Source organism: Burkholderia sp. MSMB0856 (assembly GCF_001524645.2).
Classification (GTDB): Bacteria; Pseudomonadota; Gammaproteobacteria; order Burkholderiales; family Burkholderiaceae; genus Burkholderia; species Burkholderia diffusa.
Window position 1 is genome coordinate 57672 of the sequence record NZ_CP013427.1, and the last position, 56562, is coordinate 114233.

At 66.3% G+C, this 56562-nt stretch carries 53 protein-coding genes (1 of these 53 cut by a window edge); 35 read left to right on the top strand and 18 right to left on the bottom strand.

All coding sequences use genetic code 11. The features are described 5' to 3' along the window. Positions 1–172 precede the first annotated feature (172 nt). Entirely contained in the window at positions 173–457 is a 285-nt protein-coding gene (locus WS87_RS01260) for a multidrug ABC transporter ATPase (RefSeq protein ID WP_082750522.1), read from the top strand. Positions 458–732: 275 nt separating this feature from the next. Continuing rightward, positions 733–2271, top strand: a complete 1539-nt coding sequence (locus WS87_RS01265) for an efflux transporter outer membrane subunit (RefSeq protein WP_059814589.1) — start codon at positions 733–735, stop codon at positions 2269–2271. Positions 2272–2300: 29 nt separating this feature from the next. On the opposite strand, the gene WS87_RS01270 is transcribed toward WS87_RS01265, so the two are convergent. From WS87_RS01270 to gspG, 8 genes are read right to left on the bottom strand one after another with little or no spacing between them, the layout of a single operon-like run. Then, positions 2301–3089, bottom strand: coding sequence for a type II secretion system protein N (locus WS87_RS01270; RefSeq protein WP_059814582.1), 789 nt, complete (start codon positions 3087–3089; stop codon positions 2301–2303). Between the two features lie 31 nt (positions 3090–3120). After that, positions 3121–3627, bottom strand: a complete 507-nt coding sequence (gspM, locus tag WS87_RS01275) for a type II secretion system protein GspM (RefSeq protein WP_059531425.1) — start codon at positions 3625–3627, stop codon at positions 3121–3123. Continuing rightward, complete coding sequence (gspL, locus tag WS87_RS01280; RefSeq protein WP_059814577.1) at positions 3624–4997, bottom strand: type II secretion system protein GspL; 1374 nt, start codon at positions 4995–4997, stop codon at positions 3624–3626. The genes gspM and gspL overlap by 4 nt, the downstream gene beginning before the upstream one ends. A 24-nt stretch (positions 4998–5021) precedes the next feature. Beyond that, positions 5022–6149: a type II secretion system minor pseudopilin GspK gene (gene gspK / locus WS87_RS01285; RefSeq protein ID WP_059814679.1), complete on the bottom strand. Its 1128-nt coding sequence runs from the start codon at positions 6147–6149 to the stop codon at positions 5022–5024. Positions 6150–6151: 2 nt separating this feature from the next. After that, positions 6152–6856, bottom strand: a complete 705-nt coding sequence (locus WS87_RS01290; RefSeq protein ID WP_059602162.1) for a PulJ/GspJ family protein — start codon at positions 6854–6856, stop codon at positions 6152–6154. Then, entirely contained in the window at positions 6834–7238 is a 405-nt protein-coding gene (gene gspI / locus WS87_RS01295) for a type II secretion system minor pseudopilin GspI (RefSeq protein WP_059531297.1), read from the bottom strand. The genes WS87_RS01290 and gspI overlap by 23 nt, the downstream gene beginning before the upstream one ends. Beyond that, positions 7235–7777, bottom strand: coding sequence for a GspH/FimT family pseudopilin (locus WS87_RS01300; RefSeq protein ID WP_059814572.1), 543 nt, complete (start codon positions 7775–7777; stop codon positions 7235–7237). Before WS87_RS01300 ends, gspI begins: the two co-directional genes overlap by 4 nt. A gap of 43 nt (positions 7778–7820) precedes the next feature. Next, positions 7821–8273, bottom strand: a complete 453-nt coding sequence (gene gspG, locus WS87_RS01305) for a type II secretion system major pseudopilin GspG (protein WP_059814567.1) — start codon at positions 8271–8273, stop codon at positions 7821–7823. A gap of 177 nt (positions 8274–8450) precedes the next feature. Here gspG and WS87_RS01310 point away from each other — a divergent pair, with 177 nt between their 5' ends. After that, entirely contained in the window at positions 8451–8861 is a 411-nt protein-coding gene (locus WS87_RS01310; RefSeq protein WP_059448336.1) for a type II secretion system protein N, read from the top strand. A gap of 30 nt (positions 8862–8891) precedes the next feature. On the opposite strand, the gene gspF is transcribed toward WS87_RS01310, so the two are convergent. From gspF to gspD, 3 genes are read right to left on the bottom strand one after another with little or no spacing between them, the layout of a single operon-like run. Continuing rightward, a complete protein-coding gene (gspF, locus tag WS87_RS01315) occupies positions 8892–10109 on the bottom strand; it encodes a type II secretion system inner membrane protein GspF (protein WP_059531287.1) in 1218 nt (405 codons plus the stop codon). A 4-nt stretch (positions 10110–10113) separates the two neighbouring features. Continuing rightward, on the bottom strand, positions 10114–11613 hold the full coding sequence (gene gspE / locus WS87_RS01320; protein WP_059531283.1) for a type II secretion system ATPase GspE: 1500 nt from the start codon (positions 11611–11613) through the stop codon (positions 10114–10116). Beyond that, positions 11610–13919 (bottom strand): type II secretion system secretin GspD, encoded by a 2310-nt coding sequence (gspD, locus tag WS87_RS01325; RefSeq protein ID WP_059814564.1) that lies wholly within the window; start codon positions 13917–13919, stop codon positions 11610–11612. Before gspD ends, gspE begins: the two co-directional genes overlap by 4 nt. Positions 13920–14286: 367 nt before the next feature. Between gspD and WS87_RS01330 the strand changes: the two genes are divergently transcribed. Continuing rightward, positions 14287–14736 carry a lytic transglycosylase domain-containing protein gene (locus WS87_RS01330; protein WP_059691488.1) on the top strand — a complete coding sequence of 150 codons (450 nt, stop codon included), beginning with the start codon at positions 14287–14289 and terminating at the stop codon, positions 14734–14736. Between the two features lie 158 nt (positions 14737–14894). Further along, entirely contained in the window at positions 14895–16208 is a 1314-nt protein-coding gene (locus tag WS87_RS01335; protein ID WP_059814561.1) for a GTP-binding protein, read from the top strand. Positions 16209–16351: 143 nt separating this feature from the next. Here WS87_RS01335 and WS87_RS01340 read toward each other — a convergent pair whose 3' ends face one another. After that, the gene (locus tag WS87_RS01340) at positions 16352–16630 is read right to left on the bottom strand and encodes an HU family DNA-binding protein (RefSeq protein WP_006401505.1); all 279 of its coding nucleotides are present in this window, start codon (positions 16628–16630) and stop codon (positions 16352–16354) included. Positions 16631–17019: 389 nt separating this feature from the next. On the opposite strand from WS87_RS01340, the gene mnmC reads away from it, so the two are divergent. From mnmC to WS87_RS01385, 7 genes are all read left to right on the top strand, one after another. After that, complete coding sequence (gene mnmC / locus WS87_RS01345; RefSeq protein ID WP_059814559.1) at positions 17020–18981, top strand: bifunctional tRNA (5-methylaminomethyl-2-thiouridine)(34)-methyltransferase MnmD/FAD-dependent 5-carboxymethylaminomethyl-2-thiouridine(34) oxidoreductase MnmC; 1962 nt, start codon at positions 17020–17022, stop codon at positions 18979–18981. 675 nt (positions 18982–19656) lie between these two features. Further along, the gene (locus tag WS87_RS01360) at positions 19657–20871 is read left to right on the top strand and encodes a cation:proton antiporter (RefSeq protein ID WP_059531269.1); all 1215 of its coding nucleotides are present in this window, start codon (positions 19657–19659) and stop codon (positions 20869–20871) included. Positions 20872–20886: 15 nt separating this feature from the next. Then, entirely contained in the window at positions 20887–22002 is a 1116-nt protein-coding gene (locus WS87_RS01365) for a YbdK family carboxylate-amine ligase (protein WP_059814558.1), read from the top strand. A 504-nt stretch (positions 22003–22506) separates the two neighbouring features. Beyond that, the gene (locus tag WS87_RS01370) at positions 22507–23145 is read left to right on the top strand and encodes a MarR family winged helix-turn-helix transcriptional regulator (protein WP_059531266.1); all 639 of its coding nucleotides are present in this window, start codon (positions 22507–22509) and stop codon (positions 23143–23145) included. A 28-nt stretch (positions 23146–23173) separates the two neighbouring features. Beyond that, on the top strand, positions 23174–23884 hold the full coding sequence (locus tag WS87_RS01375; protein ID WP_059814675.1) for a glutamine amidotransferase: 711 nt from the start codon (positions 23174–23176) through the stop codon (positions 23882–23884). Between the two features lie 207 nt (positions 23885–24091). Beyond that, positions 24092–25204, top strand: a complete 1113-nt coding sequence (locus WS87_RS01380; RefSeq protein WP_059814556.1) for an NADH:flavin oxidoreductase/NADH oxidase — start codon at positions 24092–24094, stop codon at positions 25202–25204. A 188-nt stretch (positions 25205–25392) separates the two neighbouring features. Then, positions 25393–25914 carry an SET domain-containing protein gene (locus WS87_RS01385; RefSeq protein WP_059531261.1) on the top strand — a complete coding sequence of 174 codons (522 nt, stop codon included), beginning with the start codon at positions 25393–25395 and terminating at the stop codon, positions 25912–25914. A 96-nt stretch (positions 25915–26010) separates the two neighbouring features. On the opposite strand, the gene WS87_RS01390 is transcribed toward WS87_RS01385, so the two are convergent. Next, a complete protein-coding gene (locus WS87_RS01390) occupies positions 26011–27495 on the bottom strand; it encodes a sensor histidine kinase (protein ID WP_059531258.1) in 1485 nt (494 codons plus the stop codon). A 116-nt stretch (positions 27496–27611) separates the two neighbouring features. After that, complete coding sequence (locus tag WS87_RS01395; RefSeq protein WP_006401494.1) at positions 27612–28304, bottom strand: response regulator; 693 nt, start codon at positions 28302–28304, stop codon at positions 27612–27614. Between the two features lie 123 nt (positions 28305–28427). On the opposite strand from WS87_RS01395, the gene WS87_RS01400 reads away from it, so the two are divergent. Continuing rightward, positions 28428–28658 carry a DUF3717 domain-containing protein gene (locus WS87_RS01400; protein WP_006756491.1) on the top strand — a complete coding sequence of 77 codons (231 nt, stop codon included), beginning with the start codon at positions 28428–28430 and terminating at the stop codon, positions 28656–28658. A gap of 92 nt (positions 28659–28750) precedes the next feature. Here the strand turns inward: WS87_RS01400 and WS87_RS01405 are convergent, their stop codons facing one another. Together WS87_RS01405 and phhA are read right to left on the bottom strand one after the other, a co-directional pair. Beyond that, the gene (locus WS87_RS01405; protein ID WP_059531247.1) at positions 28751–29059 is read right to left on the bottom strand and encodes a 4a-hydroxytetrahydrobiopterin dehydratase; all 309 of its coding nucleotides are present in this window, start codon (positions 29057–29059) and stop codon (positions 28751–28753) included. 159 nt (positions 29060–29218) lie between these two features. After that, the gene (gene phhA / locus WS87_RS01410) at positions 29219–30145 is read right to left on the bottom strand and encodes a phenylalanine 4-monooxygenase (RefSeq protein WP_082750521.1); all 927 of its coding nucleotides are present in this window, start codon (positions 30143–30145) and stop codon (positions 29219–29221) included. A gap of 106 nt (positions 30146–30251) precedes the next feature. On the opposite strand from phhA, the gene WS87_RS01415 reads away from it, so the two are divergent. After that, the gene (locus tag WS87_RS01415) at positions 30252–30737 is read left to right on the top strand and encodes an Lrp/AsnC family transcriptional regulator (RefSeq protein WP_006408082.1); all 486 of its coding nucleotides are present in this window, start codon (positions 30252–30254) and stop codon (positions 30735–30737) included. 54 nt (positions 30738–30791) lie between these two features. Here the strand turns inward: WS87_RS01415 and WS87_RS01420 are convergent, their stop codons facing one another. Together WS87_RS01420 and WS87_RS01425 are read right to left on the bottom strand one after the other, a co-directional pair. Then, positions 30792–31325 carry a class IV adenylate cyclase gene (locus WS87_RS01420; RefSeq protein WP_059531241.1) on the bottom strand — a complete coding sequence of 178 codons (534 nt, stop codon included), beginning with the start codon at positions 31323–31325 and terminating at the stop codon, positions 30792–30794. Positions 31326–31558: 233 nt separating this feature from the next. Then, the gene (locus WS87_RS01425; RefSeq protein WP_059814553.1) at positions 31559–32458 is read right to left on the bottom strand and encodes a LysR family transcriptional regulator; all 900 of its coding nucleotides are present in this window, start codon (positions 32456–32458) and stop codon (positions 31559–31561) included. Between the two features lie 163 nt (positions 32459–32621). Here WS87_RS01425 and WS87_RS01430 point away from each other — a divergent pair, with 163 nt between their 5' ends. The 21 genes from WS87_RS01430 to atpA all read left to right on the top strand — a co-directional run. Then, positions 32622–34307 carry a GMC family oxidoreductase gene (locus tag WS87_RS01430; RefSeq protein WP_059814669.1) on the top strand — a complete coding sequence of 562 codons (1686 nt, stop codon included), beginning with the start codon at positions 32622–32624 and terminating at the stop codon, positions 34305–34307. A 471-nt stretch (positions 34308–34778) separates the two neighbouring features. Further along, positions 34779–35558, top strand: coding sequence for an ABC transporter ATP-binding protein (locus WS87_RS01435; RefSeq protein ID WP_040142748.1), 780 nt, complete (start codon positions 34779–34781; stop codon positions 35556–35558). Further along, a complete protein-coding gene (locus WS87_RS01440) occupies positions 35555–36310 on the top strand; it encodes an ABC transporter ATP-binding protein (protein ID WP_059465973.1) in 756 nt (251 codons plus the stop codon). The genes WS87_RS01435 and WS87_RS01440 overlap by 4 nt, the downstream gene beginning before the upstream one ends. A 77-nt stretch (positions 36311–36387) precedes the next feature. After that, a complete protein-coding gene (locus WS87_RS01445) occupies positions 36388–37587 on the top strand; it encodes an ABC transporter substrate-binding protein (RefSeq protein ID WP_059814550.1) in 1200 nt (399 codons plus the stop codon). A 114-nt stretch (positions 37588–37701) separates the two neighbouring features. Further along, complete coding sequence (locus WS87_RS01450) at positions 37702–38586, top strand: branched-chain amino acid ABC transporter permease (protein WP_059814543.1); 885 nt, start codon at positions 37702–37704, stop codon at positions 38584–38586. Then, positions 38586–39560 carry a branched-chain amino acid ABC transporter permease gene (locus WS87_RS01455; RefSeq protein WP_059699721.1) on the top strand — a complete coding sequence of 325 codons (975 nt, stop codon included), beginning with the start codon at positions 38586–38588 and terminating at the stop codon, positions 39558–39560. The genes WS87_RS01450 and WS87_RS01455 overlap by 1 nt, the downstream gene beginning before the upstream one ends. A 1115-nt stretch (positions 39561–40675) precedes the next feature. Next, positions 40676–41833 (top strand): ABC transporter substrate-binding protein, encoded by a 1158-nt coding sequence (locus WS87_RS01460; RefSeq protein WP_059531229.1) that lies wholly within the window; start codon positions 40676–40678, stop codon positions 41831–41833. A gap of 201 nt (positions 41834–42034) precedes the next feature. After that, positions 42035–43090, top strand: a complete 1056-nt coding sequence (locus tag WS87_RS01465; RefSeq protein WP_059699580.1) for a branched-chain amino acid ABC transporter permease — start codon at positions 42035–42037, stop codon at positions 43088–43090. 4 nt (positions 43091–43094) lie between these two features. Beyond that, positions 43095–44879: a branched-chain amino acid ABC transporter ATP-binding protein/permease gene (locus tag WS87_RS01470; protein WP_059814541.1), complete on the top strand. Its 1785-nt coding sequence runs from the start codon at positions 43095–43097 to the stop codon at positions 44877–44879. Next, entirely contained in the window at positions 44879–45634 is a 756-nt protein-coding gene (locus WS87_RS01475) for an ABC transporter ATP-binding protein (RefSeq protein ID WP_059531413.1), read from the top strand. The genes WS87_RS01470 and WS87_RS01475 overlap by 1 nt, the downstream gene beginning before the upstream one ends. A 512-nt stretch (positions 45635–46146) precedes the next feature. Next, the gene (gene mnmG, locus WS87_RS01480; protein ID WP_059814538.1) at positions 46147–48117 is read left to right on the top strand and encodes a tRNA uridine-5-carboxymethylaminomethyl(34) synthesis enzyme MnmG; all 1971 of its coding nucleotides are present in this window, start codon (positions 46147–46149) and stop codon (positions 48115–48117) included. Beyond that, the gene (gene rsmG, locus WS87_RS01485) at positions 48114–48800 is read left to right on the top strand and encodes a 16S rRNA (guanine(527)-N(7))-methyltransferase RsmG (protein ID WP_059814535.1); all 687 of its coding nucleotides are present in this window, start codon (positions 48114–48116) and stop codon (positions 48798–48800) included. Before mnmG ends, rsmG begins: the two co-directional genes overlap by 4 nt. Positions 48801–48851: 51 nt before the next feature. Continuing rightward, on the top strand, positions 48852–49631 hold the full coding sequence (locus tag WS87_RS01490) for a ParA family protein (RefSeq protein WP_044845234.1): 780 nt from the start codon (positions 48852–48854) through the stop codon (positions 49629–49631). Positions 49632–49662: 31 nt separating this feature from the next. After that, complete coding sequence (locus tag WS87_RS01495) at positions 49663–50556, top strand: ParB/RepB/Spo0J family partition protein (protein ID WP_059531410.1); 894 nt, start codon at positions 49663–49665, stop codon at positions 50554–50556. Between the two features lie 13 nt (positions 50557–50569). Further along, on the top strand, positions 50570–51700 hold the full coding sequence (locus WS87_RS01500; RefSeq protein WP_059814532.1) for an SLC13 family permease: 1131 nt from the start codon (positions 50570–50572) through the stop codon (positions 51698–51700). A gap of 573 nt (positions 51701–52273) precedes the next feature. Then, entirely contained in the window at positions 52274–52801 is a 528-nt protein-coding gene (locus tag WS87_RS01505) for an ATP synthase subunit I (protein ID WP_059814529.1), read from the top strand. Between the two features lie 110 nt (positions 52802–52911). Next, positions 52912–53763: a F0F1 ATP synthase subunit A gene (gene atpB / locus WS87_RS01510; protein ID WP_059814523.1), complete on the top strand. Its 852-nt coding sequence runs from the start codon at positions 52912–52914 to the stop codon at positions 53761–53763. 75 nt (positions 53764–53838) lie between these two features. Continuing rightward, positions 53839–54108 (top strand): F0F1 ATP synthase subunit C, encoded by a 270-nt coding sequence (atpE, locus tag WS87_RS01515; RefSeq protein WP_006482730.1) that lies wholly within the window; start codon positions 53839–53841, stop codon positions 54106–54108. A gap of 129 nt (positions 54109–54237) precedes the next feature. Then, positions 54238–54708 (top strand): F0F1 ATP synthase subunit B, encoded by a 471-nt coding sequence (locus WS87_RS01520; protein WP_006477283.1) that lies wholly within the window; start codon positions 54238–54240, stop codon positions 54706–54708. Between the two features lie 2 nt (positions 54709–54710). Then, positions 54711–55250, top strand: coding sequence for a F0F1 ATP synthase subunit delta (locus WS87_RS01525; protein ID WP_014895498.1), 540 nt, complete (start codon positions 54711–54713; stop codon positions 55248–55250). A 44-nt stretch (positions 55251–55294) separates the two neighbouring features. Further along, positions 55295–56562, top strand: partial view of a F0F1 ATP synthase subunit alpha gene (gene atpA, locus WS87_RS01530; protein WP_014895499.1) — the 5' portion only. The gene runs 274 nt beyond the window's last position; only the first 1268 of its 1542 coding nucleotides appear in the window; the start codon lies at positions 55295–55297; its stop codon lies beyond the right edge, outside the window.

Below are 56562 nucleotides of genomic sequence, written 5' to 3' on the forward strand. Positions count from 1 at the left end.
ATTGCGCGCGCAGCAATAGTGCGTTTCAGGTCAAAACGCGCCCAGTATCTTGAAAATTAATTGCTTAGTCAATATTATTTCAGGCAACCAGTTACGACGTGCATGTTGCACTGCCGGAGACGATGTTCTGACCGCTTCGCCCGCGCTGCCGGGCACCCCGAGGATGTTCGCGATGCTGTTCCTGAAAAATGCCGCCGGCGCGCTGCGCCGCAACCTGACCGATACCGCTCATCATGTGTTCTCCGGGCCGCACCGCGGCTGGAAGATCGCGCTGTACGTGACGATGCTGGTGGTACCGGGCGGATCGCTCGCGGCGCTCGGGTTCACATGGTTCGATCACCGCCGGCAGCGCAACGCGAAGCACACCGCCCGCCGCACGAGCCAGCCGGCGGCAACGGAGCCGTCGACATGGCGGTCCGCCGCCGATCCCGTCCCGGCGCCCGTGCACTGCCACTGACCCCGCGCCACCCTCGCCATCCGGACTGAACGCCGGCCGCATCCCCGCGGCCCGGCGCCGTCCGCGCCGCATTCGTTGCCCGCTCCGTGCGCAAGCGATCCGTAATGACCGGTAAACCGGCCGGCCGCACCGGTAACACATTCGTGCCGCCGCGCACCGTACCCTTAGGGCTGCGCAGCTTTCCCGCCGTCAGTTACCATTTGTCCGCCAGCGGCACAACGACCGCATCGCGCGACGCCGCTCGCCGGCCATCGCGCCCAGACAGGAATACCACGATGCCGTACGCCCCCCTCCCGCGCGCCCTTCGCCCGCTGAGCGCCGCCGTCGCCGTTGCGACGGCCGTGCTGCTCGCCGGCTGCGCCGTCGGGCCCGACTATCACCGGCCCGACACGTCGATCCCCGCCGCCTTCAAGGAAGCGCCGGCCGGCTGGAAGGTCGCGCAGCCCGCCGACCGGGCCGACCGCGGCCCGTGGTGGACCGTCTACAACGATCCGCAGCTCGACGCGCTGATCGGCAAGCTCAACGCATCGAACCAGACCATCGCGCAATCGGCCGCCGCGTACCGGCAAGCCCGCGCGCTCGTCGCCGAAGCGCGTGCCGCGTACTTCCCGACCGTCGGGCTGACCGCGTCGGGCTCGCGCTCCCGCACGGGGCGCGCGTCGACGTCGAGCACGTCGGGCTTCGGCAGCAGTTCGTCGATCGGCAACAGCTACAGCGTCGGTCTCGATGCAAGCTGGGAGCCCGACCTGTGGGGCAAGGTGAGCCGCAGCGTCAGCGCGCAGCGCGCCGGCGAGGCGGCCGCCGCGGCCGATCTCGCGAACGCGCGGCTGTCGCAGCAGGCGCTGCTCGCGCAGACCTACTTCCAGCTGCGCACGTCCGATGCGCTGCAGAAGCTGCTCGACGACACCGTGAAGTCGTACGGCGAATCGCTGAAGCTCACGCAGAACCAGTACGCGCAGGGCGTCGCCGCGCGCGCGGACGTGATCCAGGCGCAGACGCAGCTGCAGAGCGCGCAGGCCGCGGCGATCGAAAACGGCGTCGCGCGCGCGCAGTACGAGCACGCGATCGCGACGCTGATCGGCGAACCGGCCTCGACGTTCTCGCTGCCGCCGAATCCGCTCGCGGCGGAACCGCCGATCACGCCGGTCGACGTGCCGTCCGCGCTGCTCGAGCGCCGGCCCGACATTGCGGCGGCCGAGCGCCGCGCGGCGGCCGCGAACGAGCAGATCGGCGTCGCGATTGCCGCGTTCTTCCCGACGCTCACGCTGTCGGCCACCGGCGGTTTCCAGAGCTCGGTGTGGTCGCAGCTGTTCACGCTGCCCGCGCGGTTCTGGACGGTCGGCCCGCAGCTCGCGGCGACGTTGTTCGACGCCGGCCTGCGCGCCGCGCAGACCGATGCCGCGCGCGCGACCTACGACCAGGACGTCGCCGCGTACCGCCTCGCGGTGCTCACCGCATTCCAGGACGTCGAGGACAACCTCGCGTCGCAGCGCATCCTCGCGCAGGAAGTCGACGTGCAGCGGCAGGCCGTCGACAGCGCCGAGCACGCGCTCGCGATCGTCACGAACCAGTACAAGGCCGGCACGGTCGCCTACCTGAACGTGCTGACCGCGCAGACCACCGCGTTCACCGCGCAGCAAAAGCTCGCGACGATCGGCGGGCAGCGGATGGTGTCGTCGGTCGGGCTCGTGAAGGCGCTCGGCGGCGGCTGGGATGCATCGGACATGGCGCGCGAAACGGGCGATGTGGCGGCGCCAGTGCCGGCATCCGGTGCGGCGGCACCGTCGGCTGCCGCACCGCTCGCGCAGAAGTAAGACGGGAAAAGGCGAGCGCGCCGCGCGCGTCAGCGCGTCGCGTCGCCGAAGATCAGCGACACCTGGTTGTTGCCGATCGGATGGCCGAGCAGGTTCAGCAGCCCGGCGAGATTCGCCTGCTGCTCGGGCGCCGCGTGCGCGGTGCCGCGAAACGAACCCTGACCGGGGCCGAAGCTGCCGTGCCCGTCGAGGAACAGCGGGCCCTGCGTCGTCGACAGGTCGAGATCGGCGTCCGCCCCCTTCGCCTGCAGCACTGCCCGGTACGACCCGAGCGGCTTCACGCGCGACACGCGCGAACTCATCGAATCGATCGTCACCGTCAACTGGCCGAACGCGTTGTTGCCGATCATCCGCCAGTCGGTCCAGCCAAGCCGCACGTCACCCTGCAGGTCGAGCGTGTTGAACGGCGTGCCGAGCCCGGCGAGCAGCGACGCGGGCACGGCCATCGAGCCCGCCGACAGCACCGCGCCGCGCCACGTCGCGTCGAGCGTGACGGCGTCGGGCATCGCCTCGGTCTGCCGCATGCGCATCTGCACGCGCCCGGTCAGGAGCGGCCAGAAGCCCGTGGTCCATTCGACCCGGCCCGGCAGCAGCGTCGCCGCGCTCTGGTCGGCGCCCGGCGCGAGCATCAGCGTGCCCGAGCCGTGCCACAGCGATCCGTCCGGATCGACGAGGTTGACGTGCCCGCCAGTCGCGCGCGCGAACTGCGGGGCGATCCAGGCGGCCGGCGCGAGCGCGACGAGCGTCAGCGCCGTCGCGAGCCCGCCCGCCACCACCCACGGCAATGCGGCGACGAGCCGCCGGATCCCTGGCCTCATCGGCCGACCGTCGCTTGTTTCATCCACTGCGTCATTTCTGCGTCGAGGGTTGCATCACGGCCGTCAGGTCGACCTGGCCGTCTTCCTTCAGCGCGGTCACGTGTGCTTCGCCGACCTGCACCTTGAACTGCCGGCGCGCGTCGTCGAGCCACTGCGTCCACACCGGGAACGGCACGTTCTTCATCTGGACCTGCACGCCGTTACCGACGACCTGCACCTGCGCGCCCTGCAGCCCGTGATCGGACAGCGACGCGGTGAGCGCGTCCTTCAGCGCGAGGCCGGTCGGCGCGACGCCTTGCGCGGCGGCCGTCAGCGACTTCGCCTCGGTGGCCTGCGCGGTCATCTGCGCGAGCTCGCGGCGCATCGTCGGCAGTTCGTGGCGGATCCGCGCGCGGCCTTCCTGCGCGGGCGACCACAGCACCGAATACGCGATCGCGACCGCCAGCACGGCGCCGCCCCAGCCGAGCAGCGTCCGCTCGCGCGGCGTGCGTTCGCCCCAGAACTGGGCCAGCGTCTGGTTCAGTTGTTCGGTCTTCATGAGCGGCTCCGGATCGTCCATTTGCCGGTGCTGCTGTCGACTTCGCCGGACAGTCCGTTGCGCGCGAGACGCTGCGGGAAATCGGGGTCGACCTTGACCTCCGGCTTGAAGCCGACGTCGAGCCGCCGGTCGTGATAATCGAGCGACGCGATTCCGTTCAGCGGCAGCGCACCCATCGAACGCGACAACCCGCTCGACAGCGCGAGGAAATCGTTCGGCGACAGCTCGCCGGCCGCAAGGCGCAGCTGATCGAGCTGACGCTGCATCTGCGCGGGCGGATCGAGCACCGTCGTCGTCTTCGGGAAGGCCGACAGCAGCGTCTCGGTGATCTGCGCGGACAGCGCGTCGCGCTCGCGCGACAGCTTCCACCAGTGCAGGTTCATCCCGATCACCGCGACGCCGAGCGTGGCCGCGGCGAGTGCGATCGGCACGCGCAGGCGCTTCACCGTCGCGCGGTCGAAGCGCCACGGCTGGGATTCGAATTCGAACTGGCACAGATCGAAGCGTTCGGTCAGCGCACGCCGCGCGAATGCGTCGAACGACAGCGGTTGCGCGCCGGGCAGCAGCGGGCCGTCGGCACGACCGACCGACGCGAGGCGCGGCTCCGCGCCCGGTTCGCCGAGTTCGTACAGCTCGACGTCGCCGCCACCGGCGAGCGCGGCCAGCGTGCCGCCCGCGCGGGATGCCGGCGCCGCGAAACCTTCGCCGAGCGCGCCGCGCGCGATCGCAAGCTCGAGACGCGGCGCACCGGCCGCGGCCGGCTGCGCGCCGGCTTCCACGAGCACGGATTCGACCGTCGTCGCGAGGCCGAGCACCGCGGCCACCGCCGTCGGGCGAAGGGGCGGCTCGTCCGCCGCCGTGATTGCGGCGGCCGGCGTGGCCTCACCCTCGGCAGGCGCATCGGGCGCAGCGTCCGCCGCCGGCGCCCGCGGCGCGGGCAGGCAGCGCGTCGCGGGCACGGCGCTCAGGTGGCGATGGCCGGCCGCCGTGAACGCGTCGCAGATCGCGCGGAACCACGCGCGATCGACGACGGCCAGCACGCGGCGGCCGTCCGGCAGCGCGACCGGATCGAGCGCGATATGGCAGCCGAGCGGATCCTGGATCAGCTGGTCCTCGACGATGTTGGGCAGCGCCTGGCGCAGCTTCGGCCCCTTGAGCGGCGGCACGGTCGCGGCCAGCAGCAGCACGTCGCGCGCGGCGACGATCAGCACCGTCGCGTTCGCGCGCGGCAGCAGCGCGAGCGCGGCGCGGCCCGCGCGCTGCACCTGGCCGGCCTTGTCCACGAGCGTGAACGGCAGCTCGGGCCACTGCCACTCCTGCAGCGGCACGGCCGGCTCGCGCGGCGGCAAAGAAACAATCAGCGTGCTCAAGAGCTCCTCTCCCGAATGGCGTCGTTATAGCTGGTCGCGGATGCGCACGACCCGCGTCGAGTGCGTGGTCGAATCACGATACACGAGCGAGGTGCGATCGACCTCCGCGCGATCGTGCTGAATCCGGCCATGCACGATGAAATAGTTCGAATTGACGTCGACGAGGCTCGAGTCGATCGTCGCGTTCGGCGGCGCGCCGGCGCCGCGCAGCGCGAGCTGCACGTCGCCGACGTTGCGGAAAAACACGGTCTCGCGCCGCGCCACGAGCGCCTGCGCGGACGACACGCTCATCCCCGGCACCAGCGCCGCGATCACCTCGGCCGGCGCGGTATTCATGTTCACCGGCGTGGTGGTCGGCAGCACGGTGACGAACGGGCGCAGCCGCGCGACCATCTCGGGCGTCACGCCGTCGACGTCGAGCAGGCTGTCGACGCCGGTCATCTGGAGCGGCGCGGGCCCGCGATCGCCGTCGGACATCCCTGGTTCGTCGGTGATGTTGCCGGTCATGTCGCCGCCGGGCACCGGCGCGGTCGCGGCCGTACCGGCGCCGGGCAGCGTCGGCGTCTGGAAGCGCGTCGCCGAATGCATCAGGCCCGCGCGCATCTGCAGCGCGATCCGCTTCGCGAACGCGCCGTCGTAGCCGAGCGTCGTCAACAGCCGCTGGAATGCCTGGAGCTGCATCACGTTGAGCTGCAGCACGCCGGGCGCCGGCGACGACACGAGGTTGCGCAGGTTGTACTTCGCCTGCGCGTCCTCGATCGATCCGGAGATGTAGGTGTCTTCGCCGCCGTTGTCGTTCGGCGCGCCGATCCGGCCGAGGAAGTCGGACAGCTTGGTCTTCGCGATCGGCACGGCCCAGATTCCGCCGAGATAGGTGATGCCGGGCGCCGTGTCGCCTTCGGAGCGCAGGATCATGCGCGTCCAGTCGAGCGCGCCGCGCGCGACCCACTGCGCCTGCGCGATCACGCGCTGGTTCTCGATGCGGCGAATCTGCACCTGCTGACGCCACAGCATCCCCGACACGAGGATCGCCGACAGTGCGACGACGAGCAGCGCGGTGATGATCGCCGCACCGCGCTCGCGGCGGGTGCGTGCATGCGCGCGTGCGCCGCCGCGAGTGGCGAACCGGGAACGGTGAGGGCGCGCGCGCATCGTCATTCCCCGACGAGGAAAATGCGCGTGACGGGCACGCGCAGCGACGTCGCGCCGATGCTGACCTGCAGCCCCGTCACCGCGCGCGTCGGCGGCGCGTTGCCGATCTGCGGCACCTTCAGCGCATCGTTGTTCTGCGACAGCGCGTCGCTGGCCGCCTGCAGGTTGGTGGTCCAGCCGACGCGCGGCACGTACAGCTTCGCGTCGATCGCACCGACGCCGCCCATCAGCGCGACCCAGCTCCAGCCGTCGACGCTGCTGTCCTTCAGCACGTCGCGCAGGCGGTTCGCGTCGTCGAGCGGCGGCGACGCATAGCGCACGACGCGCCCGCCGGCGATCCGGTAGCGGACCACCTGCAACCGAGGCGCGGCGCCCGGCACGTCGAGTTCGCGGACGATCTGCAGCGTGTTGCCGGCGACGCCGATCGCCGGCTGGCCGGCTTCGTCGTCGGTGGCGGCGAGCCGCGCGTCGATGCGCATCTGGTCGAACATCTGCGCGAAGATGCGCTCGTCCTCCATCGCGGACGCGACCTTGTCGCGACCGCGCATGATCTGGTCGAGGCCGCGCCACGAGAGGATCGCGACCACCGCGAGGATCGCGATCGCGATCATCAGTTCGATCAGCGTGAAGCCGCGCACGCGGCGCGAGCCGACGGAACGCACGGGCCGGCGCCGCATCGGCGCGTCAGAGCGGACGGCTGGTTTCATTCGCGACCACCGTCACCATTTGCGCGAGCACGCCGGCGTGCCCCGGCATGCTCACCGACATCTGCACGCGCCGGAACACCGGGTTCGGCGTCGTGCTCACGCGCTGCGTGCAGACCAGCTGCACGTTGCCTTGCGAACAGTCGAAACTCTGCTCGCCGACCTCCGGCCACGCATGCGTGAGCCGCAGCTGCGCGAGTGCGTTGTCGGCGCTCCAGCCGGCGAGCAGCCGGCGATGGAGATCGGATGCATTGGTCGCCATCGTGCCGACCGCGCGGATCGACGCGGCGAGCGCGACCGCGATGATCGCGAGCGCGACCAGCACCTCGATCATCGTGAAACCGCGGGAAGGAGCCGGGAAGGGCAGGCGACGACGCATCGTCATTGCACCTCGTAGCGGCCGTTGCCGGTGCCGACGATCGTCGCGCTGCCGACTGCCGAATGGAGCGTCACGCGCACCGGCGTGTCGACGCTTTCGATGCCGAACACGACGCGGCTCGCACGCGTGTCGGATCCCGGATAGTCGATGTCGGCGCCGGTGACGCCGCCGTCCCAGTCGCGCGGGCGCAGCACGTCATCGCGCAGCGTGCGCCAGCCGTCGGGCGAGCTCACGTCGAAACGGAAGCCGTGCTCGGTCGGCTGCCACGCGATCGGACGTGCGCGCACCTGCGCTTCGTCGCCGGCCGTCTCGAACAGCAGCGCGATGCGCTGCGCTTCCTCGCGCAGGTCGGTGCGCGGATTGCGCGTGAGCGACAGCGACGCGAGCGACACCAGCAGGCCCGCGATCACGAGCACGACCAGCATCTCGAGCAGCGTGAAGCCGCGCGCTCGCGCCGCGGTCACGGCCGTGCCGCGACGCACGCGGCCGTCGCGGGCATCGCGGCAAGCGCGAGCGGAGCGCAAGGGCGTGCGAAAGGCGGGCATGAAGTGAAGAAGCGGGAAGAACGTCGGTCCGGTCAGCGCGCGCTTACTGCCACGAACCGATGTCGGAATCGTTGCTCTCGCCGCCTTCCTTGCCGTCGGCGCCGTAGCTGAACACGTCGATCTCCCCGTGCACGCCCGGGTTCAGGTACTTGTACCCATTGCCCCACGGATCGTTCGGCAGGCGCTCGAGATAGCCGCCGTCCTTCCAGTTGTTCGGGATCGGATCGGTGGTCGGCTTCTGGGTCAACGCGTTCAGGCCCTGTTCCTGGGTCGGATAGCGGCCGTTGTCGAGACGATACAGCTTGAGCGCCTGCATGATCGTGCCGATGTCCTGCTTCGCGGCGATACGGCGTGCCTCGTCGGGACGGTTCATGATCTTCGGCACGATCAGTGCCGCCAGGATCCCGAGGATCGCGACCACCACCATGATCTCGATCAGCGTGAAACCGCGCTGACGGCGCACGGCCGCATTACGGCGAGTGATCCACGTTTGCATGACTGACTACCTCTTTCCAAAAAATATCGTCGATTGAGTGACGCACCCGGCGTATTCCGGACGCTTGCCTGACGGCTGGCTTCCGTTTCCCCGGGCGCGGAGCACGCATTGTAAGGCGCGCATTGCCGAGGGCTTTCACCCAACGCAAATTTCATATACATCCGTACAATAGCGCGCATGAACGCGCTCTCGATCCGGATCCTCTCCCTAGCCCTCTTCGCGGGTTTGTGCGCGACGGCCACCTACTGGGTCGTCACGCTGTCGGCCCGCGAAGCGCCGCTGCCCGCCGCCGCTGCGCGGTTGCCGATCCGCACCGAGGACGCCGCCGCGCTCTTCGGCGGACAGCTCGACAAGAATCCCGTGCAGGACATCCACCTGTTCGGCATTCTCGCGCTCGATCATGGCGGCGCCGCGATCGTCGGCGTCGGCGGCGAACCGCCGCGTGCCGTGTCGCTCGGCGCGGAAGTCACGCCCGGCGCGAAGCTCGCGGAAGTCCGCAGCCGCTCGATCATCGTCGACCGCAACGGCGCCCGCGCCGAAATCCAGCTCCCCGCGAACACGCCGTCCCCCGCGATCTACATGCGTTGAACGGCGGCGGCCCGACCGGCGCCCGGGCCGTCACTGCACCATGTTGTTCAGCTCGATGATCGGCAGCATCACGGCCAGCACGATCACGAGCACGATGCCGCCCATCGCGAGGATCAAAAGCGGCTCGAGCAGGCTCGTCAGGAACATTGTGCGCCGCTCGAGTTCGCGCGCCTCGCCTTCCGCCGCGCGATCGAGCATCGTCGTCACGTCGCCCGTCGCCTCGCCGGAACGGATCAGGTGCACCAGCACCGGCGGAAACGTCTTCACGTTGTTCAGCGCGCGCGACAGCGCGGAGCCTTCGCGCACGCGCACGATCGCATCGTCGATGTTCGCGCGCATCGCGCGGTTCGACAGCGTCTCGCCGGCCGCCTGCAACGCGCGCAGGATCGGCACGCCGGCCGCGGTCAGGATCCCGAGCGTGCTCGCGAAGCGCACCGTGTTGTAGCCGCGCACGAGCTTGCCCGCGAGCGGCGCCGTCAGCACCCAGCGGTCGAACGCGAGCCTGGGCCCGTCGCGCGACAGCGTCGCCTTCACGAACCACACGACGAGCGCGACCGCGATCAGGATCGCCCACCACCAGTGCCGGACGAAATCCGACAGCGCCATCATCACGATCGTCAGCAGCGGCAGTTGCTGCTTCGTGCTCGCGAACACGTTGACGACCTGCGGCACGACATAGCTCAACAGGAACGTGACGATGCCGAATGCGATCAGCGTGACGATTCCCGGATACGTGAACGCCAACAGGATCTTCTGCTTCAGCGCGTTGCTCTGTTCGATGTAGTCGGCGAGGCGCGACAGCACGATGCCGAGCTTGCCGGTGTGCTCGCCCGCCGCGACGAGCGCGCGGTAGATTTCCGGGAAGTCGCGCGGATGCTGGCCCAGCGCGTTCGCGAGCGAATGGCCGCCGAGCACTTCCGCGCGGATCGCGGCCATCAGTTCGCGGATGTAGTCGCGCTCGGCCTGCTCGGTGAGCACGCCGAGCGCCTCGTCGAGCGGCAGCCCCGCGATCAGCAGGCTCGCGAGCTGGCGCGTGAGGATCGCCTGCTCGCGCTGCGACAGCTTGCGCCCGAACGCGAGGCGCTGCGAGCGCGCGCCGCGGGTCGCGCTGGCGGCCGGCTCGACGACGAGCGGCGTGAGCCCTTGCGTGCGCAGCTGGCCGCGCGCGGCGCGCGCGCTGTCGGCGTCGATCACGCCTTTCTGCGCGCGCCCCGCCGAATCGATTGCTTCGAAACGGAATGCCGGCATCGCGCTATGCGCCTCCCGTCACGCGCAGCACTTCCTCGAGCGACGTCGCGCCGGCCGCGAGCCAGCGCTCGGCGTCGTCGCGCAGCGTGCGCATCCCTTCCGCGCGGCCCGCGGCGAGAATCTCCGCATCGGCCGCGTTGCGGTGGATCAGCGTGCGGATCGAATCGTCGACGACCAGCAGTTCGTACACGCCGCGCCGGCCGGTGTAGCCCGAATGCCCGCACTTGTCGCAGCCGACCGGATGCCACACGGTGCGGCCTTCCTCGTGCCGCTCTTCCTTGCAGACCGGGCAGAGCTGGCGCACCAGGCGCTGCGCGAGCACGCCGAGCAGCGACGACGCGAGCAGGTACGGCTCGACGCCCATGTCGGTCAAGCGTGTGACGGCCGACGCCGCGTCGTTGGTGTGCAGCGTCGCGAGCACGAGGTGGCCCGTCAGCGATGCCTGCACCGCGATCTGCGCGGTTTCCAGATCGCGGATTTCGCCGATCATGATCACGTCCGGGTCCTGGCGCAGGATCGAACGCAGCGCGCGGGCAAAGGTCATCCCGATCCGCTCGTTCACCTGCGTCTGGCCGATGCCGGACAAGTCGTATTCGATCGGATCCTCGACGGTCATGATGTTGGTCGTCGCCGTTTCGAGCCGCGACATCGACGCATACAGCGTCGTCGTCTTGCCCGAACCGGTCGGGCCCGTCACCAGCACGATCCCGTGCGGGCGGCCGATCAGCTTGTCGAACTGGACGAGCGTGTCGCGGCCCATCCCGAGCGCCTCGAGGTTCAGGCGCTGCGCATCCTTTTCCAGCAGACGCAGCACCGCGCGCTCGCCGTGCCCGGTCGGCAGCGTCGACACGCGCACGTCGACCGGCCGGCCGCCGACGCGCAGCGTGATGCGGCCGTCCTGCGGCAGGCGTTTCTCGGCGATGTCGAGCTGCGCCATGATCTTGATCCGCGAGATCAGCGCGCCGTGCAGCGCCTTCTTCGGGCGCACGACGTCGCGCAGCGTGCCGTCGACGCGAAACCGCACGACCGATGCGTTCTCGAACGGCTCGATGTGAATGTCCGAGGCCTGTTCGCGCGCCGCTTGCGTGAGCAGCGCGTTGATCATCCGGATGATCGGCGCGTCGTCTTCCGATTCGAGCAGATCCTCGACTTCGGGAATGTCCTGCATCAGCCGCGACAGGTCGACTTCGCCTTCGACTTCGCCGACGATCTGCGCCGCGCTGCCGTCCTGGCGCGCATAGGCCTGGTTGATCGCCTGCGCGAGCTCGTCGGCCGGCACGCGATGCACGGAGATCGAGCCGAAGTTGCGCGCGATTTCGGCGAGCGCCGCGTCGTTCGTGCGTTCGCTGATCCACACCTCGAGCGTGTCGTCGAGCTGGTGCGCGATCAGCACCTGGCCGCTCTTCGCAAAGCCGTACGGCAACAGGCGCGCGGCGAGCGGCGACGGCGGCTGCCGTTCGCCCGGCGCGCCGTCGTGGGCGGAGGACGCGAGCACGTCGGTCACTGCGAGGCTCCCGGCGTGGCGGTCAGCGGCTGTTGCGGCACGCTCTGCGGCTGCGCGGGCGTTGCCTCCGGCAACGGCTGGGCCGGCACCGGCGCCACCTGGCGCTGCAGTTGCTGGCGACGCATCTTGTCGAGATCGAACAGGTTCCCGGCGGGCGTGCCGCCCTGGCTCGGGCCGAGCGGCATTGGCGGGACGACCGGATCGTCCTTGTCGCGCATCACGTTGTTGTCCGACTTGTACGCGCCCGTCACGCCCTGAATGTAGTCGTAGCGGTTAGCCGTGACTTGCTGCGCGACATTGCGATCGTTGATGATCACCGGGCGCAGGAACACCATCAGGTTGGTCTTCTGGCGGTTCTTGTTCTCCGAGCGGAACAGCTGGCCGATCCACGGGATGTCGCCCAGCAGCGGCACCTTGCTGTTCGACACCGCGTAGTTGTCCTGCATCAGGCCGCCGAGCACGATGATTTCGCCGTTGTCCGCGAGGATCGTCGACTGGATCGAGCGCTTGGTGAAGGTCGGACCGTTGACTGCGGTCGCAGTGGAGGTCACGACCGCCGAATCCTCCGTGTAGAGTTGCAGCTTCAGAATACCGCCATCGGTGATCTGCGGCTTCACGTGCAGCGTGAGACCGACGTCGCGGCGATCGTAGGTATTGAATGCGTTGTTCGTGTTGCCGCTCGTCAGGTTCGAATACGAACCCGTCGGAATCGGCACGTTCTGGCCGACGACGATCTTCGCCTCTTCGTTGTCGAGCGTGATGAGGTTCGGCGTCGACAGCACGTTCGCGTCGCTCACGCCCGCGAAGTAATTCAGCAGCGCGCCGAGGCCCTGCACGCCGAACATGTTGTGCAGCCAACCGACGTTGAGGCCCGGCAGGAGAGTCTGCCCCAAAGCGCCGAGACCCGTCGCACCGCCGGCTGCAACCGCGCCCGACACACCGAGGATGTTGCCGGTGGGTGTACCGGGAGCGCTGAAGTTCGTGCCACCGAGAAACTGGCCCTGAGCGATCTGCCACTGAATGCCGAGGTTGCCGGACGTGTTCGAGTTCAGCTCGACGATCAGCGCTTCGATATAGACCTGCGCGCGCCGTGCGTCGAGCTGGTCGATCACCGAGCGCAGGTTCCTGTAGACCGGATCGGACGCGGTGATGATCAGCGAGTTGGTCGCCGAGTCGGCCTGGATCATCCCGCCCGGCTGGTTGTCGTCGCCCTTGTCCTTGTCGCCGCCGAGCAGGCCGCCGGTACCGAGGCCGCCGCTACCCGTCGCGCCGCTGCCGTACGACGACGAAGACGAACCGCCCAGGCCGCCCGACGGCAGCGGCGGGGTGCCCGACGTGCCGGTCGAGAAGTTGCCGCTCGACGACGAGCCGCCGCCCTGGTTGAAGCTGTTCGCATCGTTGGACGACGCCGACGAGCCGCTGTCGCCGCTGCTCTTGCCGAGCATCCCGCGCAGCGTCTTCGCGAGCTTCACCGCGTCGGCGTTGCGCAGCGGCACGACGTGCATGTTGCCGGGCACCGCGCTCGGCGCGTCGAGCTGCTGCACGAGGCGCTTCGCGGCCGCGAGGCGCGACGCGCTGGACGCGCGCAGCATCAGCGAGTTGGTGCGCGGGTCGGCCGTGACCGACACCTTCAGCGTCGCGTCGCTGTTGCCGATCGCGCCGGGGTCGAGCATCTTCTGCAGTTGCGCGGCGAGGTCGATCGCGTTCGCGTTGCGCAGCGGCACGACCTGAACCTGCGCGCCCGCGGCGCTGTCGACACCCGAGATGATCTGCGCGATGCGGCGCACGTTGTCCGCGTAGTCGGTGACGACGATCGTGTTGTTCGCCGGGTAGGCGGTGACCGTGTTGTTCGGCGAGATCAACGGCCGCAGCACCGGCAGCAGGTTGTTCGCCGATTCGTTGCGCAGCTCGAACACCTGCGTGATGACCTGGTCGCCGCGCGCCTGCGGCGCATTGCCGACATAGGTCGGCACGCCCTGCAGCTTTGCGTCGGCCTCCGGCACGACCTTCAGCACGCCGTGATCCTGCACGAGCGCGAAGCCCTGCATGCGCAGCGCCGACTGCAGCGTCTTCAGCGCCTGGTCTTCCGGCACCGGCCGTTCGGCCACGAGGTTGAGCTGCCCCTTCACGCGGGGGTCGACGATGATGGTCTTGCCGGTTGCGGCGCCGATCGCCTTGGCGACCTGGTCGATATCCGCATTCACGAAATTGAGCGTGACCTGAGCGTAGGCGGCCTGCGAGACGATGATGCCGGCGACCATCAAGGTCGTGGCGATGCGCCGCATAACGAAGCGATTTCTTGTCATGGATGATTGGGTCGATGCCGGCTCAGGCCACTTCCGGCGGTAGTGCTGGGATCCAGGTCCTAAAGGCGCGACATTAGCAGTTTTTCATGTCCGAAATATCACATTGATCCGAAGACTGTCTCACATACGACATGTATCCGGCACGCCGTATGCAATATGTAAGATTTCGGCAATGCCCCGGCATTCAGGCCATCGCCGTCGTTTTGCGATGAATCGACACGAAAATGCGGTATAAACGGGCTGCCGCCTTTCGCTTGTCGTCACGCGACGGACTGTCTGTATGATACGGGCGGCGCGTTTCCAGTCGTACGAATAACAGACACGGGTTTTCCCGATCCTTGCGTCATTTCCTTTTCGTTTCCGCAACATGAACAGACGGTTCGCTTCGATCGCGTTGATCGCCGCCGGCGCGTGGTTCGCCTGCGGAAACGCTCGCGCGGATTGTTTCGACGAAGCCGCCCGCTACCAGAAGGTCAATCCGCTGATCCTGCGCGCGATCGCGTGGCAGGAGTCGCGCAACCGGCCCGACGCGCTGAACAAGAACACGAACGGCTCGGTCGACTACGGCCTGATGCAGATCAATTCGATCCACCTGCCGACGCTGTCGCGCTACGGCATCGGCCGCGACACGCTGATGCAGCCGTGCAAGAGCGTCTACATCGCCGCGTGGCACCTGCGCCAGAAGATGAATCGCTACGGCAACACATGGCAGGCCGTCGGCGCCTATCATTCCGAAACGCCGTCGCTGCGCGACAAGTACGCACGGCAGATCGCGGGAATCCTGGCGCAGTGGAAGCTGCTGCCGCCCGAGCAGTGACGCCGCGCCGCAGCGCCGGCTGACGCCGTGCCGCTCGGCCGGCGCGCGTTTGATGCACAATGCGCATCTCACGCCGCGATTTCGACCGGCCCGGGCCGATCGCGCCCCGCCAGGGCGCCGCGGCCGCTTTTCCCTCTTTTCCGTTGGTGCAAATCGTTATGAATCCGGCAATGAACCAGCCGTTGCCCGTCACCGTGCTGTCCGGTTTCCTCGGCGCCGGCAAGACCACGCTGCTCAATCACATCCTCGCGAACCGCGCGGGCCTGAAAGTCGCCGTGATCGTCAACGATCTCGCGGCGGTCAACATCGACGCGTCGCTCGTACGCGATGCGCAGGCGCTGTCGCACGTCGAGGAACGTCTCGTCGAGATGTCGAACGGCTGCATCTGCTGCACGCTGCGCGACGACCTGCTCGTCGAGATCCGCAATCTCGCGGCGGACGGCCGCTTCGATGCGATCGTGATCGAATCGACCGGCATCGCGGAGCCGATGCCGATCGCCGAAACCTTCACGTTCGTCGACGACGACGGCGCGTCGCTGTCGAGCGTCGCGCGTCTCGACACGCTCGTCACCGTGGTCGACGCCTACAATTTCCTGCGCGACTACGGTTCCGACGACGCGCTCGCGACGCGCGGGATCGCCGCATCGGACGAAGACGATCGCACGCTCGTCGAGCTGCTGATCGAGCAGATCGAATTCTGCGACGTGCTGGTGATCAACAAGGCCGACCTCGTCGGCGCGAACGAACTCGCGCGCCTGCAGCACATCCTTGCGCGGCTCAACCCGCGCGCGCACCAGGTCGTGTCGACGTTCGGCGACGTGGCGCTCGGCGAAGTGCTGAACACCGGCCGCTTCGATTTCGACGAAGCCGCGAACGCGCCGGGCTGGCTCGCGTCGCTCGATCACGATCACACGCATTGCGACGATCCGGAGTGCCACGATCCGCATCACGCGCACGTGCATGGCGAGGCCGACGAATTCGGCATCGGCAATTTTGTTTACCGCGCGCGCCGGCCGTTTCATCCGGCGCGACTCTGGGCGCTGCTGCATCAGGAATGGCCGGGCGTGCTGCGCAGCAAGGGCTTCTTCTGGCTCGCGACGCGCAACGACATCGCGGGTTCGCTGTCGCAGGCGGGCGGCGTGTGCCGGCATGGCCCGGCAGGTCTCTGGTGGGCCGCGCAGGATCGCGCGGAATGGCCGGACGACGACGAGTTGCTCGCCGAAATTCGCACGGAGTGGCAGGGCGACCTCGACGACCGCTCGGTTGGCGATCGCCGTCAGGAACTCGTGCTGATCGGCATCGGGCTCGATGCCGACGCATGGCGCGCGAAACTCGACACATGCCTGCTCACCGATGCGGAATTCGCGCTCGGCGCGCCGCAATGGGCCACGTTCGACGATCCGTTTCCGGTGTGGGATGTCGATTCGCATGACGACGAAGACCCGGGCGACACGCAGATCGTGCACGCGTAATACACGGTAAAACTCGGGAAAAACGGCTGCGAACAGTAACCGTTAAATCTTGCAAGAGTGACGCGAACTGTGGCGAAAATGCCGCGCGCGCCCAACAAAAAACCCGCCGGAAGGCGGGTTTTTTTCCTGGAACAGGCGCTGAATTAACGCTTGTTGACGGCGTCCTTGAACGCCTTGCCAGCCGTGAACTTGACCGTCTTGGCTGCCGGGATCTTGATGGTTTCGCCCGTCTTCGGGTTGCGGCCCGTACGTGCTGCGCGCTTGCCCGAACCGAAGCTGCCGAAGCCGATCAGCTGAACCGCATCACCCTTCGACACGGCCTTCTTGATGACTTCGAGCAGCGTGTCCAGCGTTTCGCCGGTTTGAGCCTTGCTGGCGCCCGTTTGGGCGGCGACGGCGTCGATCAGTTCCTGTTTGTTCATTAAGGTTCCTTTTTCAGGTTAGGTTTGACACGAACAGCGCGAACGCGCCGATTATACGTGCGCGAACCGTGCCGTCGAGAGTCAGACTCCGACGGCACAGCGCCGAATCCTGGCCCGCGCGACGTGCCGTCCGGCTTGCCGGCGGCCACCCCGCGGTACGGCGTTGCTATGATAGCGCAGCGCAAACCCAATAACGACAAGGGTTTCAAAGATTTTCATCGGTATTTCGCCGAATGAATCGTCGATTGCCCGTTTTTTGACCTGCGCCAACCGGACAGGATACGCAGCCGGGTCCGCCGTCGCGCAACGCCGTTGGTTTTTGCCAACGGCCCGCCGGACGCCTCCGCGCAATCCCTTGCCAGGCTTGGCTGCCACGTTTTTTGTTTCGCATGCCCGATCGACTCGTTCCCGCCACGCTCGCGTTTCGCGACGACGGCACCCTCGTCTCGCCCGCGTACGGCGACATCTATCACAACGTCGCGGGCGCGCTCGCGCAGGCGAGCCACGTGTTCATCGCGGGCAACGCGCTGCCCGCGCGCTGGCAAGGCCGCCGCACGTTCACCATCGTCGAGACGGGGTTCGGCGTGGGCGCCAACTTCCTCGCGACCTGGGCCGCCTGGCGCGACGATCCCGCACGCTGCGAGCGGCTGCATTTCGTGTCGTTCGAGAAGCATCCGTTTTCGCGCGATGATCTGCGCCACGCACTGTCAAAGATAGTTGCGAACACAACCATATCGACAGAAGCGGGGATGCTCGCCGATGCGTGGCCGATGCTCGTTCCAGGTTTTCATCGCCTCGAATTCGACGCCGGCCGCGTCGTGCTCACGCTCGCGCTGGGCGACGCGCGCGAGATGCTGCCGAAACTGGTCGCACGCGCCGATGCGTTCTATCTTGACGGCTTCGCGCCCGCGAAAAACCCGGAGCTCTGGTCGGCCGATGTGTTTCGCGCACTCGCACGCGTCGCCGCCGACAATGCGACCTTTGCGACGTATTCGAGCGCGGGCGTGGTGAAACAAGCGCTCTTCGACGCGGGTTTCACGTATCGCAAGATCGCCGGGTTGGCCGGCAAGTTCGCGATGCTCGCGGGCGAATATGCACCGCGCTGGCGGATGCGCCGGCACGAACCGCCGCGCGCATTGCCGGTTGCCGCGCGCGATGCGATCGTGATCGGCGCGGGCCTGGCCGGCTGCGCGGTCGTCGAACGGCTTGCGGCACGCGGCTGGAACGTCACGCTGATCGAGCGGCACGCGCGGATCGCGAGCGATGCATCGGGCAATCCGGCCGGTGTATTTCATCCACTGATGACGCGCGACGACAACGTCGCGAGCCGCCTCACGCGCAGCGGTTTCCTGCATGCGCTCGCACGCTGGCGCGCGCTCGAGCAGGCCGGCCATGCGTTCGCGCGCAGCACCCGCGGAATGATTCATCTCGCGGAATCGGCCGACGATTTCGTGCGGATGCGCGAGGCGTTCGACGCGCTCGGCGCACCGTCCGACTACGTGTCGCTGCTCGACACCAACGCCGCACGCGCGCATCTGAACCTGCCGGTCGCACATGGCGGCCTGCTGTTTCCGCACGGCGGTGCCGTATGGCCGGCAGCGCTCTGCGCCGCGCAAGTCGCGGCGGCCGGCGAGCGCGTGAAATTGCTGGCCGGCACCGAGGTTGCTCGACTCGAGCGCGATGGCGACACGTGGCGCGCCGTCGATGCGGCCGGTGCGACGCTCGCCGAAGCGCCGGTCGTCGTGCTCGCGAACGCGGGCGATGCCGTGCGTCTCGCCGGCCTGCGGCATGTCGCGCTGCAGCCGGTGCGCGGCCAGTTGACGCTGCTGCCGCCCGGCAGCACGGCGCCGCTGCCGTGCCCGGCGATCGGCGACGGCTATGCGGTACCGCTCGACGACGGCACGCTGCTGATCGGCGCAACGTTCGAACCCGATGACCTCGATCCTGCGATGCGCCCCGCCGGACATATCGAAAATATCGAGCGCGTGCGGCATCTGCTGCCCAGCCTGATCGGCGAGCTGCCGGACGTCGGGACGCTGCGCGGGCGCGTCGCGTTTCGCTGGGTCGTCGCCGACCGTGTGCCGGTGATCGGCCCGCTTGCCGACGAAGCGCAGACCGTCGCGAACGCACGCGCGCTGAGCGGTGCGAAGGCGCGCGACCTGCCGCGCACCGCTGGGCTCTACGGCGCATTCGGCTACGGCTCCCGCGGCCTGGTGTGGGCGGCGCTCGGCGCCGAACTGATCGCGTCGCAACTCGAAGGCGAGCCGCTGCCGCTCGAGCGCGAACTCGCCGATGCCGTCGACCCCGCCCGATTCCTGATCCGTGCGCTGCGCGGCCGCCAGATCGGCTGATCTCGTCAGCCGAAATCTCACAGTCCTTCGATTTTTTCGCGCAAGGTTATCCACTCGATGCTGTGGATAACCGCGCGGAATCCACGCGCGGTTCATGTGCAATCACAGTGGACGTAAACTGGGCAACTCGGCACAGTCGTCGAACGGCCCGAAAGTTGCTCAACTCAAACCGCTGTGAGCAAACAGCCTGTGCAACGGGTTATCGCTGCGCCAACACCTTGATCTTGTTGCGTAAACCGAAGTTATCCACAGAACTGTGCGCGTCTTGTTAACTTCTACTACGTATATATACAAGTAAACCATTGAAACCAAAGACCTGTGGCGCCTCACAGGGCCGCGAGTCGATTCGATCGGTTCCGGAGCGAAAAAGCTGTGGCACAATCGGTTTCCTTCGCGTTCGTTCGGCCAGGCGCCGGACATGCTTCAATGGAACGGTCGGCACGATTTCGAATCTGAATCTTCGAGACTGCGCAGTCCGTTCACACACCAGGCCGACAATCCAGATCGGCAGCCTGAACGACAGTTCCGCCGGACGGCGGAAAAAGGCGGATCCCATGTCCCGCCGTCGTCGACCACAACAATCACATTCGGGGCGATACCCAGCCGGCGCGCATCTCATTTCTGACGCTTGACCCCGCGCCGCTGGCGATTGCTTCCAAAGGAGAAGTCACCACGATGAAGTCGGCGTTCTCATTCCTGCCCAACTGGCCGCTCGCGCCGGATGCCGTGTTCTGGGCCGGGCTCGCGTTGTTCGCGGCCGGTCTGTGCGGCGAGCTGTGCTACCGCGCATGGCGGTTGCCGCGCATCACCGGCTATGCGGTGATCGGTCTCGTCGCCGGTTCGTTCGGATTCGGCGTGATCGACGCGAGCACCGACGAAACCTCGCGGCTGCTGATCGACGTCGCGCTCGGCCTGCTGCTGTTCGAGCTCGGCAGCCGTCTCGACCTGAAATGGATTCGCCGCAATCCGTGGCTCATTGCGTCGAGCCTTGCCGAGGCGACGCTGACGTTCGTGCTCGTGCTGTTCGTGATGCTCGCGCTCGGCGTGTCGGGCATGGTCGCGCTCGTGCTGTCGGCGATCGCGATCGCGACGTCGCCGTCGATGGTGATCCAGCTCAAGACCGAACTGCGCGCGGAAGGGCAGGTGTCGCAGCGCCTCATCACGCTGACCGCGCTGAACAGCGTGTACGCGATCGTGCTGACCAAGCTCGTCACGAGCTGGCTCCACCAGGAGGCGTACGGGAACGTTTTCGCGACGATCCTGCAGCCCGTCTACCTGATCGCCGGTTCGTTCATCGTCGCGTACCTGGTCGCGCGCGCGTGCAATTACCTGTTCCGCCACATGACCTCGACGATGCGCGACGAGCATTCGTTCGTCGCGCTGTTCGGCCTCGTGATGCTCGCGATCGCGGTGGCGCAGGCGTTGAAGCTGTCGACGCTGCTCACGCTGCTGCTCGCCGGCATCATCGTGAAGAACCTCGAAGCGCGGCCGCAGCTGTGGCCCGAGCATTTCGGCACGGCCGGCTGGCTGCTGACGGTGGTGCTGTTCGTGCTGACGCTCACGTCGTTCACGTGGGGCGACATTGCGCTCGGCGGGCTGCTCGCGATCGCGCTGATCGTCACGCGGCTCGTGGCGAAGCTGGCCGGCGTCGTCGCGTTCGCGAAGCCGAGCGGCATCGGGATGAAGCAGGGCATCGCGCTCGGTATCGCGCTCACGCCGATGTCCGCGCTGTCGTACCTGCTCGTCGACGACACCTACCAGCTCTATCCGAATTTCGACCCGCACCTGCGCGCGATCGTGATGTGCACGATCGTGATCCTGCAGCTCGTCAGCCCGTTCGTCGTCTACCGCTGCCTGTCGGCGGTCAGCGAACGCAGCGACGGCAACTGATTTCCGGAACCTGCCATGGCACTCGAAACTTTCGTCAATTCCGAACCGTTCACGTTCGGCGTCGAACTGGAGATCCAGGTCGTCAACACGCACAACTACGACCTGACCAAGGCGGCATCCGACCTGATGCGCCTCATCCAGGGCGAGACCTTCCCCGGCAACATCACGCCCGAAATCACCGAGAGCATGATCGAGCTGTCGACCGGCATCTGTCATTCGCACGAGCAGGCGGTCAGCGAGCTGCACGCGATCCGCGACGTGCTCGTGAAGGCGGCCGACCAGCTCAACGTCGGGCTCGCCGGCGGCGGCACGCACGCGTTCCAGCAGTGGAGCGACCGGCAGATCTACGACGCGCCGCGCTTCCAGTACATCTCCGAGCTGTACGGCTATCTCGCGAAGCAGTTCACCGTGTTCGGCCAGCACGTGCACATCGGCTGTCCCGATCCGGACAGCGCGCTGTTCCTGCTGCACTCGATGTCGCGCTTCATTCCGCACTTCATCGCGCTGTCCGCGTCGTCGCCGTTCGTGCAGAACGTCGACACCGGCTTCCATTCGGCACGCCTGAATTCGGTGTTCGCGTTCCCGCTGTCGGGCCGCGCGCCGTTCGTGCTGACCTGGGACAGCTTCGAGGAGTACTTCATGAAGATGGTCAACACGGGCGTCGTCAACTCGATGAAGGACTTTTACTGGGACATCCGGCCGAAGCCCGGTTACGGGACGATCGAAGTGCGCGTGATGGACACGCCGCTGTCGGTCGATCGCGCGGCCGCGATTGCTTGCTACATCCAGACGCTCGCGCGCTACCTGCTGACCGACCGGCCGCTGAAGCTGTCGGAGGACGACTATCTCGTCTACACATTCAACCGTTTCGAAGCGTGCCGCTTCGGGCTCGAGGGCACCTGCGTCAATCCTCAGACAGGTGAGCGCCGCACGATCGCGGAAGACATCCTCGACACGCTCGACCGGGTCGCGCCGCATGCGGCCGCGCTCGGCTCGCGCGCGGCGCTCGACGAGATCGGCGCGCTCGCGAAGGCGCGCGTGAATGACGCATCGTGGTTGAGAACCGTTTTCAAACAGGAAAAATCGCTGAACGAGACGGTCCGTCAGCAGTGCCTGCGCTGGCGTGAATGAAAAAATGTTTTGCAGATTACAGGCTCGACCGCGCGGCGATTCGCTGAACGCCGTTCGGCGCCGATTCGTGCACAGCGCGTCGCCAGTCGTCCTGAAAATCTGTGGATAACCCGATATTCCGCTTCAAAGTCAACGCTCTGCGGTATGGATAACCCGGTGGATCGATGCTGTCGGCACGATGGCCGATTCGAACAGGAAAATGTTTGCGCGTTCGGTTGTGGGGTCGGCAGAGATTGCCGGCACAACGAAAAAATCCGGTTATCCAGCGATTTTCCACAGAATGCAGGGGATAACTTAGCTGTGCGATTTTCCGCTCTCGCTTAGAATGTCGGCTTTGCGGACACCGGAACGACCCGTGTCTCACCGGTCGCCGCGAACGCGACCGCCGCGTGTGCCTCGCGACGGCCGTGTCGACGCTCTTCAACGAGCGTCTGTTTTGAGATGACATTCGATCTCCACACTACGGCTGCTCGGCGATCCGGGCGGCGGCAAAGCGAAAAGACTATGAGCGAAGGCGTTTACGGGAATCAGGCTTCGGGACGTGTGACCCACAGCTTGCTGCGGTTGAGTACGGCCATGCGAAGCCAGGCATGGGATTGGGCGGAAGGCGCAGGCCTCACGCCGACGCAGGGCGAGATCCTCGTGCTGCTGCTGCAACGCAAGGGCCCGATGCGGCTCGGCGAGATCGCACGCGAGACGCAGCTCACGGCTGCGACCACCAGCGATGCGGTCAGCACGCTCGAGACGAAGGGTCTCGTCGAGAAGCGTCGCGCACTGGACGACGGCCGTGCGCTCGCCGTGCGCCTGTCGGCCCGCGGCCGTACCGCGGCGAAGAAGGCGCTGCAATGGCCTGAATTCCTGACGAAAGCGGTCGGCAAGCTCGGCGCGGACGAGCAGGGCACGCTGTACCGTGCGCTGCTGAAGACGCTGCGCGAACTGCAGGTGGCCGGTGCGACGCCGCCGCAGCGCATGTGTCTGACGTGCGCGCATTTCCAGCCGGGCAAGCAGTCGAAGAAGACCGTGCATCACTGCGCGGCGCTCGATCTGTCGATGGCCGACAGCGATCTGCGTCTCGATTGTTCGGTGCACGAAGAAGCCGACGCGGCGACGCAAAAGAAGACCTGGAAGGTGTTCGCCGGCTGACGTCCGTCGATCGACCGGGAGGCCGATGATGAACGCAGAAGTGGTCGCGATCCGCCACGTGCATTTCGAGGACCTCGGCAGCTTCGAGCAGGTGCTCGGAGAGCGCGGGCGGCGGGTGCGCTACGTCGACGTCGGATCGTCGCGCGTCGAGGCGCTCGACGCGCTCAAGCCGGCGCTGCTCGTGATGCTCGGCGGGCCACTCAGCGTGTACGAGGACGCGCAGTATCCGTCGATCGCGCCGCTTGCGGCACTCGTGCGCCAGCGCATCGACGCCGGACTGCCGATCCTCGGCATCTGCCTCGGCGCGCAGTTCATCGCCCGCGCGCTCGGTGCGCGCGTCTATCCGGCTGCGCAGAAGGAACTCGGCTGGGCGCCGCTGACGCTCACCGACGCGGGCCGCGCGTCGCCGTTGCGCCACCTCGACGGCGCGGCGACCTCGATGCTGCACTGGCATGGCGATACGTTCGACCTGCCGGGCGGCGCGATCCATCTCGCCTCGACACCGGCGTGTCGCCACCAGGCGTTCGCGTGGGGGCAGCACGTGCTGGCGCTGCAATGTCATCCTGAAATCCGCACCGACCGTTTCGAACCCTGGCTGATCGGCAACGCCGGCGAAATCGCGTCGACGCCCGGCATCGACGCGCGCCAGTTGCGCGCCGACACCGTTCAGCACGGTCCTGTGCTGGAGACGGCCGCGCGACGCATGTTCGGCGAGTGGCTCGACAGCGTCGGGCTTTGATCCCGGGCGAGCGGCATCGCGCGTGACCGGCCCGCGGGCGGGCATTGCCGGCCGGTGCACCGCCGTACGCCGCGTGCACGCTGCCTCGTTGCCGGCTGCACGCCGGCCCTGCCTGACCATCCGCTTACTGCCGAACCGGCTGCCAGCAGGCTTAGATCCCGCATGCTACGCTGGTCCGCTCTTTCCCTTTCCTGGCGAGCGGCATCCATGACTGCGCTGTTTTCTCCGTTCACGCTGCGCGGCGTGACCCTTCCGAACCGGATCGTGATCTCCCCGATGTGCCAGTACTCGGCCGAGCGCGGCGAGGCGACCGACTGGCACATGATTCACCTCGGCCATCTCGCGCTGTCCGGCGCGGGCTTGCTCTGCATCGAAGCGACCGCCGTCGAACCCGACGGGCGCATCACGGCCGGCGACCTCGGCCTGTGGGACGACGTGACCGAAGCGGCGCTCGAGCCCGTGCTGGCGGCGATCCGCAAGCATTCGCCGGTCCGGGTCGCGATGCAGCTTTCGCATGCGGGGCGCAAGGCGTCGAGCGAGGTGCCGTGGAAGGGCGGCCAGCTCGTGTCCGTCGCCGATGGCGGCTGGCTGCCGCATGCGCCGTCGGCGTCACCGCACAAGGACGGCGAGACGCCGCCGCTCGCGCTCGACGCGGCCGGCCTGAACCGGATCCGCGATGCGTTCGCTGCGGCCGCGAAGCGTGCGGCGCGCCTCGGCATCGATGCGATCGAGGTGCACGCGGCGCACGGCTATCTGCTGCATCAGTTCCTGTCGCCGCTTTCGAACCAGCGCACCGACGAATACGGCGGCTCGCGAGAAAACCGGATGCGCTTTCCGCTCGAGATCTTCGAGATCGTGCGCGCGGCGTTCCCGGCGGACCGGCCGGTCGGCGTGCGCGTGTCGGCGACCGACTGGGTCGAGGGCGGCTGGGAGCTCGAGGATACGATCGCGTTCGCGCACGAACTGAAGCAACGCGGCTGCGACTGGATCGACGTGTCGTCCGGCGGCGTGTCGCCGCTGCAGAAGATTCCGCTGTCGCCCGGTTACCAGGTGCCGTTCGCGCAGGCGGTGAAGCGCGCGGTCGGGATGCCGACGATCGCCGTCGGCCTCATCAACGAGCCCGCGCATGCGAACCGGTTGATCGAGTCCGGCGACGCCGATTTCGTCGCGATGGCGCGCGCGATGCTGTACGACCCGCGCTGGCCGTGGCATGCGGCCGCCGAGCTCGGCGCGCAGGTTTCGGCGCCGCCGCAGTACTGGCGCTCGCAGCCGCGCGAGCACAAGACGTTGTTCGGCGACATCGCATTCGGCCAGCGCTGAGCGTCATGCGTGCGATATTGCGCGCGATGTTGAACGAAGCAATCGTGAACGTGTAGGATGCGGGTGATTCGCCGCATGCCCCGACGCGGCACCGACCGGTGCCGCGTTTTCGTTTCGCGCGACGCAGGGCCGCGCAGGACGCAAACGCGGCCGTCTTCCATTCAAGTCGTCTTCAAAGGATTCGTTCGATGAGTTCACGCAGGATCGCGGTGCGCCGCTCGGGAGTACACGGCAAGGGCGTGTTCGCGGTGGAGCCGATCAAGGCCGGCGAACGCGTAGTGGAATACAAGGGCGAGCGAATTTCGTGGAAGGAAGCGCTGCGCCGCCATCCGCACGACCCGAACGAGCCGAATCATACGTTCTACTTCGCACTGGAAGAGGGCGGCGTGATCGACGGCAAGATCGACGGCAACAGCGCGCGCTGGATCAACCATTCGTGCGCGCCGAACTGCGAGGCCGAGGAGATCAAGGGACGCGTGTTCATCCACGCGCTGCGCGATATCGGGCCGGAAGAAGAGCTGTTCTACGACTATGGCCTCGTGATCGACGAGAAGCTGACGAAGAAGCTCAAGCGCGAATACGCGTGCCATTGCGGCGCGGCCGCGTGTCGCGGCACGCTGCTCGCCACGCCCGACGACGACGGCAAGAAGAAAAAGAAGAAGGACCGGAAGTCGGAGTCCGGCGCGAAGGACAAGAAAAAGAAGAAATGACCGGCGCGGCCGCGCATCGTGCGCGGCTGCTTCACCTTCACCGGATGGCCGCCGCGCGGCCGTCCGTCCCGCCCGATACTGGCTGGCGCGCGCGCCTCAGTGCGTCGGCGCGGCGGCCGGCGTCTCGCTCGCCGGCTTCGCGGTGCGCTTGGCGAGCGGCACCCGCACCACGAAACGCGAACCGCCTTCCGCTGCATCCTCGTACGATACCGTGCCGCCGTGCATCGCGATGATGTCGTGCACGATCGCGAGCCCGAGCCCGGCGCCCGTCTCGACGCCGTTGCCGCTCTGCGCATCGCCGCGGAAGAAGCGCTTGAACAGGTCGGCCTGCTGGCCGGCCGGCACGCCCGGGCCGTTGTCCTCGACGACGATCTCGGCGGCCGGCTGGCCGTCCTCGAGCGCGCCGCGCGCGACGTTCACCGTGATCCGCGCGCCGGCCGGCCGTGCGAGCGGCACGTATTTCAGCGCATTGTCGAGCAGGTTCGCGATCACTTCGCGCAGCAGCACGGGGTTGCCGCGCACGTTCAGCGTCTCGTCTTCGCCGGGATCGTCGCTGCGCTGGAAGCCGAGGTCGACATGCGATGCGAGCGCACGCGGCACCCACTCGGCGCCCGTCTCGAACGCCATCGCGGCCAGGTCGACGTCGACGAAACGCGCGGCCTGTTCGCCCGGCTCCGCACGCGCGAGCGACAGCAGCTGATTCGACAGCCGCACCGCGCGGTCGGCGGCCGCGCGCAGTTCGCGCACCGCGGCGTAGGTCTGCTGCGGGTCGCGCGCGACGGCGGCCTGCTCGGCATGCAACTTCACGGCCGTGAGCGGCGTGCGCAACTGGTGCGCGGCGTCCGCGATGAACTTGCGCTGCGCGTCGAGCGCGGTCTTCAGGCGGCCGAGCAGCGCGTTCATTGCGCTCGTCAGCGGCCGGATCTCGAGCGGCACGTCGGTCTCGTCGACCGGCTCCAGCGACGTATGGGTCTGCCGGTTCAGCGAATCGGCGAGATGCGTGAGCGGGCCGAGCTGCTGGTTCACGACCCGCCACACGATGCCCCAGCCCGCGAGCAGCAACAGCAGCAGCGGCATCATGATCGCGACGAGGAATTCGGCCGCGATCCGGTAGCGGTGCCGCACCGGCTGCGCGACCTCGACCACCATCGGCTTGCCGCCTTCGACATCGTCGACGCGCACCTGCGCGACGCGCACCGCGCGATTGTCGTACTCGGCCTCGAACACGTACGCGTGATGCATGCGGCGCACGTTGATGCCGCGCAGCGGCAGCTTCGGGTCGCCGGCGAGTTCCTGTTCGCCGTCGCTGATCCGGTAGATCAGCGCCTCCGCCGGATCGGAGAACATCGCCTGCGCGAGCGGTGGCACCGTGAACGGCGCGTCCGGCCCGGCGATCTGGATCTGTTTGGAGATGGCGGTGGCGAGATCGGCGAGCGAGCGGTCGATCACGTGTTGCGTGTATTGCCACGCGAGCCAGTAGGCAATCAGGCCGCTCATCAGCGCGAGCATCGACAGCGGCGCGGCGAGGCGTCGAAGCAGCGAGCGGCGCAGGCTGGTGGTGACAGCCGGATCAGAAGACATTTCGACGGGCAAATGGATAAGCGCCGCTCACGGGGAGCGGCGCGGACGTGCGTCGGACGGCGACGCGGGCAGGGCGGCTTGCCGGCGGCACGCGGCCGGCCGGCGTGCGGCGCCGCTCAGACGCTCGCGGTCTGGCGGATTTCCTGCAGCAGGTAGCCGAAGCCGCGCACCGTGACGATTTCGACACGGCACTGCTCGAGTTTCTTGCGCACCCGGTGCACGTAGACTTCGATCGCGGTGTCGCCGAGATCGCCGCCGAAATGCGTGAGGTGATCCTGCAGCTGGGCCTTGCTGACCACGCGGCCGTGACGCAGCAGCAGCATTTCGAGCACCGCGAATTCGCGCGGCGACAGTTCCAGCGGCTTGTCGTCGTTGAAGATGCGACGATCGACGCCCGACAGGCGGACACCGCCGAGCGACACTTCCGGACGCGGCATGTCGCTGTGCGGGCCGCTGCGGCGCATCACCGCGCGGATGCGCGCTTCGAGCTCGGCCGGCTCGAACGGCTTGAGCATGTAATCGTCGGCGCCGGAGTTCAGGCCCTGAATCCGGTCGTTCAATTCGTCGCGCGCGGTCAGCACGATGACCGGCGTGTGGCGATTGGTCTGGCGAAAGCGTGTGAGCAGCGTCATTCCGTCGATGCCCGGCAGGCCGAGGTCGAGGATCACGAGTTCGTGGCGGTTTTGTGCCAGCGCCTGTTCGGCAAAGATGCCGTCATGCACCATGTCGACGGTGAAGCCAGCCTGCTCGAGGCTGCTCTGGATACCGCGTGCGATGGGGCGGTCGTCTTCGATCAGAAGGAGTCGCATGAAGTTCGCTCAAGTACAATGGGTTGGCGGTTCAGGCACGCGGACAGCACGACGCCGTTTCCACAGGGGCGCCGCATCGCCTGACAATCAAGCATGGCGGCCAGCGAACGATTAAATCCAATCATGTCCGATATTTCGATTCACGACCTCGAAGCCGCGATCAATTTCTGGCGCGCCCGCTCGCCGTCGAGCGGCGACGAACTCAAACTCTGCGAAGAGGCCAGCGCGCTCTCCAAGCCGTATGCGCTGCTGATTGTACAGCGCGAAGGCGCGCTGCAACTGGAAGGTTTAGACCCCAAGGCGCGGAAAGCGTACGAGACTTACGTGCGCCTTAAGGATGGCTTGGAAAGCTGAAGGCTTTCGCTGAGTACATCCTAGAAAACGTTCATCGAAATGAAAAGTTGACGCGCCGCGCGTCGAAAGACGCGCGGCGGTAGAGGAACGTCTCAGGCGGCCGGTTCCGTGTGGGCGCACACCTGGTCGATGAACGTCGCGAGCGCGATGTCGCGTTCGGTCAGGCCGTCCGCGTCGTGGGTCGACAGCGTCACGTCGACGCGGTTGTACACGTTGAACCATTCCGGATGGTGGTTCATTTCCTGCGCCTTGATCGCGACACGCGTCATGAAGCCGAAGGCCTCGTTGAAATCGGCGAAGCGCAGGCTGCGCTGGATCGCGTCGCGGCCCGGCACGGCCGTCCAGTGCGGCAGGCCTTCGAGCCGGGTCTTGCGTTCTTCTGATGTGAGCTTGTGGATCATGTTGCACCTCGTTCGGTAACGGCGCCCGCACGCGGGCAAGGGCCACGCGGCAAAGCCGGTACCGGTCATTGTTTCATAGTTGCGGGACGGCCATCCGGAGACGGACATTGGGAGGGGGCGGGCGCCGGCGCGCGAATCACGCCGACATGGCCCGCGGACTTACGCGTCGGCGTCGTCCGGCCAGCCTTCGCCCGTGCCGCGATGCAGCACGAGATCGCCGTCGACCACCGCGCCGGCCGGGAATTCGGGCAGCGCGGCCAGCCGGTCGGCCAGCGCACGGCCGTCGACGTCGGCCAGCGCGAACAATTGCGCGAAATCGTCGATCACGAAGTAGGTCTTCTGGAACGTGTCGATCCGGTAGCGCGTGCGCATCACGCGCTCGAGGTCGAAACCGAGCCGGTTCGGCGCCGCGCTTTCAATGCTGTACAGGCTCTCGCCCTTGCTCGACACGATCCCGGCGCCGTAAATCGACAGCCCGTTCGTGCCGTTCGGGTCGCGGATCAGCCCGAACTCCACCGTATACCAATAGAGGCGCGCCAGCCGCGCGAGCGCCGCTTCGTCGTCCGCCACCGCGAGCGCGGTGCGGCCGTATGCCTGCATGTAGTCGGCGAACACCGGCTCGATCAGGAGCGGCACGTGGCCGAACAGGTCGTGGAAGCAGTCGGGTTCCTGCAGGTAGTCGAGCTGATCGGGGCGCCGCATCCACCAGGTGACCGGAAACCGCCGGTTCGCGAGGTGCTCGAAGAACACGCGATCGGGCACGAGGCCCGGCACGGCGACGATTTCCCAGCCGGTGGCCGGTTTCAGCTGGCGATTCACGTCGGCGAACGACGGCACGCGATCGGCCGGCAAGTCGATCTTCCCGAGCCCCGCGACGAACGCGTCGCAGGCGCGTCCGCGCAGCAGCGCCGACTGGCGCGCATAGAGCTGCCGCCACACCGCGTGGTCGACCTGGCCGTAGCGTTCGAGCGGCTGGTCGATGGTGAAATCGGCGCGGGTTTCGAGGCCCGCGTCGAACTGCTCCTGCAGTTTCGCGGTGACGACGGTGGACATGGTGAGGCTCTGCACGCTGTGGTTGGGAACCATGCAAGTGTAGAGCGGGCGACATGCGGAATGGGCGCAAATATGGCGTTGATTCGCTTATTGATGCGATAATCGCGCATCAAAATGGGAATCAATGCGGAGAATGCTCATGCTGGAACTCGATCACTTCGATCTCGCGCTTCTGGACGTGCTGCAGCGCTTCGGCCGCGCGACGCACCAGCAGCTCGGCGAGGAGGTGCCGCTGTCGCCGTCGCAGATCGGCCGGCGGCTGCAGCGGCTGGAAGCGGCCGGCGTGATCGAAGGCTACCGCGTGATGCTGCGCCCCGAAAAGCTCGGGCTCGGCGTCACGGCGTTCACGAGCCTGAAGCTCAAGCACCACGGCGATTCGATCATCGAGCAGTTCCAGCAACAGATCGACGTGCTGCCCGAAGTGCTCGAATGTCATGCGGTGGTCGGCGACGCCGACTATCTGCTGCGGATCGTCGCGCCGGATCTCAACGCGCTGTCGCAGTTCGTGATGAAGAAGCTGATGCGCGTGCCAGGCGTCGACAGCGTGCGCTCGAACATCGTGCTGACGACCTTCAAGCGCAACGGCGCGCTGCCGCTCGCGCACCTGGCGCCCGGCGCCGCCTGACGCTGCGGCGGGGCCGACGGCGGGGCGCGAGGCGCCGCCGCGGACAGGGCCGGATCAGGCCGCTTCGGATCGTGCGTCGGCGTTCAGCAGGTCGACGTACGCGACCGCGACGAGATCCTCCTGCGCCACGCCGAGCTTCGCGAACACGTCATGGGCCTCGGCTTCGCCGCCGGCTTCGTCGTCGTCGGGGCCGAGCACCACTTCCAGTTCGATGAAGTCGCCGAGGCCGTCGACGCGATCGAGGTGGATCCGCGTGCGGCCGACGAGGTAGACGTGCCGTTCCTTCGTCACGATTCCGCGCGTGGTGAGCGCGGTCGCGAGCAGCGAGTGCATCGCGTCCGGGTTCGTCACCGGGCTGCGCGTGTAGTACGACGCCTTCGGGCCGTCACGGTCGTCGCGCTGATAGAAGATCAGTTCGGCCGGCGTGCCGTCCTCGAAGCGGCGCAGCTTCAGCCGGCCGCGCGGCACGTCGTAGAAGAAATCCTGCTGGCGGTAGAAGAGTGGTGCTTCGGCGGCGAGCTTGGCCGCCTGTTCGCGCAGCCGGTCGAATTCACGGGCGCGGGCTTTGATCTCGATGTTGCGGGCCATGCGGGTCTCCTTCAATCAGGGGTCTCGCGGTGTGCGAAGGCACAATCTAGCAAAAAGCCTGCGATGGTGGCGTGACGGGAAGGCGGGACGCGGCGACGCGCCGCGGAGCCGGCGATTCGCGCCCGTTCGCGATAACACCCGTCACTTGCAGGCGCCGATCGGGCACCTGATGCGCGTCGGACGCTGAAGTCCGGTGCCCGGTGCCCGATCGGCCGCACCAGCATCAGCGGCGCTCATATCGCCCATTGGGTCTCGATCAGCCGCAGGGCGGCCGCGATCGCCGGTTCGGCGCGCCGCTCGGCGAGCGTCACGAAAGTCAGTTCGGTCGGCACCGTCACGCGTTCGACGATCGTCAGCGCATGGGCGTGCGCTTCGGCCAACGCGATCGAGTCGCGCGCGAGCGTCAACCCGATCCCCGATTTCACGAGATCGAGCATCGATTGCTCCTGGTCGACCTCGGCGACCTTCACCGGCTGCGCGCCGGCCGCCGCGAACAGCCGTGACAGCAGCCGGTGATGGGCGGACGCCGGCGGCGTCCAGATCCACGGCAGCGCGGCGAGCGCGCGCCAGTCGTGCGCGCGCTGCACGCGCTCCTTCCAGCCGGCCGGCGCGAGCACGCGGTACTGGAAGTGCGTGAGCGTGACCGTGTGGAACAGCGCGTCGTCGCGCGGATCGTCCTCGCCGGGTCGGCCGATGTAATAGCCGACGTCGAGCGCCTGCGCGCGCACCTGTTCGAGCACCCAGCCGGACATCCCGTGCCGCAACGCGGTTTCTATCTGCGGATGGGTTTCGACCAGCGCGCGCAGGAAGCCGCCGAGCCGCAGGAAGCCGGGATCGAGGATCGTGCCGATCCGCAGCCGGCCGCGCACCTCGTGGCGCAGCGCAGCAGCGGCGCGCTGCACGTCCGCGGCCGCGGCCAGCGCGCGCTCCGCGTGCGGCAGCAGCGTCTGGCCGTCGCGCGTGAGCGCAAGCCCGCGCGACGTGCGCGTGAACAGCGTGACGCCGAGCGTTTCCTGCAGATGCTTGATCTGCAGGCTGACGGCCGGCTGCGTCAGGTGCAACTGCACGGCGGCGCGCGTCAGGTTGCCTTCGCGGGCGACCGTCGCGAACGCACGGAGCAGGGTGAGATCCATCGTCGTGATATGAGCGCAGCTTATAACGCGGTTCAGCATAACTCATTGGATCGGCGGCGGGCGGCCGGAGTACGCTTCATCGACCGCATCGCCCGCGACGCACTATGCTGAAAACGACGCGCGGAATCGCATGCGCGATACACAACAATCCATGGAGACACTCGTGAGTACTCAACGCACGCTCGAGGGCGAATTCGATTACGTGATCGTCGGCGCGGGCACCGCGGGCTGCGTGCTCGCGAACCGCCTGACCGAGGATCCCGAGATCCGCGTGCTGCTGCTCGAAGCCGGCGGCAAGGACGACTATCACTGGATCCACATCCCGGTCGGCTATTTGTATTGCATCGGCAATCCGCGCACCGACTGGCTGTACAAGACGCAGCCCGAGGCGGCGCTCAACGGCCGCGCGCTGTCGTATCCGCGCGGCCGCGTGCTCGGCGGCTGCTCGTCGATCAACGGGATGATCTACATGCGCGGCCAGCGCGAGGATTACGACGGCTGGGCGCAGGAAACCGGCGACGCCGGCTGGTCGTGGGACAGCGTGCTGCCCATCTTCAAGCGCAGCGAGGACCACCACGCGGGCGCGAGCGAGGCGCACGGCGCGGGCGGCTACTGGCGCGTCGAGAAGCAGCGGCTGCGCTGGGAGATCCTCGAATCGTTCGCGCAGGCCGCGCAGCAGACGGGCATCCCGGCGACCGACGATTTCAACCGCGGCGACAACACCGGGGTCGGCTATTTCGAAGTGAACCAGAAGCGCGGCGTGCGCTGGAATACGTCGAAGGCGTTCCTGCGGCCCGCGATGACCCGCCCGAACCTCACCGTGATCACCGGCGCGCAAGCGCAGCGCGTGATCTTCGACGGGCGGCGTGCGGTCGGCGTCGAGTATCGCGGCGGCGGCACCGACTACGTCGCGCGTGCACGCGCCGAAGTGCTGCTCACCGCCGGCGCGGTGAATTCGCCGCAGTTGCTCGAACTGTCGGGCATCGGCGCGGGCGCGCGGCTGCAGGCGCTCGGCATCGACGTCGTGCAGGATCTGCCGGGTGTCGGCGAGAACCTGCAGGATCACCTGCAGTTGCGGATGGCATTTCGCGTCGAAGGCGTACGCACGCTGAACACGCTGTCCGCGCACTGGTGGGGCAAGCTGATGATCGGCGCCGAATATGCGCTGCTGCAGCGCGGGCCGATGTCGATGGCGCCGTCGCAGCTCGGCGCGTTCGCGAAGTCCGATCCGGACGATCCCGCGCTCACGCGCCCCGATCTCGAATACCACGTGCAACCGCTGTCGCTGGAGCGTTTCGGCGAGCCGCTGCACGGCTTCAACGCCTTCACGGCGTCCGTCTGCCATCTGCGGCCGAGCTCGCGCGGCAGCGTGCATATCGCGAGCCCCGATGCGGGCGCGGCGCCGTCGATCGCACCGAACTATCTGTCGACCGACCACGATCGTCATGTCGCGGCGAATGCGCTGCGCCTCACGCGCCGGATCGCGTCCGCGCCGGCGCTCGCGCGCTACCGCCCCGAGGAGATCCTGCCGGGCACGCGGTACCAGACCGAAGCCGAACTGATCGAAGCGGCGGGTGCGGTCGGCACGACGATCTTCCATCCGGTCGGTACGTGCCGGATGGGGCGTGCGGACGATGCGCGCGCCGTCGTCGACAGCCGGCTGCGCGTGCGCGGCATCGCGGGGCTGCGGATCGTCGATGCATCGGTGATGCCGTTCATCACGTCGGGCAACACGAATTCGCCGACGCTGATGATCGCCGAGCGCGCGAGCGACATGATCCGCGCCGATCGACGTGCTGCGCACGACGCGACACAGGTGCGAACGGAAGCGGCGGTGACGGCAGCATGACGCCACGCTGACACGCGCGACAGCGGGCCGTCATCCGGGTGCCCGCTGATTCGCTATGCGAAACAAGCTGGCGCGTGCGGATCGCAACGGATCGACGACACGCACGCCGCGCATTGCTCGCAGTCTTCTTGTTGCGCGACGACATGACGCGCAGCGTAACGTGCCCGCGTTCGCGCAGGCACGCGTCGTGCGACCGAGCGACCGTCGATGATGCGCGTGTCAAAAAAAACGCGTCGAAATCCGCGCTCAGCCGCGTCCTATATGGCGGCCAGCCCTATAAGTGCAAATCCCGATGATTGCACTGCACCAACGGCGCGACAATGTTGCGCAGTGTGCATACGCGTCGGCGCGGGAGACCACCCTCGAGGCGTAATACGGCGCCCCGGGGGCAGCCCGCTGATCCGCGGTTCTGTTCGCGGTCGCTTGCGCGAATCTTCCCGGTGCTTCGCCTGACTTCGTACGGAAGGGAACATGATTCTCGGCGACACGATTCTCGAAACACGCGGACTGACGAAGGAATTCAGGGGCTTCACCGCCGTGAACGGCGTCAACCTGCGCGTGCGCCGCGGTGCGATCCATGCGTTGATCGGACCGAACGGCGCGGGCAAGACCACCTGCTTCAACCTGCTCACCAAGTTCCTGACACCGACGGCCGGCCAGATCGTCTTCAACGGGATCGACATCACCGACGAGCGGCCCGCCCAGGTCGCACGTCGCGGCATCATCCGTTCCTTCCAGATCTCGGCGGTATTCCCGCACCTGACCGCATTGCAGAACGTGCGCATCGGCCTGCAGCGCGCGCTCGGCACCGAATTCCACTTCTGGCGCAGCGAGCGCACGTTGCGGCGCCTCGACGATCGCGCGATGGACCTGCTCACGCAGGTCGGCCTCACCGATTTCGCGCACGTGCCGACGGTCGAGCTCGCGTACGGCCGCAAGCGCGCGCTCGAGATCGCGACGACGCTCGCGATGGAACCCGAACTGATGCTGCTCGACGAGCCCACGCAAGGGATGGGTCACGAGGACGTCGATCGCGTGACCGCGCTGATCAAGAAGGTCGCGAGCGGCCGCACGATCCTGATGGTCGAGCACAACATGAACGTGATCGCGGGCATCTCCGACACGATCACCGTCCTGCAGCGCGGCGAGGTGCTGGCCGAAGGGTCGTATGCGGAAGTGTCGAAGAACCCGCTGGTGATCGAGGCCTACATGGGCAGCGCCGATGCGGCGCTCGCGGGGGCGCACGCATGAAGCACAGCGAACGGGAGGAACGCGAATTGAGCGGCGTCGAAAGCGGCACGCCCGCGCTGGAGATCACGGGTCTCGAGGCCTGGTACGGGGAATCCCACATATTGCACGGTGTCGACCTGAGCGTTCATCGCGGCGAGGTCGTCACGCTGCTCGGCCGCAACGGCGCGGGCCGCACCACGACGCTGCGCGCGATCATGGGCCTCACCGGCCGGCGCAGCGGCTCGATCAAGGTCGCGGGCAACGAGACGATCGGCCTCGCGACGCATCGCATCGCGCATTTCGGCGTCGGCTATTGCCCGGAGGAGCGCGGAATCTTCTCGAGCCTGTCGTGCGAGGAGAACCTGATGCTGCCGCCGCCGATCGGGCCGCGCGAGCACGCGATGTCGCTCGACGAGATCTACGCGATGTTCCCGAACCTCGCGTCGCGCCGGCAGAGCCAGGGCACGCGGCTGTCCGGCGGCGAGCAGCAGATGCTCGCGGTGGCGCGGATCCTGCGCACCGGCGCGAACCTGCTGCTGCTCGACGAGATTTCCGAAGGCCTCGCGCCGGTGATCGTGCAGGCGCTCGCGAGAATGATCGTCGCGCTGAAGGCGCGCGGCTATACGGTCGTGATGGTCGAACAGAATTTCCGCTTCGCCGCGCCGCTCGCCGACCGCTTCTACGTGATGGAACATGGCCGCATCGTCGAGCATTTCCGCTCATCCGAACTGGAAGGCAAGATGCCGATCCTTCACGACCTGCTCGGGGTGTGACGCCGCCCCGTTTCCCTTGCCGCTAGCCGTGGCGGCCTTCGAACAACCACAACGCATCAGAAGAACAGGAGACGTCAATGAAAATGAAGACCCTCGCACACGCGTGTCTCGCGGTCGCGACCGCAGCGTTCACCGCCGGCGCCGCACACGCCGCGGATAGCGTGAAGATCGGTTTCGTCACCGACATGTCGGGGCTTTACGCGGACATCGACGGGCAGGGCGGCCTCGAGGCGATCCGCATGGCCGTCGCCGATTTCGGCGGCAAGGTGCTCGGCAAGCCGATCGAAGTCGTCTATGCCGATCACCAGAACAAGGCGGACATCGCCGCGTCGAAGGCGCGCGAGTGGATGGACCGCGGCGGGCTCGACCTGCTCGTCGGCGGCACGAATTCGGGGACGGCGCTGGCGATGGCCAAGCTCGCCGCGGAGAAGAAGAAGGTCTACATCAACATCGGTGCGGGCGCGGACACGCTGACGAACGAGGAGTGCACGCCGTACACGGTGCACTATGCATACGACACGATGGCGCTCGCGAAAGGCACCGGCTCGGCGGTGGTGAAGCAGGGCGGCAAGAGCTGGTTCTTCCTGACCGCCGACTACGCGTTCGGCAAGGCGCTCGAGAAGAACACGTCGGACGTCGTGAAGGCGAACGGCGGCCAGGTGCTCGGCGCGGTGCGGCATCCGCTGTCCGCGTCGGATTTCTCGTCGTTCCTGCTGCAGGCGCAGTCGTCGAAGGCGCAGATCCTCGGCCTCGCGAACGCGGGCGGCGACACGATCAACTCGATCAAGGCCGCGAAGGAATTCGGCATCACGAAGACGATGAAGCTCGCCGGGCTGCTGATGTTCATTAACGACGTGCACAGCCTTGGCCTCGAGACGACGCAGGGCCTGGTGCTGACCGACAGCTGGTACTGGAACCGCGACGCGGCGTCGCGCCAGTGGGCGCAGCGCTACTTCGGCAAGATGAAGAAGATGCCGTCGAGCCTGCAGGCGGCCGACTATTCGTCGGTGACAACCTATCTGAAGGCCGTGCAGGCGGCCGGCACGACCGACTCCGACAAGGTGATGGCCGAGCTGAAGAAGATGAAGATCAACGACTTCTACGCGAAGGGCTTCATTCGCCAGGACGGCAGCATGATTCACGACATGTACCTGATGGAAGTGAAGAAGCCGTCGGAATCGAAGGAGCCGTGGGACTACTACAAGGTGCTCGCGACGATTCCGGGCGATCAGGCATTCGGCACCAAGCAGGAATCGCGCTGCGCGCTGTGGAAGTAAGCGCGACGTAGAGCCGCGCGGCGGCGGGCGCAGCGATGTGCCCGCTGCGCCGCCCGTGCGCGCGACGGCTTGAACGTTGCGCACGCAACGAAACTCATACTGACGGCTAAGTCGATGGAAATCTTTGGCATTCCGTTGCCGGCGATGCTGAGCCAGTTGCTGCTCGGGCTCGTCAACGGCTCGTTCTACGCGATCCTGAGCCTCGGCCTCGCGGTGATCTTCGGGCTGCTCAACGTGATCAACTTCGCGCACGGCGCGCTGTTCATGCTGGGCGCGATGCTCGCGTGGATGGGGCTGTCGTACTTCGCGTTGCCGTACTGGGCGATGCTCGTGCTCGCGCCGCTGATCGTCGGTGCGTTCGGGATCCTGATCGAGCGTTCGATGCTGCGCTGGCTGTACAAGCTCGATCACCTGTACGGGCTGCTGCTCACGTTCGGCCTCACGCTCGTCGTCGAAGGCGTGTTCCGCTCGCTCTACGGGTCGTCCGGCCAGCCGTACGACGTGCCGTCGCAGCTGTCCGGCGCGACCAATCTCGGCTTCATGTTCTTGCCGAACTACCGCGCGTGGGTGGTCGTCGCGTCGCTCGCGGTGTGTCTCGCGACCTGGTTCGTGATCGAGAAGACGCGCCTGGGCGCCTATCTGCGCGCCGGCACCGAGAACCCGAAGCTCGTCGAGGCGTTCGGGGTGAACGTGCCGATGATGATCACGCTCACCTACGGCTTCGGCGTCGCGCTCGCGGCGTTCGCGGGCGTGCTCGCGGCGCCGGTGATCCAGGTGTCGCCGCTGATGGGCCAGCCGATGATCATCACCGTGTTCGCGGTAGTCGTGATCGGCGGGATGGGCTCGATCCTCGGCTCGATCATCACGGGGCTGCTGCTCGGCGTGATCGAGGGCTTCACGCGCGTGTTCTATCCGGAAGCGTCGGCCACGGTCGTGTTCGTGATCATGGCGATCGTGCTGCTGATTCGTCCGGCGGGCCTGTTCGGCAAGGAAAAATGATGCAGAGAAAAGTGCTCTACGGCGTGCTGCTCGCGGCACTGCTCGCCGCGCCGTTCATCGGTGCGTATCCGGTGTTCGTGATGAAGGTGCTCACGTTCGCGTTGTTCGCGGCCGCGTTCAATCTGCTGATCGGCTATACGGGGCTGCTGTCGTTCGGCCACGCGATGTTCCTCGCGACCGCCGGCTATGCGACCGGTTATGCGATCCAGACGCTCGGCTTCACGCCCGAGCTCGGTGTGCTCGTGGGCACGTTCGCCGCGACGCTGCTGGGGCTCGTGGTCGGCCTGTTCGCGATCCGCCGGCAGGGCATCTACTTCGCGATGATCACGCTCGCGTTCGCGCAGATGGTCTACTTCATCTACCTGCAGGCGCCGTTCACGCACGGCGAGGACGGCCTGCAGGGCGTGCCGCGCGGGCACCTGTTCGGGCTCGTCGACCTGTCGAACGACGTCGCCCTCTACTACGTCGTGCTCGCGGTGATCGTCGCGGCGTGCGCGTTCATCGTGCGGATCGTGCACTCGCCGTTCGGCCAGGTGCTCGTTGCGATCAAGGAGAACGAGGCGCGCGCGATCTCGCTCGGCTACGACACCGACCGCTTCAAGCTGCTCGCGTTCATCCTGTCGGCCGGGCTCGCGGGGCTGGCCGGTTCGCTGAAGGTGCTGGTGCTCGGTTTCGAGACGCTGTCCGACGCGTACTGGACGATGTCGGGTCTCGTCGTGCTGATGACGCTCGTCGGCGGGATGGGCACGCTGTTCGGGCCGTTGCTCGGCGCGGCGCTGATCGTCGCGCTGGAGGACCGGCTCGGCGACATCGGCGAATGGCTCGCGTCGGCGACCGGCATCGGCTGGTTCCACTCGCTCGGCGAATCGACGACGATCGTCACGGGGCTGATCTTCATCGCATGCGTGCTTGCGTTCAGGCGCGGGATCGTCGGCGAGATGGTCGCGCGGGTCAAGACGCTCAGGCCGTCCTGATTGCAGCGCGGCGGCCGGCGCGGCGCGTTGATGCGAAGCACCATCCGGGCCGGCCGGGAAGGGCGTTTCGGCGGCCTCGTGCCGGTGCCGCGCGGCGAGACTGGTGCCCCATTTTCGTGCGGCGATGCACCATAGGGGTAAATGCTAAGTTGTCGCAGGGTGAAAGGTCCTTTAATCTTCGTTTCAGTTCTGATGCACCGCGAAACGAATTTGCAGGTGGAGAACGAGGAGACAATCGAGGCACAAAGTGCCCGGACCCCAAAGCGCTGTTGGACGGAATCCAACAGCGCTTTTTCATTTGGTGCGCGAATTTCCATTGCTGGTGCAGGGCAGTGGCGCCGCATTCTGCCCCACCTCGCTCGCCTCATCCCGTCTCCCCGTTTTCATCCATTCCTGCCGGCCGATCGCCGCCGGCGCGCAGCCGCGTGCATTGCCGTCCGGGCTTACCCGGTTGGCGTGCGCAAAAAGCGTCCGTTACACTCAGCTTTCGCCGACCGAGCGGTCGGGAAAACGGTCGGCAGTTCTCCTACAAGCAAAATGCAGAAGAGGGAGTGCGGTTGGATGAGAAGCGCGGGACGATGGATCGGAGTGCGAGGGGCGGCTGGCGCCGCTCGTTCGGGGTCGGCGGTGCACGGGTATGCCCCGGCGTTCACGAGCCGTCCTGCGGCCGGCATGCGCGTTCCGGTGCGATTTGCCGGCACGACGGTCTCCGCGGTCGTTGCGTTCGCATCCGACGTGTCGTTCGCGTTCGCATGAACGGCCGATTTTTCGATCCTGCACCGCCCGCTTGTGGAGCCGAATCCGGCCCGGCCGGCCGACCTTCCGACGATCGTTGCGTTCGCATCGATCGCGTCTCGCGCAACGTCGCATTTCTCCGTTTTGTTCATCCTGACGACATTGCCGCCGCGCATCGTGGCGGTCGCACGACCGTGTCGGCACGCGCCGCGGCGCGTGCGCGCGCGGTCTCGCCGGGGCTTGATGGCGGTGCCGGCGTTTCACGGGAAAACGAGCGTAGGCGCGGTACGGCGAGATAGTTAAATTATTAACTTGTTTGAGGACCGGGAGCCGCCCGAGCGACCCGCGGATTTTTCGAGCAGCGTTTGGAGACAACATAAATGAAGATGAATCGATGGATGGAGGTTTTGCTTGCCGCGGGCCTTGTGTGCGCGGCGGCCACGGCGTCGGCGCAGGTGAAGATCGGTGTGACGCTGTCGGCCACCGGGCCGGCCGCATCGCTCGGGATTCCGGAAAAGAACACGATCGCGCTGCTGCCGAAGGAAATCGCGGGCAAGAGCGTCCAGTACATCGTGCTCGACGATGCGTCCGACACGAGCCGCGCGGTGCAGAACGTGCGCAAGCTGATCGACGAGGATCACGTCGACGCGATCATCGGTTCGTCCGTCACGCCGAACTCGCTCGCGATGCTCGACCCGGTATCGCAGGGGAAGACGCCGACGATCTCGCTCGCGGCGAGCGCGCAGATCATCTCGCCGATGGACGCGAAGCGCGCATGGATGTTCAAGGTGCCGCAGAACGACCAGCTGATGGCCGATGCGATCGCCGGCTACATGGCGAAGCACGGCGTGAAGACGGTCGGCTTCATCGGCTTCGCCGATGCGTACGGCGACAGCTGGTACAAGACGTTCAGCGCAGCGGCCGAGAAGAACGGGCTGAAGCTCGTGTCGAACGAACGTTACAACCGCACCGACGCGTCGGTGATGGGGCAGGTGCTGAAGCTGATGGGCTCGAATCCCGACGCGATGCTGATCGCCGGGTCCGGCACGCCGGCCGCGCTGCCCGCCAAGACGCTAAAGGAGCGTGGCTACAAGGGCAAGGTGTATCAGACGCACGGCGTCGCGAACAACGACTTCCTGCGCGTGTGCGGCAAGGATTGCGAAGGCGAGATCCTGCCGGCCGGCCCGGTGCTCGTGACCGACCAGCTGCCCGATTCGAACCCGGTGAAGAAGCCGGCGCTCGGCTACAAGGCTGCGTACGAGAAGGCATACGGCGCCGGTTCGCTGTCGACCTTCGGCGGCCACGCATGGGATGCGGGGCTGTTGCTGCAGCGTGCGATTCCCGACGCGCTGAAGAAGGGCCAGCCGGGCACCGAGGCGTTCCGCGAGGCGCTGCGCGCGTCGCTCGAGAGCGTGAAGGACCTGCCCGTGTCGCACGGCGTGATCAACACGACGCCGACCGATCACAACGGCTTCGACACGCGTGCGCGCGTGATGGTGCAGATCGTCGACGGCAAGTGGAAGCTGCAGGCCGAATAAGCACCACGTGAAACCGGCGGGCGCGGCGCGAACGGCGCCGTGCGCGCCGTCGGCAGCGGAGCGGGCCTGACGGGCCGCTCCCGTGCCGCATGGAATCACCGGGGCCGGCCGCGTGGCGCCCGACGCGCCGATCTTGCCGTTCGTGCGCCGCGGCCATTCCCGTCTTTCGTTTCTCCGCAGCATTCTCGATACACGAAACGTATGGATCTCTCGATTGCGGCGATCCTCGCGCAAGACGGCATCACGACCGGCGCCATTTATGCATTGCTGTCGCTGGCGCTCGTGCTGGTGTTTTCCGTCACGCGGGTGATCTTCATTCCCCAGGGCGAATTCGTCGCCTACGGTGCGCTCACGCTTGCAGCGCTGCAGGCGCAGAAATTTCCCGCCACCTGCTGGCTGCTGTTCGTGATGGGCATCGCGTGCTTCCTGCTGGAAGTCGGCGGCCTGATCCGCCATCGCGAACGCCGCCATCAGCTCGGCCGCACGCTCGCGACGCTCGCTAGCCGCTACGTGCTGCTGCCGCTCGCGGTGTTCGCGATCACGCGCAGCTTCGCCGCGCAGCCGATGCCGATGCTTGCGCAGATCGCGCTGACGCTCGCGATCGTCGTGCCGATGGGGCCGTTCGTCTACCGGCTCGTTTATCAGCCGATCGCCGAAGGCACGACGCTGCTGCTGCTGATCGTGTCCGTCGCCGTCCATTTCGCGATGGTCGGCCTCGGGCTCGTGATGTTCGGGGCGGAAGGCTCGCGCACCAACGGCTTCGCGGATGCGTCGCTGTCGGTCGGCAGCATGACGGTGTCGGTGCAGAGCATCCTCGTGGTCGTGACCGCGCTGGTGCTGATCGGTGCGCTCTACGTGTACTTCGGCCGCACGATCGCCGGCAAGGCGCTGCGTGCGACGTCGGTGAACCGGCTCGGCGCGCGGCTCGTCGGCATCGGCACGACCGAAGCGGGGCGGCTCGCGTTCACGCTGGCGGCCGGGCTCGGTGTGCTGTCCGGCATCCTCGTCGGTCCGCTGACGACGATCTATTACGACTCCGGCTTCCTGATCGGCCTGAAGGGTTTCGTCGGCGCGATCATCGGCGGGCTGGTCAGCTATCCGCTCGCGGCCGCCGGCTCGCTGCTGGTCGGCGTGCTCGAATCGTATTCGTCGTTCTGGGCGAGCGCGTACAAGGAAGTGATCGTGTTCACGCTGATCATCCCGGTGCTGCTGTGGCGCAGTTTCGCGACGCCGCACACGGAAGAGGAAGAGGAGTGACGCGATGAAGACGATGGTACGCAACAAGACCTTCTGGGTGTTCCTCGTGGCGCTGTTCGCGCTGCCGGTGCTGCCCGGCGCGCTGCAGGTGCCCGAATACTGGATCACGCTGCTGAACTACATCGGCCTCTACGCGATCGTCGCGATCGGACTCGTGCTGCTGACGGGCGTCGGCGGGATGACGAGCTTCGGACAGGCCGCATTCGTCGGCATCGGCGCATATGCGACCGCATTCCTGACGACGCGCTACGGCGTGTCGCCGTGGCTCGCGCTGATCGTCGGCGTCGTGCTGACGGCGCTCGTCGCGCTCGTGCTAGGTGCGGTCACGATGCGCCTGTCCGGGCACTTCCTGCCGCTCGGCACGATCGCGTGGGGCCTCGCGCTGTTCTACCTGTTCGGCAACCTCGAACTGCTCGGCAAGTACGACGGGATCAACGGGATTCCGGCACTGAACCTGTTCGGCATCGAGCTGGGAAGCGGCCGAAGCCTGTACTTCCTGATCTGGGCCGTCGTGCTGGCCGCGATCGTGTCGGTGCAGAACCTGCTCAACAGCCGGCCAGGCCGCGCGATCCGCGCATTGCGCGGCGGCGGCGTGATGGCCGAGGCGATGGGCGTGAACACCGCGTGGATGCGCGTCGTGATCTTCGTCTACGCGGCCGTGCTCGCGGCGGTGTCGGGCTTCCTGTATGCGCACCTGCAGCGCGCGGTGAACCCGACCCCGTTCGGCCTGAACCACGGGATCGAATTCCTGTTCATGGCCGTGGTCGGCGGCGTGTCGCACGTGTGGGGCGCGGTGCTCGGGGCGGCGATCCTCACGGTGCTGCAGGACTATCTGCAGACGCTGTTGCCGAAGCTGCTCGGCTCGGAAGGCAACTTCGAGATCATCGTGTTCGGCGTGCTGATGGTGCTGCTGCTGCAGTACGCACGCCAGGGCGTGTGGCCGTTCGTCGCGAAGCTGTTTCCGCGCGGGCCGCGCGCACATGCGCCCGACCATGCCGATCCGTTGCCGCAGCGCGCGAAGCCGGCGGCGGGCGAGCCGCTGCTCGTCGTCGATAACGCGCGCAAGCAGTTCGGCGGCCTGGTGGCCGTCAACGACGTCAGCTTCGACGTGAAAGCGGGGCAGATCATCGGCCTGATCGGCCCGAATGGCGCCGGCAAGTCGACCACGTTCAACCTCGTGACCGGCGTGCTGCAGCCGACCGCCGGCACGATCACGTTCCGCGGCGAGCGGATTAACGGACTCACGTCGCGCCAGATCGTCCGGCGGGGGATCGGTCGTACGTTCCAGCACGTGAAGCTGCTGCCGACGATGACGGTGCTCGAGAACGTCGCGATCGGCGCGCACCTGCGCGGCCATACGGGCGTGTGGCGCAGCATCGCGCGGCTCAATGCGCACGAGGAAGCGCAGCTGCTGGCCGAGGCGGCACGCCAGATCCGCCGCGTCGGGCTGGAGCGGCACATGTACGACGAAGCGGGCAGCCTCGCGCTCGGTCAGCAGCGGATTCTCGAAATCGCGCGCGCGCTATGCTGCGATCCGACGCTGCTGCTGCTCGACGAGCCGGCTGCCGGGCTGCGCTACCAGGAGAAGCAGCAACTCGCCCACCTGCTGCGGCGCCTGAAGGCGGAAGGGATGAGCGTGTTGCTCGTGGAACATGACATGGATTTCGTGATGAACCTCACCGATCGGCTGGTGGTGATGGAATTCGGCACGCGGATCGCGGAAGGGCTGCCGCAGGATGTGCAGCAGGATCCGGCGGTGCTCGAAGCATATCTGGGCGGGGTGGAGTGATGACGGATACGACGATGCCGATTCTCGACGTGCGCGGCCTGGCGGTGCGTTACGGGAAGGTCGAGGCGCTGCACGGCGCGGCGATCAAGGTCGGCGCCGGGCAGATCGTCAGCGTGATTGGCCCGAACGGGGCCGGCAAGTCGACGCTGCTGAACGCAATCATGGGCGCGTTGCCGGTGACCGGGCATGCGTCAGGGGCAGTGGTGTACCGCGGCAAGGACGTAGGTGCACTGCCGGTTGAGCAGCGTGTCGCACGGGGAATGTGCCTGGTGCCGGAAAAGCGCGAGCTGTTCAGCACGATGACGGTCGAGGATAACCTTGTGCTGGGCGCGTATCGCCGCAAGCTCGCAGGCGAGTCGAACTTCCTCGACCAGCTCGATCATGTGTTTGCGCTGTTTCCGCGGCTCAAGGAGCGGCGCAAGCAGGCGGCCGGTACGCTGTCGGGTGGTGAGCGGCAGATGCTCGCGGTCGGCCGCGCGCTGATGGGCAAGCCCGACTTGCTGATGCTCGACGAGCCGAGTCTCGGACTGGCACCGCTGATCGTGAAGGAGATTTTTCATATCATCAGCGCGTTACGTGGCACAGGCGTCGCGACGCTGCTGATCGAGCAGAATGCTCGGGCCGCGCTGCAGATCTCGGACTACGGCTATGTACTGGAGACGGGGGAGTTTGCGCTGGAAGGGCCGGCGGCCGAGCTGGCGCAAAATCCGCGCGTGATCGAAACATACCTAGGGTTGGTGAAAAAAACGGCTTGATCGGTGGGGCGGTCGGCGGGAAACGGGCGGCGTGTTTCACGTGAAACACGCCGCTTTTGTTTTCTGGAAGAGGGCGGTGCGTCGGTGAATCGGGCGTGGGGATAAGTGCCGGAGCAACGAGCGGAAGCCCTGTGACGAGCGGGGCCCCATCGTCGGGCTGCACAGGGTAGTGAGCGCTGTACGCGCGACGGTGTTCTATCGACACAGGCCAAACGGTACAGGGGATAAGCACAGGAAGGTCGATCCGAAATGCTGTGATGGCGCAGCGACGGCGGGTTTCGCAAACCACTGCCGGGTTCGCGATTTTGCACAGCCTGACGATGTGCGCTGAGGACGCGGCAGCGCCGCCGAAGCAGGCCGCACGGCACAGCTTGCACGGTCGGGCGAAAAAAACGACCAAATGAACCGGCCCTACCATTCGGACGGTCTTCGGGTGAAAAGCGAACCCGCTATAATTCGCCCCATACATTTCTCAGATAGGTTCGTGCGCAGTCCTGCGCACGGAATCCACCATGCTTTTTCCCACAGAATTTGACGTCATCGTCGTCGGTGGCGGGCACGCCGGCACGGAAGCCGCGTTGGCATCGGCCCGTATGGGTGCGAAGACGTTGCTGCTGACCCATAACATCGAAACGCTCGGCCAGATGAGCTGCAATCCGTCGATCGGCGGCATTGGCAAGGGCCATCTGGTCAAGGAAGTCGATGCGCTTGGCGGCGCGATGGCCGCCGCGACGGACGAGAGCGGTATTCAGTTCCGAATCCTCAATTCGTCGAAGGGCCCGGCCGTGCGCGCGACGCGTGCGCAGGCCGACCGCATCCTGTACAAGGCTGCAATCCGCCATCGGCTCGAGAACCAGCCGAACCTGTGGCTGTTCCAGCAGGCTGTCGACGACCTGATGGTCGAAGGCGACCGCGTGGTCGGCGCCGTGACGCAGATCGGCATCCGCTTCCGCGCACGTGCGGTCGTGCTGACGGCCGGTACGTTCCTCGACGGCAAGATTCACGTCGGCCTGAACAACTATACGGGCGGTCGCGCAGGCGATCCGGCGGCCGTGTCGCTGTCGGCTCGCCTGAAGGAGCTGAAGCTGCCGCAGGGCCGCCTGAAGACCGGTACGCCGCCGCGTATCGATGGCCGCTCGATCGACTTTTCGAAGCTGGACGAGCAGCCGGGCGACCTCGATCCGATCCCCGTATTCTCGTTTCTTGGCCGTGCGGAGCAGCATCCGCAGCAGCTGCCGTGCTGGGTGACGCATACGAACGAGCGCACCCACGACATCATTCGCGGCGGCCTCGACCGTTCGCCTATGTATACGGGCGTGATCGAAGGTGTCGGCCCGCGTTACTGCCCGTCGATCGAGGACAAGATCCACCGATTCGCATCGAAGGAATCGCACCAGATCTTCCTTGAGCCGGAAGGGCTGACGACCAACGAGTTCTATCCGAACGGGATTTCGACGAGCCTGCCGTTCGACGTGCAGCTCGAGCTCGTGCACTCGATGCGCGGCCTTGAGAACGCGCACATCCTGCGCCCCGGCTACGCGATCGAATACGACTACTTCGATCCGCGCGCGCTGAAGGCGTCGCTCGAGACGAAGGCGATCAACGGGCTGTTCTTTGCGGGCCAGATCAACGGCACGACTGGCTACGAAGAAGCGGCAGCACAAGGGCTGCTGGCCGGCCTGAATGCAGGCCGCTACGTGCAGGAGAAGGACGCATGGTGCCCGCGTCGCGATCAGGCCTATCTTGGCGTGCTGGTCGACGACCTCGTCACGCGTGGCGTGGCCGAGCCGTACCGGATGTTCACGAGTCGTGCCGAATATCGTCTGAGCCTGCGTGAAGACAATGCGGACATGCGCCTGACCGAGATCGGCCGCGAGCTGGGCCTCGTCGACGACGTGCGCTGGGATGCGTTCAGTCGGAAGCGCGACGCTGTTTCACGTGAAACCGAACGACTGAAGTCGACGTGGGTCACGCCGAAGACGCTGCCGCCTGAAGAGGCGACTGCGTTGCTCGGCAAGGCGATCGATCACGAGTACAGCCTCGCCGAACTGCTGCGCCGCCCCGGTATCAGCTACGACGGTGTGTGCGGCCTGAAGGGTGGTGAATGCGCGCCTGCAGAGCCGCTGGCCGACGATCCGGTGCTGCTCGAGCAGATCAAGGAACAGGTCGAGATTGGCATCAAATATCAGGGCTATATCGAGCGGCAGGCCAGCGAGATCGAGCGCAACGATGCGAACGAGAACACACGCCTGCCGGACGGTATCGATTACCGCGAGGTGCGTGGCCTGTCGTTCGAAGTGAGCCAGAAGCTGAACGAGTTCCGCCCGGAAACGATCGGCCAGGCATCGCGGATTTCGGGCGTCACGCCGGCTGCGATCTCGCTGCTGATGGTGCACCTGAAGCGCCGCGGCCTCGGCCGTCGTAACGGCGCCGCCGCGGAAGTGACGGAACAGGGGCGCGGCACCGTCCCGACGCAACAATGACGGCGCGTCGCGCGCCGGCGGTTAATCGGGACGTACTTGAACAGATGCTCGTCGACGGCACGGCCGCGCTCGACATCACGTTGACGGATGCACAACGCAACCAGCTGCTTGACTATGTCGCGCTGCTCGGCAAGTGGAACGCGGTCTACAACCTGACCGCGATCCGCGACCCGAAGCAGATGCTGATCCAGCACATTCTCGATTCGCTCTCCATCGTTCCGCATCTGCGCGACCGTGCGTCGGCGCGCGTGCTCGACGTGGGTTCGGGGGGCGGGTTGCCCGGTATCGTGCTGGCGATCGTTCAGCCGGGCTGGCAGGTCACGCTGAACGATATCGTGCAGAAGAAGTCTGCATTCCAGACGCAGATGCGCGCCGAGCTGAAGCTCGCGAACTTGTCTGTCGTCACCGGGCGTGTCGAATCGCTGCAGCCTGGCGTCGAAGTGCCGGAAAAATTCGACATGATCGTATCCCGCGCCTTCGCGGATCTATCCGACTTCGTTAAACTTGCTCGACATCTCGTCGCGCCCGGCGGATCGATCTGGGCAATGAAGGGTGTCCATCCGGACGACGAAATTGCACGGTTGCCGGAAGGCAGTCGCGTAAAGCAGGCGATACGGCTGGCGGTACCGATGCTCGATGCCGAACGGCATCTGATCGAGGTCACCGTCGACGAGGCGAATTGAAGGTGCGCGGTAGCGCGCCGTTTGTTTGAAGGTAAAGGGAACACACCAACGATGGCAAAGATCTTCTGCGTTGCGAACCAGAAGGGGGGCGTCGGCAAGACGACGACATCGGTCAATCTCGCCGCAAGCCTTGCAGCGCAGGAGCAACGAGTCCTGCTGATCGATCTCGACCCGCAGGGCAACGCGACGATGGGCAGCGGGATCGACAAGGCCGCCTGCGAGTCGACCGTGTACGAAGTGCTGGTCGACGGCGTATCGGTGACGGACGCGCGCGTGCGTCCGGAAGGTGTCACGTACGACGTGCTGCCGGCCAACCGTGAACTGTCCGGTGCCGAGATCGAACTGATCAGCATCGATAACCGCGAGCGACGGTTGAAGGCCGCGCTCGAACACGTGGCCGACGACTACGACTTCGTGTTGATCGATTGCCCGCCCACGCTGTCGCTGCTGACGCTGAACGGACTGTGCGCGGCGCATGGCGTCGTGATCCCGATGCAGTGCGAATACTTCGCGCTGGAGGGGCTGTCGGATCTCGTCAATACGATCAAGCAGGTTCACGCGAACATGAACCGCGACCTGAAGATCATCGGCTTGCTGCGCGTGATGTTCGATCCGCGTATCACGCTGCAGCAGCAAGTTTCCGATCAACTGAAAGCGCACTTCGGCGACAAGGTGTTCGACGCGGTGATTCCGCGCAACGTGCGCTTGGCGGAAGCGCCGAGTTACGGGTTGCCGGGCGTCGTATTCGACCGTAACTCGCGCGGTGCGCAGGCGTATCTCCAGTTCGGTGCCGAGATGATCGATCGCGTGCGCGCGTTCGAGGTGTCGTGATCCGGACATGAGCGAAGCGAGGAAGAAAGACATGAACGCGGTACCAAAGAAGAAGGGCTTGGGACGTGGCCTCGAAGCGCTGCTCGGCGGCAGTGCGGACATCACCGAAGCGGTGAAGATCGAAGGGGCACCGAACACGCTCGCGCTCGGCAAGCTGCAGGCCGGCAAGTACCAGCCGCGGACGCGGATGGACGAAGGCAGCCTGCAGGAGCTGGCGGCCAGCATTCGCGCGCAAGGCGTGATGCAGCCGATCCTGGTACGACCTATTTCATCTGACAAATACGAAATCATCGCGGGCGAGCGGCGTTTCCGCGCGGCACGCCTGGCTGGCCTCGACGAAGTGCCGGTGCTCGTGAAGGACGTGTCCGATCAGGCTGCCGCCGCGATGGCGCTGATCGAGAACATCCAGCGCGAGGATCTGAATCCGCTGGAAGAGGCGCACGGTATCCAGCGCCTGCTCGATGAGTTCGGTTTCACGCACGAACAGGCGGCCGAATCGGTCGGCCGCTCGCGCAGCGCGGTATCGAACCTGCTGCGCCTGCTGAACCTCGCGGCGCCGGTGCAGACGATGTTGCTGGCCGGTGACCTCGACATGGGCCACGCGCGTGCGCTGCTTGCAGTCGATGCCGCGACGCAGATCACGCTCGCGCACCAGGTGGTCAACAAACGCATGTCGGTGCGCGAGACCGAGAAGCTGGTCGCGCATACGACGAAGGAAGCGCCGGCGGTGAAGGCGCGCGCGAAGGACGATGGCGGCCGCGACACACGTCGTCTCGAGGAGGAGTTGTCCGACCTGCTCGCGTCGACAGTGAAGATCAAGCTCGGCCGCCGCGGGCGAGGGCAGGTGATGATCGACTTCGGCAACCTCGACGCGCTCGAGGGCATTCTTGCGCGTCTGCGCGGCAACGTCGCGACCGAAGAATAACGAGGCACGATCGATGGAAAACACGGGCGCGCCGGCGCCGCGCCGGTGGCTTGGCTGGCTTTTGCAGGAACCCGTACTGACGGTGCTGGCGCTTGCGCTGATTGTTCTGCAATGGTTGCGTCCGCAACCAGTTGACGCACTGGTCGGTCTCGTCGACTGGCAGACCGTCGCGACGCTCGCGGGTCTGCTAATGCTGACCAAAGCGCTCGAGCTGTCCGGGTGCCTGATGTGGCTCGCGCATCGCATCGTGCATCACGTGCATTCCGAGCGCGGGCTCGCGATGCTGCTCGTCGTGTTCGCGGCGGCGCTCGCGATGTGGCTCACCAACGATGTCGCGTTGTTCGTCGTCGTGCCGCTGATGGTATCGCTGCGCACGTTGACGCCGTTGCCGTTCCGGCGGCTCGTGATCGTGGTTGCGCTGGCCGTCAACGCGGGGTCCGTCGCGACCCCGCTCGGCAATCCCCAGAACCTTTTCCTGTGGCAATTGAGCGGCGTGTCGTTCGGCCGCTTCGTCGTCACGCTCGGGCCGCTCGCACTGGCGTTGATGGCGCTGCTGCTCGTGCTGACCGCGTGCGCGTTTCGCGCAAAGCCGCTCGATCTGTCGGGAGACGTCCAGGCCGTTCCCGTGCAGCGCATGCATGCGTTGCTTGCGGCGGTGCTGTTCGGTGCGTTCGTGCTGCTCGCCGATGCGCACAATCCCGTGCCGGGCCTGATCGGCGTCGTGATCGCGCTGCTGGTGGCGAGACGTAACGCAGTCCTGAAGATCGACTGGCTGCTGCTGCTGATCTTCGTGCTGATGTTCGTTGTGCTGCGCAGCGCGGCCGCGCTGCCCGTCGTCCACGATGCAATCGCGCGAACCCATCTCGATTCGCCGCTGCGTGTGTTCGCGGCGGGCGCGGTCGTGTCACAGGGAATCAGCAACGTGCCGGCGGCGATCCTGCTGTCGGAATTCACGCGCGACTGGCGGGCGCTCGCGTTCGGCGTATCGGTCGGTGGCTTCGGTTTCGCGATCGGTTCGCTCGCGAACCTGATCGCGGTGCGTCTCGCGAAGGAGCCGCGCATGTGGCTGCCGTTTCACCTCGTGTCGATTCCGTTCGCGCTCGTGAGCGCGGCGCTGGGTGCGTGGTTGCTCGTTCACGGCTAAGCGATGCGGATCAGTGCGGCGCACGCATGCCGCAAGCCTGGCGGGGAGGGTGCACAGCGTTCCTTGTCGTTGCAAGGTCGGGCCTGTTGATAAGTGTTGCGCCACCACAGTCCAACGACTGTGGTGGCGCAACAACTGATTGCGGGCACCGGCGCGCTCGGTTCGAGCGCATTTCGCGCATCGCGCTCGACGCGGTGGTCACAGTGTTTCCTCTATTGCCCATCGCCGCGTCGGATGGTTTCCCGTGTTCGTGTCACAGCAGAATTCCTGCTGCGATCGCGCCGCGCCGGTGGCGCATGCACCGCACGTCGCTGTCACGTCATTTCGTTGCACCCGCATTTTTTTGGGCGAGAAATGCCGGTACGAAAAACCGACCTTACAACTGTCATCGTACGTCATCGACGCGCGCGTTTTTCACATGATGAGGCGTCGTTTTACGCTGGTTTTTGTCGCGTCTAAAGCCTTGAATCACCTGCAACTATCGCTTACAATCGCCCGGATTTGTTAGCTAGGCACCCCTGAAAGCTTTCGGAAAGCTTGGGGCCGGGTTCAAGGATTTTGCGGAAGATTGCGATGGCGGGTCAGGCGCCGAACGACAGGCACGATGATCACCGAGCGCAACGCACCGCTTCAGCGGCCGGCGAGCGGCGCGAGTCCGATGGCGACGACTGGGATGCCGAGCTGCAAGATAACAACATCGTTCCGCTCACGCGGACGGAAGCCGAGAGGCTGTTCGGTCCGAACGTGAGCAAGCCGTCGCGCGTGACCCCCTACAAGGTGGTGATCGCGCAGGTGGTCTTGTCCCTGGTTGCAACGCTGGCGTGGTGGCTGTTTTCAAAGTCGCCGGGCGCCGCTGCGCAATCCGCGTTTCTGGGCGGGGCGATCGGCTGGGCGCCAAGCGCGTTGTTCGTGGCACGACTGAAGGCAGGTGGTTCGGCCACCGTGATGAGCTGGGTGATGGGCGAAGCCCTGAAGCTCGGCGTGACGATCGGGATGTTCGCCGCAGTGGCGTACGGCTATGCCGGCGTGCACTGGCCGGCACTCCTCGTCACCTACCTCGTCGTGCTGAAGACGTACTGGATCGCGCTGGCCTGGCGGTAAGCAACAAGCAGCGTGCGGTTTCGACAACGAACCGCACCGGCCCGTTCCCGCAATAGCGTATTGCGGAACGGGGCAAAACGATTTTCGACAATTTGGGTGGCATTAACGATATGGCAGCTAGCGAAGGCACGCGCGGTCCGGATCCGTCCGAGTACATTGCGCACCACTTGCAGAATTTCTCCACCTCGCATCAGACGTCGATTTTCGACATCCACGTCTGGAACCTCGACACGCTGTTCTGGTCGATCGTGTGCGGCATCGTGACGATCGTCCTGCTGCGTCTGGCCGCCCGCAAGGCGACCTCGGGCGTGCCGGGCCGTTTCCAGTGTGCGATCGAGATGCTCGTCGAAATGGTCGAGGATCAATCGAAGGCCATCGTCCACGGCAACCGCACCTTCATCGCTCCGCTCGCCCTCACGGTGTTCGTGTGGGTCGCGCTGATGAACTCCCTCGACTTCCTCCCCGTCGACCTGCCGGGCCGCGTCATCGGCCTGCTCGGTCTGTCGGACGTGATTTCCCACCATCGCATCGTCCCGACGGCCGACCTGAACGGCACGCTCGGCATCGCGCTCGGCGTGTTCGTCCTGATGATCTACTACAGCATCAAGATCAAGGGCGCGGGCGGCTTTGCGCATGAGCTGCTGTCGGCCCCGTTCGGCGCCCACCCGCTGCTGTGGATCCCGAACCTCGCGCTGAACATCGTCGAATATCTCGCAAAGACCGTTTCCCTCGGCATGCGGCTGTTCGGCAACATGTACGCGGGTGAGCTGTTGTTCCTGTTGATCGCCCTGCTCGGCAGCATGTGGAGCTTCGGTGGCGACGCAACGTTCCTCGGCTTCATTGGTCACGTGATCGCGGGTAGCGTCTGGGCAATCTTCCACATCCTGATTGTTCTGTTGCAGGCATTCATTTTCATGATGCTGACGCTGGTGTATCTCGGCCAGGCGCACGACAAGCACTAAGCGCGGCGTGCAAAAAAGAGTTTCCGTTTTAGTTTTTTAAATCTCAGTTCCAAGTCTTTTCACAAAGGAGTGATCATGCAAGCTTACATCGCCAACATCCAGGGTCTGACCGCCATCGGTATCGGCATCATCATCGGCCTGGGTGCAATCGGCGCCTGTATCGGTATCGCGCTGATGGGTGGCAAGTACATCGAAGCCTGCGCACGTCAGCCGGAACTCATCAACCCGCTGCAAACGAAGATGTTCCTGCTGGCCGGCCTGATCGACGCTGCATTCCTGATCGGCGTTGGTGTCGCAATGCTGTTCGCGTTCGCGAACCCGCTCCTGTCGAAGCTCGCAGGCTAAGGTTCCTCGGAAATATGCGCCCGGCGTAAGCCGGCGCAGGGCGGAACGGAGACTTGGGGCGCTGATCGAATGCAACTCGATGAGCGCCTTACCGTTTCATTTTTCCGGAATAGCAGATAAGGAAACACCGTGAATCTCAACGCAACTCTGTTTGCGCAAATGGTCGTGTTCCTGGTCCTCGCGTGGTTCACGATGAAGTTCGTGTGGCCGCCGTTGATCAACGCCCTCGACGAACGTTCGAAGAAGATCGCCGACGGCCTCGCCGCCGCGGAGAAGGGCAAGGCGGAACTCGACGCAGCGCACAAGCGCGTGGACCAGGAACTCGCGCAGGCCCGCAACGACGGCCAGCAGCGCATCGCCGACGCTGAAAAGCGTGCCCAGGCGGTCGCCGAGGAAATCAAGGCCAACGCCCAGGCTGAAGCCGCCCGCATCGTCGCCCAGGCGAAAGCGGAAGCAGAACAGCAAATCGTGAAGGCGCGCGAAGCGCTGCGTGGCGAAGTCGCCGCGCTGGCCGTGAAGGGCGCCGAGCAGATCCTGAAGCGCGAAGTCGATCAAACGGCCCACGCCCAACTGCTGAATCAACTGAAAGCCGAGCTCTGATCATGGCCGAACTTGCAACCATCGCCCGCCCTTACGCAGAAGCGCTGTTCCGCGTGGCCGAGGGAGGTGACATCGCCGCCTGGTCCACGCTCGTGCAAGAGCTGGCCCAGGTTGCGCGTCTGCCGGAAGTGCTGTCGGTCGCGTCGAGCCCGAAGGTGACGCGCACGCAAGTGGCCGAGCTGCTGCTTGCTGCGGTGAAGTCGCCGGTCGCGGCTGGCGCCGAAGCGAAGAACTTCGTGCAGATGCTGGTCGACAATCATCGCATCGCGCTGCTGCCGGAAATCGCCGAGCAGTTCGAGGCGCTCAAGAACGAACGCGAAGGTGCAGCCGACGCCGAGATCGTGAGCGCGTTCCCGCTGAACGGCGCGGATCTCGAAAGCCTCGTCTCTGGCCTCGAACGCAAGTTCAAGCGCAAGCTGAAGCCGACGGTCGAAGTCGATTCGTCGCTGATCGGCGGCGTGCGCGTGACGGTCGGCGACGAAGTGCTCGACACCTCGGTTCGCGCGCGCCTCGCATCGATGCAGGCTGCCTTGACCGCCTGAGCGCCACGCCGGCACGCAACAGAATTGACTATCAGGAGCGAATAATGCAACTCAATCCCTCTGAGATCAGCGAGCTGATCAAGAGCCGGATCCAGGGCCTTGAAGCGAGCGCAGACGTTCGCAACCAAGGCACCGTGATCTCCGTGACCGACGGTATCGTGCGCATCCACGGCCTGTCGGACGTGATGCAGGGCGAAATGCTCGAGTTTCCGGGCAACACGTTCGGCCTCGCGCTGAACCTCGAGCGCGACTCGGTCGGCGCGGTGATTCTCGGCGAATACGAACACATCTCGGAAGGCGACATCGTCAAGACGACGGGCCGCATTCTGGAAGTCCCGGTTGGTCCGGAACTCGTCGGCCGCGTGGTCGACGCACTCGGCAACCCGATCGACGGCAAGGGCCCGGTCAACGCGAAGCTGACCGACGCGATCGAAAAGATCGCCCCGGGCGTGATCTGGCGTAAGTCGGTGTCGCAGCCGGTGCAGACGGGCATCAAGTCGATCGACGCGATGGTGCCGATCGGCCGTGGCCAGCGTGAGCTGATCATCGGCGACCGTCAGTGCGGCAAGACCGCGGTGGCGCTCGACGCGATCATCAACCAGAAGGGCAAGGACCTGATCTGTATCTACGTCGCGATCGGCCAGAAGGCTTCGTCGATCATGAACGTGGTTCGCAAGCTCGAAGAAACGGGCGCGATGGAATACACGATCGTCGTCGCCGCTTCGGCTTCGGATTCGGCAGCGATGCAGTACCTCGCACCGTACGCCGGCTGCACGATGGGCGAATACTTCCGCGACCGCGGCCAAGACGCGCTGATCATCTATGACGACTTGACCAAGCAGGCTTGGGCATACCGTCAGATCTCGCTGCTGCTGCGCCGCCCGCCGGGCCGTGAAGCATATCCGGGTGACGTGTTCTATCTGCACTCGCGTCTGCTCGAGCGTGCTGCTCGCGTGTCGGAAGAGTACGTCGAGAAGTTCACGAACGGCGAAGTGAAGGGCAAGAGCGGCTCGCTGACGGCACTGCCGGTCATCGAAACGCAGGCTGGCGACGTGACCGCGTTCGTTCCGACGAACGTGATCTCGATTACCGACGGCCAGATCTTCCTGGAAACCGACCTGTTCAACGCAGGCATCCGCCCGGCAATCAACGCCGGCGTGTCGGTGTCGCGAGTCGGTGGCGCTGCTCAGACGAAGGTCGTGAAGAAGCTGTCGGGCGGTATCCGTACCGACCTCGCGCAGTACCGTGAACTGGCCGCATTCGCGCAGTTCGCATCGGACCTCGACGAAGCGACCCGCAAGCAGCTCGAGCG

What these genes read in the sequence shown, in the direction of transcription:
- WS87_RS01260 (WP_082750522.1), top strand. Translation starts at nt 173, where the DNA reads ATGCTGTTCCTGAAAAATGCCGCCGGCGCGCTGCGCCGCAACCTGACC.
- WS87_RS01265 (WP_059814589.1), top strand. Translation starts at nt 733, where the DNA reads ATGCCGTACGCCCCCCTCCCGCGCGCCCTTCGCCCGCTGAGCGCCGCC.
- WS87_RS01270 (WP_059814582.1), bottom strand. Translation starts at nt 3,089, where the DNA reads ATGAGGCCAGGGATCCGGCGGCTCGTCGCCGCATTGCCGTGGGTGGTG.
- gspM (WP_059531425.1), bottom strand. Translation starts at nt 3,627, where the DNA reads ATGAAGACCGAACAACTGAACCAGACGCTGGCCCAGTTCTGGGGCGAA.
- gspK (WP_059814679.1), bottom strand. Translation starts at nt 6,149, where the DNA reads ATGCGCGCGCGCCCTCACCGTTCCCGGTTCGCCACTCGCGGCGGCGCA.
- WS87_RS01290 (WP_059602162.1), bottom strand. Translation starts at nt 6,856, where the DNA reads ATGAAACCAGCCGTCCGCTCTGACGCGCCGATGCGGCGCCGGCCCGTG.
- gspI (WP_059531297.1), bottom strand. Translation starts at nt 7,238, where the DNA reads ATGACGATGCGTCGTCGCCTGCCCTTCCCGGCTCCTTCCCGCGGTTTC.
- WS87_RS01300 (WP_059814572.1), bottom strand. Translation starts at nt 7,777, where the DNA reads ATGCCCGCCTTTCGCACGCCCTTGCGCTCCGCTCGCGCTTGCCGCGAT.
- gspG (WP_059814567.1), bottom strand. Translation starts at nt 8,273, where the DNA reads ATGCAAACGTGGATCACTCGCCGTAATGCGGCCGTGCGCCGTCAGCGC.
- WS87_RS01310 (WP_059448336.1), top strand. Translation starts at nt 8,451, where the DNA reads ATGAACGCGCTCTCGATCCGGATCCTCTCCCTAGCCCTCTTCGCGGGT.
- gspF (WP_059531287.1), bottom strand. Translation starts at nt 10,109, where the DNA reads ATGCCGGCATTCCGTTTCGAAGCAATCGATTCGGCGGGGCGCGCGCAG.
- gspD (WP_059814564.1), bottom strand. Translation starts at nt 13,919, where the DNA reads ATGACAAGAAATCGCTTCGTTATGCGGCGCATCGCCACGACCTTGATG.
- WS87_RS01330 (WP_059691488.1), top strand. Translation starts at nt 14,287, where the DNA reads ATGAACAGACGGTTCGCTTCGATCGCGTTGATCGCCGCCGGCGCGTGG.
- WS87_RS01335 (WP_059814561.1), top strand. Translation starts at nt 14,895, where the DNA reads ATGAATCCGGCAATGAACCAGCCGTTGCCCGTCACCGTGCTGTCCGGT.
- WS87_RS01340 (WP_006401505.1), bottom strand. Translation starts at nt 16,630, where the DNA reads ATGAACAAACAGGAACTGATCGACGCCGTCGCCGCCCAAACGGGCGCC.
- mnmC (WP_059814559.1), top strand. Translation starts at nt 17,020, where the DNA reads ATGCCCGATCGACTCGTTCCCGCCACGCTCGCGTTTCGCGACGACGGC.
- WS87_RS01360 (WP_059531269.1), top strand. Translation starts at nt 19,657, where the DNA reads ATGAAGTCGGCGTTCTCATTCCTGCCCAACTGGCCGCTCGCGCCGGAT.
- WS87_RS01365 (WP_059814558.1), top strand. Translation starts at nt 20,887, where the DNA reads ATGGCACTCGAAACTTTCGTCAATTCCGAACCGTTCACGTTCGGCGTC.
- WS87_RS01370 (WP_059531266.1), top strand. Translation starts at nt 22,507, where the DNA reads ATGAGCGAAGGCGTTTACGGGAATCAGGCTTCGGGACGTGTGACCCAC.
- WS87_RS01375 (WP_059814675.1), top strand. Translation starts at nt 23,174, where the DNA reads ATGAACGCAGAAGTGGTCGCGATCCGCCACGTGCATTTCGAGGACCTC.
- WS87_RS01380 (WP_059814556.1), top strand. Translation starts at nt 24,092, where the DNA reads ATGACTGCGCTGTTTTCTCCGTTCACGCTGCGCGGCGTGACCCTTCCG.
- WS87_RS01385 (WP_059531261.1), top strand. Translation starts at nt 25,393, where the DNA reads ATGAGTTCACGCAGGATCGCGGTGCGCCGCTCGGGAGTACACGGCAAG.
- WS87_RS01390 (WP_059531258.1), bottom strand. Translation starts at nt 27,495, where the DNA reads ATGTCTTCTGATCCGGCTGTCACCACCAGCCTGCGCCGCTCGCTGCTT.
- WS87_RS01395 (WP_006401494.1), bottom strand. Translation starts at nt 28,304, where the DNA reads ATGCGACTCCTTCTGATCGAAGACGACCGCCCCATCGCACGCGGTATC.
- WS87_RS01400 (WP_006756491.1), top strand. Translation starts at nt 28,428, where the DNA reads ATGTCCGATATTTCGATTCACGACCTCGAAGCCGCGATCAATTTCTGG.
- WS87_RS01405 (WP_059531247.1), bottom strand. Translation starts at nt 29,059, where the DNA reads ATGATCCACAAGCTCACATCAGAAGAACGCAAGACCCGGCTCGAAGGC.
- phhA (WP_082750521.1), bottom strand. Translation starts at nt 30,145, where the DNA reads ATGGTTCCCAACCACAGCGTGCAGAGCCTCACCATGTCCACCGTCGTC.
- WS87_RS01415 (WP_006408082.1), top strand. Translation starts at nt 30,252, where the DNA reads ATGCTGGAACTCGATCACTTCGATCTCGCGCTTCTGGACGTGCTGCAG.
- WS87_RS01420 (WP_059531241.1), bottom strand. Translation starts at nt 31,325, where the DNA reads ATGGCCCGCAACATCGAGATCAAAGCCCGCGCCCGTGAATTCGACCGG.
- WS87_RS01425 (WP_059814553.1), bottom strand. Translation starts at nt 32,458, where the DNA reads ATGGATCTCACCCTGCTCCGTGCGTTCGCGACGGTCGCCCGCGAAGGC.
- WS87_RS01435 (WP_040142748.1), top strand. Translation starts at nt 34,779, where the DNA reads ATGATTCTCGGCGACACGATTCTCGAAACACGCGGACTGACGAAGGAA.
- WS87_RS01440 (WP_059465973.1), top strand. Translation starts at nt 35,555, where the DNA reads ATGAAGCACAGCGAACGGGAGGAACGCGAATTGAGCGGCGTCGAAAGC.
- WS87_RS01445 (WP_059814550.1), top strand. Translation starts at nt 36,388, where the DNA reads ATGAAAATGAAGACCCTCGCACACGCGTGTCTCGCGGTCGCGACCGCA.
- WS87_RS01450 (WP_059814543.1), top strand. Translation starts at nt 37,702, where the DNA reads ATGGAAATCTTTGGCATTCCGTTGCCGGCGATGCTGAGCCAGTTGCTG.
- WS87_RS01455 (WP_059699721.1), top strand. Translation starts at nt 38,586, where the DNA reads ATGCAGAGAAAAGTGCTCTACGGCGTGCTGCTCGCGGCACTGCTCGCC.
- WS87_RS01460 (WP_059531229.1), top strand. Translation starts at nt 40,676, where the DNA reads ATGAAGATGAATCGATGGATGGAGGTTTTGCTTGCCGCGGGCCTTGTG.
- WS87_RS01465 (WP_059699580.1), top strand. Translation starts at nt 42,035, where the DNA reads ATGGATCTCTCGATTGCGGCGATCCTCGCGCAAGACGGCATCACGACC.
- WS87_RS01470 (WP_059814541.1), top strand. Translation starts at nt 43,095, where the DNA reads ATGAAGACGATGGTACGCAACAAGACCTTCTGGGTGTTCCTCGTGGCG.
- WS87_RS01475 (WP_059531413.1), top strand. Translation starts at nt 44,879, where the DNA reads ATGACGGATACGACGATGCCGATTCTCGACGTGCGCGGCCTGGCGGTG.
- mnmG (WP_059814538.1), top strand. Translation starts at nt 46,147, where the DNA reads ATGCTTTTTCCCACAGAATTTGACGTCATCGTCGTCGGTGGCGGGCAC.
- rsmG (WP_059814535.1), top strand. Translation starts at nt 48,114, where the DNA reads ATGACGGCGCGTCGCGCGCCGGCGGTTAATCGGGACGTACTTGAACAG.
- WS87_RS01490 (WP_044845234.1), top strand. Translation starts at nt 48,852, where the DNA reads ATGGCAAAGATCTTCTGCGTTGCGAACCAGAAGGGGGGCGTCGGCAAG.
- WS87_RS01495 (WP_059531410.1), top strand. Translation starts at nt 49,663, where the DNA reads ATGAACGCGGTACCAAAGAAGAAGGGCTTGGGACGTGGCCTCGAAGCG.
- WS87_RS01500 (WP_059814532.1), top strand. Translation starts at nt 50,570, where the DNA reads ATGGAAAACACGGGCGCGCCGGCGCCGCGCCGGTGGCTTGGCTGGCTT.
- WS87_RS01505 (WP_059814529.1), top strand. Translation starts at nt 52,274, where the DNA reads ATGGCGGGTCAGGCGCCGAACGACAGGCACGATGATCACCGAGCGCAA.
- atpB (WP_059814523.1), top strand. Translation starts at nt 52,912, where the DNA reads ATGGCAGCTAGCGAAGGCACGCGCGGTCCGGATCCGTCCGAGTACATT.
- atpE (WP_006482730.1), top strand. Translation starts at nt 53,839, where the DNA reads ATGCAAGCTTACATCGCCAACATCCAGGGTCTGACCGCCATCGGTATC.
- WS87_RS01525 (WP_014895498.1), top strand. Translation starts at nt 54,711, where the DNA reads ATGGCCGAACTTGCAACCATCGCCCGCCCTTACGCAGAAGCGCTGTTC.